Origin of the sequence: Kordiimonas lacus, assembly GCF_001550055.1 — a bacterium.
GTDB classification, from domain to species: domain Bacteria; phylum Pseudomonadota; class Alphaproteobacteria; order Sphingomonadales; family Kordiimonadaceae; genus Kordiimonas; species Kordiimonas lacus.
The window spans coordinates 230,686-288,356 of sequence record NZ_LRUA01000003.1 but is presented as its reverse complement, the minus strand read 5'-3'; the positions used below and the strand labels follow the sequence as shown (position 1 = coordinate 288,356).

50 protein-coding genes (2 of these 50 only partly in view) are annotated in these 57,671 nt (G+C 57.5%); 37 read left to right on the top strand and 13 right to left on the bottom strand.

What is annotated here, in order from left to right:
- A protein-coding gene (locus KORLAC_RS04760; protein WP_139167569.1) for a cysteine hydrolase family protein crosses the window boundary here: on the bottom strand, positions 1–162 show its beginning. It extends 492 nt beyond the left edge of the window; only the first 162 of its 654 coding nucleotides appear in the window; it begins with the start codon at positions 160–162; its stop codon lies beyond the left edge, outside the window.
- A gap of 187 nt (positions 163–349) precedes the next feature.
- Here KORLAC_RS04760 and KORLAC_RS04755 point away from each other — a divergent pair, with 187 nt between their 5' ends.
- The 5 genes from KORLAC_RS04755 (at position 350) to KORLAC_RS04735 (ending at position 3,767) form a co-directional block, all read left to right on the top strand.
- A complete protein-coding gene (locus KORLAC_RS04755) occupies positions 350–817 on the top strand; it encodes a CBS domain-containing protein (protein WP_068303844.1) in 468 nt (155 codons plus the stop codon).
- 117 nt (positions 818–934) lie between these two features.
- Positions 935–1,552 carry a response regulator gene (locus KORLAC_RS18955; protein WP_068303842.1) on the top strand — a complete coding sequence of 206 codons (618 nt, stop codon included), beginning with the start codon at positions 935–937 and terminating at the stop codon, positions 1,550–1,552.
- An 80-nt stretch (positions 1,553–1,632) separates the two neighbouring features.
- Positions 1,633–2,874, top strand: a complete 1,242-nt coding sequence (locus tag KORLAC_RS04745; protein WP_074519412.1) for a Glu/Leu/Phe/Val family dehydrogenase — start codon at positions 1,633–1,635, stop codon at positions 2,872–2,874.
- 89 nt (positions 2,875–2,963) lie between these two features.
- Positions 2,964–3,476, top strand: a complete 513-nt coding sequence (locus tag KORLAC_RS04740; protein WP_068303838.1) for a Dps family protein — start codon at positions 2,964–2,966, stop codon at positions 3,474–3,476.
- Between the two features lie 42 nt (positions 3,477–3,518).
- Positions 3,519–3,767: a hypothetical protein gene (locus tag KORLAC_RS04735; RefSeq protein WP_068303836.1), complete on the top strand. Its 249-nt coding sequence runs from the start codon at positions 3,519–3,521 to the stop codon at positions 3,765–3,767.
- A gap of 135 nt (positions 3,768–3,902) precedes the next feature.
- On the opposite strand, the gene KORLAC_RS04730 is transcribed toward KORLAC_RS04735, so the two are convergent.
- From KORLAC_RS04730 to KORLAC_RS04705, 6 genes are all read right to left on the bottom strand, one after another.
- Positions 3,903–4,211, bottom strand: coding sequence for a hypothetical protein (locus KORLAC_RS04730; protein WP_068303834.1), 309 nt, complete (start codon positions 4,209–4,211; stop codon positions 3,903–3,905).
- A gap of 40 nt (positions 4,212–4,251) precedes the next feature.
- On the bottom strand, positions 4,252–4,734 hold the full coding sequence (locus KORLAC_RS04725; protein WP_068304648.1) for a sigma-70 family RNA polymerase sigma factor: 483 nt from the start codon (positions 4,732–4,734) through the stop codon (positions 4,252–4,254).
- Positions 4,735–4,895: 161 nt separating this feature from the next.
- Entirely contained in the window at positions 4,896–6,368 is a 1,473-nt protein-coding gene (locus KORLAC_RS04720; protein ID WP_068303832.1) for a dihydrolipoamide acetyltransferase family protein, read from the bottom strand.
- Between the two features lie 11 nt (positions 6,369–6,379).
- The gene (locus KORLAC_RS04715) at positions 6,380–7,363 is read right to left on the bottom strand and encodes an alpha-ketoacid dehydrogenase subunit beta (protein WP_068303830.1); all 984 of its coding nucleotides are present in this window, start codon (positions 7,361–7,363) and stop codon (positions 6,380–6,382) included.
- Positions 7,356–8,447 (bottom strand): pyruvate dehydrogenase (acetyl-transferring) E1 component subunit alpha, encoded by a 1,092-nt coding sequence (pdhA, locus tag KORLAC_RS04710; protein ID WP_420913269.1) that lies wholly within the window; start codon positions 8,445–8,447, stop codon positions 7,356–7,358. Before pdhA ends, KORLAC_RS04715 begins: the two co-directional genes overlap by 8 nt.
- 96 nt (positions 8,448–8,543) lie before the next feature.
- Positions 8,544–9,206, bottom strand: a complete 663-nt coding sequence (locus tag KORLAC_RS04705) for a PRC-barrel domain-containing protein (RefSeq protein ID WP_068303826.1) — start codon at positions 9,204–9,206, stop codon at positions 8,544–8,546.
- A gap of 555 nt (positions 9,207–9,761) precedes the next feature.
- Here KORLAC_RS04705 and KORLAC_RS04700 point away from each other — a divergent pair.
- The 7 genes from KORLAC_RS04700 (at position 9,762) to KORLAC_RS04670 (ending at position 16,415) form a co-directional block, all read left to right on the top strand.
- Positions 9,762–10,439 (top strand): TetR/AcrR family transcriptional regulator, encoded by a 678-nt coding sequence (locus KORLAC_RS04700; protein ID WP_068303824.1) that lies wholly within the window; start codon positions 9,762–9,764, stop codon positions 10,437–10,439.
- A 102-nt stretch (positions 10,440–10,541) separates the two neighbouring features.
- Positions 10,542–11,327, top strand: a complete 786-nt coding sequence (locus KORLAC_RS04695; protein ID WP_068303822.1) for a hypothetical protein — start codon at positions 10,542–10,544, stop codon at positions 11,325–11,327.
- Positions 11,328–11,332: 5 nt separating this feature from the next.
- The gene (locus tag KORLAC_RS04690; RefSeq protein WP_068303820.1) at positions 11,333–11,875 is read left to right on the top strand and encodes a PAS domain-containing protein; all 543 of its coding nucleotides are present in this window, start codon (positions 11,333–11,335) and stop codon (positions 11,873–11,875) included.
- 337 nt (positions 11,876–12,212) lie between these two features.
- Positions 12,213–13,103, top strand: a complete 891-nt coding sequence (locus KORLAC_RS04685; RefSeq protein WP_160328597.1) for a substrate-binding periplasmic protein — start codon at positions 12,213–12,215, stop codon at positions 13,101–13,103.
- 53 nt (positions 13,104–13,156) lie between these two features.
- Positions 13,157–13,957, top strand: coding sequence for a type 2 periplasmic-binding domain-containing protein (locus KORLAC_RS04680; RefSeq protein WP_068303815.1), 801 nt, complete (start codon positions 13,157–13,159; stop codon positions 13,955–13,957).
- A 147-nt stretch (positions 13,958–14,104) separates the two neighbouring features.
- Positions 14,105–14,500: a hypothetical protein gene (locus KORLAC_RS04675; RefSeq protein ID WP_068303813.1), complete on the top strand. Its 396-nt coding sequence runs from the start codon at positions 14,105–14,107 to the stop codon at positions 14,498–14,500.
- Between the two features lie 1,252 nt (positions 14,501–15,752).
- Positions 15,753–16,415 (top strand): hypothetical protein, encoded by a 663-nt coding sequence (locus KORLAC_RS04670; RefSeq protein WP_068303811.1) that lies wholly within the window; start codon positions 15,753–15,755, stop codon positions 16,413–16,415.
- Here KORLAC_RS04670 and KORLAC_RS04665 read toward each other — a convergent pair.
- Complete coding sequence (locus KORLAC_RS04665; RefSeq protein ID WP_139167572.1) at positions 16,412–17,122, bottom strand: hypothetical protein; 711 nt, start codon at positions 17,120–17,122, stop codon at positions 16,412–16,414. The genes KORLAC_RS04670 and KORLAC_RS04665 overlap by 4 nt on opposite strands.
- 310 nt (positions 17,123–17,432) lie before the next feature.
- Here KORLAC_RS04665 and KORLAC_RS04660 point away from each other — a divergent pair, with 310 nt between their 5' ends.
- From KORLAC_RS04660 to KORLAC_RS04615, 9 genes are all read left to right on the top strand, one after another.
- Positions 17,433–18,392, top strand: a complete 960-nt coding sequence (locus tag KORLAC_RS04660) for a YdaU family protein (RefSeq protein WP_068303806.1) — start codon at positions 17,433–17,435, stop codon at positions 18,390–18,392.
- Between the two features lie 14 nt (positions 18,393–18,406).
- Positions 18,407–18,979 (top strand): hypothetical protein, encoded by a 573-nt coding sequence (locus tag KORLAC_RS04655; protein ID WP_068303804.1) that lies wholly within the window; start codon positions 18,407–18,409, stop codon positions 18,977–18,979.
- A gap of 201 nt (positions 18,980–19,180) precedes the next feature.
- The gene (locus KORLAC_RS04650; protein ID WP_139167574.1) at positions 19,181–19,843 is read left to right on the top strand and encodes a hypothetical protein; all 663 of its coding nucleotides are present in this window, start codon (positions 19,181–19,183) and stop codon (positions 19,841–19,843) included.
- Between the two features lie 68 nt (positions 19,844–19,911).
- Positions 19,912–20,460 carry a PAS domain-containing protein gene (locus KORLAC_RS04645; RefSeq protein ID WP_068303800.1) on the top strand — a complete coding sequence of 183 codons (549 nt, stop codon included), beginning with the start codon at positions 19,912–19,914 and terminating at the stop codon, positions 20,458–20,460.
- A gap of 854 nt (positions 20,461–21,314) precedes the next feature.
- Positions 21,315–21,968, top strand: a complete 654-nt coding sequence (locus KORLAC_RS04635) for a PAS domain-containing protein (RefSeq protein ID WP_068303796.1) — start codon at positions 21,315–21,317, stop codon at positions 21,966–21,968.
- A gap of 141 nt (positions 21,969–22,109) precedes the next feature.
- Positions 22,110–23,927, top strand: a complete 1,818-nt coding sequence (locus tag KORLAC_RS04630; protein ID WP_082714509.1) for an ATP-binding protein — start codon at positions 22,110–22,112, stop codon at positions 23,925–23,927.
- 11 nt (positions 23,928–23,938) lie between these two features.
- Positions 23,939–26,260, top strand: a complete 2,322-nt coding sequence (locus KORLAC_RS04625; RefSeq protein WP_068303792.1) for a tetratricopeptide repeat protein — start codon at positions 23,939–23,941, stop codon at positions 26,258–26,260.
- Positions 26,261–26,390: 130 nt separating this feature from the next.
- Positions 26,391–27,320, top strand: coding sequence for a TIGR02285 family protein (locus tag KORLAC_RS04620; RefSeq protein ID WP_068303790.1), 930 nt, complete (start codon positions 26,391–26,393; stop codon positions 27,318–27,320).
- 120 nt (positions 27,321–27,440) lie between these two features.
- Positions 27,441–28,310, top strand: a complete 870-nt coding sequence (locus tag KORLAC_RS04615) for a hypothetical protein (protein ID WP_068303788.1) — start codon at positions 27,441–27,443, stop codon at positions 28,308–28,310.
- Positions 28,311–28,313: 3 nt separating this feature from the next.
- Here KORLAC_RS04615 and KORLAC_RS04610 read toward each other — a convergent pair whose 3' ends face one another.
- Positions 28,314–30,734, bottom strand: a complete 2,421-nt coding sequence (locus KORLAC_RS04610; RefSeq protein ID WP_068303786.1) for an FtsX-like permease family protein — start codon at positions 30,732–30,734, stop codon at positions 28,314–28,316.
- A 408-nt stretch (positions 30,735–31,142) separates the two neighbouring features.
- On the opposite strand from KORLAC_RS04610, the gene KORLAC_RS04605 reads away from it, so the two are divergent.
- Entirely contained in the window at positions 31,143–33,962 is a 2,820-nt protein-coding gene (locus KORLAC_RS04605) for a hypothetical protein (protein WP_068303785.1), read from the top strand.
- Between the two features lie 100 nt (positions 33,963–34,062).
- Here the strand turns inward: KORLAC_RS04605 and KORLAC_RS04600 are convergent, their stop codons facing one another.
- The gene (locus tag KORLAC_RS04600) at positions 34,063–35,406 is read right to left on the bottom strand and encodes a S41 family peptidase (protein ID WP_068303782.1); all 1,344 of its coding nucleotides are present in this window, start codon (positions 35,404–35,406) and stop codon (positions 34,063–34,065) included.
- Here KORLAC_RS04600 and KORLAC_RS18785 point away from each other — a divergent pair.
- Together KORLAC_RS18785 and KORLAC_RS04590 are read left to right on the top strand one after the other, a co-directional pair.
- Complete coding sequence (locus KORLAC_RS18785) at positions 35,397–35,807, top strand: hypothetical protein (protein ID WP_139167577.1); 411 nt, start codon at positions 35,397–35,399, stop codon at positions 35,805–35,807. The genes KORLAC_RS04600 and KORLAC_RS18785 overlap by 10 nt on opposite strands.
- 351 nt (positions 35,808–36,158) lie before the next feature.
- Positions 36,159–37,343, top strand: a complete 1,185-nt coding sequence (locus KORLAC_RS04590; RefSeq protein ID WP_139167579.1) for a hypothetical protein — start codon at positions 36,159–36,161, stop codon at positions 37,341–37,343.
- Between the two features lie 14 nt (positions 37,344–37,357).
- On the opposite strand, the gene KORLAC_RS04585 is transcribed toward KORLAC_RS04590, so the two are convergent.
- The 3 genes from KORLAC_RS04585 to KORLAC_RS04575 form a co-directional block, all read right to left on the bottom strand.
- Positions 37,358–38,368, bottom strand: a complete 1,011-nt coding sequence (locus KORLAC_RS04585; RefSeq protein WP_139167581.1) for a hypothetical protein — start codon at positions 38,366–38,368, stop codon at positions 37,358–37,360.
- Between the two features lie 315 nt (positions 38,369–38,683).
- A complete protein-coding gene (locus tag KORLAC_RS04580) occupies positions 38,684–39,517 on the bottom strand; it encodes a response regulator (RefSeq protein WP_068303774.1) in 834 nt (277 codons plus the stop codon).
- A 170-nt stretch (positions 39,518–39,687) separates the two neighbouring features.
- Positions 39,688–40,545: an Hpt domain-containing response regulator gene (locus KORLAC_RS04575; protein ID WP_139167583.1), complete on the bottom strand. Its 858-nt coding sequence runs from the start codon at positions 40,543–40,545 to the stop codon at positions 39,688–39,690.
- A 167-nt stretch (positions 40,546–40,712) separates the two neighbouring features.
- Here KORLAC_RS04575 and KORLAC_RS04570 point away from each other — a divergent pair, with 167 nt between their 5' ends.
- The 13 genes from KORLAC_RS04570 to cysD all read left to right on the top strand — a co-directional run.
- Positions 40,713–41,237: a DUF6438 domain-containing protein gene (locus KORLAC_RS04570; RefSeq protein ID WP_068303770.1), complete on the top strand. Its 525-nt coding sequence runs from the start codon at positions 40,713–40,715 to the stop codon at positions 41,235–41,237.
- A 247-nt stretch (positions 41,238–41,484) separates the two neighbouring features.
- The gene (locus KORLAC_RS04565; RefSeq protein ID WP_068303768.1) at positions 41,485–42,558 is read left to right on the top strand and encodes a calcium-binding protein; all 1,074 of its coding nucleotides are present in this window, start codon (positions 41,485–41,487) and stop codon (positions 42,556–42,558) included.
- Between the two features lie 306 nt (positions 42,559–42,864).
- A complete protein-coding gene (locus tag KORLAC_RS19140; protein ID WP_277620375.1) occupies positions 42,865–42,993 on the top strand; it encodes a hypothetical protein in 129 nt (42 codons plus the stop codon).
- 45 nt (positions 42,994–43,038) lie between these two features.
- On the top strand, positions 43,039–45,342 hold the full coding sequence (locus KORLAC_RS04560; protein ID WP_068303766.1) for a calcium-binding protein: 2,304 nt from the start codon (positions 43,039–43,041) through the stop codon (positions 45,340–45,342).
- Between the two features lie 271 nt (positions 45,343–45,613).
- A complete protein-coding gene (locus tag KORLAC_RS04555; protein WP_068303763.1) occupies positions 45,614–50,104 on the top strand; it encodes a beta strand repeat-containing protein in 4,491 nt (1,496 codons plus the stop codon).
- A 136-nt stretch (positions 50,105–50,240) separates the two neighbouring features.
- Positions 50,241–50,990 carry a 4'-phosphopantetheinyl transferase family protein gene (locus tag KORLAC_RS04550; RefSeq protein WP_160328596.1) on the top strand — a complete coding sequence of 250 codons (750 nt, stop codon included), beginning with the start codon at positions 50,241–50,243 and terminating at the stop codon, positions 50,988–50,990.
- A gap of 193 nt (positions 50,991–51,183) precedes the next feature.
- Entirely contained in the window at positions 51,184–52,011 is an 828-nt protein-coding gene (locus tag KORLAC_RS04545; RefSeq protein WP_068303758.1) for a flagellin, read from the top strand.
- 98 nt (positions 52,012–52,109) lie between these two features.
- Positions 52,110–52,928, top strand: a complete 819-nt coding sequence (locus KORLAC_RS04540; RefSeq protein WP_068303755.1) for a flagellin — start codon at positions 52,110–52,112, stop codon at positions 52,926–52,928.
- A gap of 93 nt (positions 52,929–53,021) precedes the next feature.
- A complete protein-coding gene (gene kdsA / locus KORLAC_RS04535) occupies positions 53,022–53,864 on the top strand; it encodes a 3-deoxy-8-phosphooctulonate synthase (protein ID WP_068303752.1) in 843 nt (280 codons plus the stop codon).
- A 6-nt stretch (positions 53,865–53,870) separates the two neighbouring features.
- Complete coding sequence (locus KORLAC_RS04530; RefSeq protein WP_068303749.1) at positions 53,871–54,377, top strand: KdsC family phosphatase; 507 nt, start codon at positions 53,871–53,873, stop codon at positions 54,375–54,377.
- 3 nt (positions 54,378–54,380) lie between these two features.
- Positions 54,381–55,133 (top strand): 3-deoxy-manno-octulosonate cytidylyltransferase, encoded by a 753-nt coding sequence (kdsB, locus tag KORLAC_RS04525; RefSeq protein WP_068303746.1) that lies wholly within the window; start codon positions 54,381–54,383, stop codon positions 55,131–55,133.
- Positions 55,130–57,223, top strand: coding sequence for a capsular polysaccharide biosynthesis protein (locus KORLAC_RS04520; RefSeq protein ID WP_068303743.1), 2,094 nt, complete (start codon positions 55,130–55,132; stop codon positions 57,221–57,223). The genes kdsB and KORLAC_RS04520 overlap by 4 nt, the downstream gene beginning before the upstream one ends.
- A gap of 201 nt (positions 57,224–57,424) precedes the next feature.
- Positions 57,425–57,671: the 5' portion of a sulfate adenylyltransferase subunit CysD gene (gene cysD / locus KORLAC_RS04515; RefSeq protein WP_068303740.1), read on the top strand. The gene runs 659 nt beyond the window's last position; 247 of the gene's 906 nt are visible here — the first part of the coding sequence; it begins with the start codon at positions 57,425–57,427; its stop codon lies beyond the right edge, outside the window.

Here is a 57,671-nt window from a genome sequence, read left to right as displayed (position 1 = left end):
CAGATAATATTGGATGTCTTCTTCCTTCCAGCCGGTCTTTCTGTGGTTTTCAAATATGCCGTAGCCTTCCGTCGTTCCAAGATACTGGAGGTCAATGCACAGCAGTGCCGGGACGGTCGGTCGCTCATCAGTGCCCTTTTCGGTTATGTCCGGCTTCGTCATTGAGTTGATCCTCCGCGTTGGTTCCGGGAGTGCCCGGAAGGCCACCAACTGTTTCTTCAATAACGTCGCGTGCGTGCGGGGGTTCCTTCCCCGCGCGGACGGCGGTAAATGAAATTGCGGTGGGAACCCATCAGGAACAGGGGCGTTGGTGCATATATGAAGACACCCTAGCCGGAAGACCAAAGTCATGATTGCTGAAGATGTAATGCGCCCTGCGCCGGAAGTTGTCCATGTAGGACATACCCTCAAAGAAGCCCTCAGGCGGCTCAAGAACAGCAAGGAAGACTGCTTGATTGTGGTGGACGGTGATGAGGTGGTTGGCCACCTGACACGGCGCGCGGCAGCCCTGATGGACAGTCAATCACCGGGGATCGGTACCGAGTTTGTCGGCAATGTCATGGACGCCGTTATGCGCAAATGTCGCCCGGACGACGAGCTTGATGACCTGATACATATTTTCCGCAGAAGCGATGCCAATATTCTGGCGGTGGTTGACCGGCGCGCCCAACTGATCGGATGGGTTGCGCGGGAAGACGTCATGTCCCGCAAGGGCAATGTGAACAGCCCCATGTCGCGCCCTGAAGTACGTCCTCTAGCGGGTGAAAAGCCTGACCGATTGACGGTCTATTCGGAAAAACCCCATGTGAGCGACTGAATTCTGGCCATCACGCCCGAAGCCTTGGGGTGGCCCCTGAAACCACCAATAAGCTTTGCACCCTCACGCCGCCTATCCTAAAGTGCGATAGGGTACACAATCAGCGGGAGAACTTACGTGTCGGAAAAGAGGGCGGAGCGCTTGCAGGTGATGCTCACGCAGGAAGAAGTTTCTGCGGTGGACGAGTGGCGCTTCGAAAACCGCATGCCCTCCCGCTCGGCGGCGGCACGAGCGCTTATGAACCTTGGGCTCAACAGCGTCAAACAGGGCGCCGGCACCGAAGAGTTACTAAACAATCCCGTAGCCTCTGGCGACATCGGGATCGTGGATCTCGACCCCGTTGTTGAAGATGCGCTAACGTCGGCTGGCCCCCCGGCCATTCTATTGGTCGATGCGGATATCCTGGTTGCCCGGGGGATCGGAAGCCTGCTGGGCCAAAGCGGCTATAATACCATTGGCCCTGCGGCAACGGCTGACGAAGCCCTGGCGCTTGCGCGTGAGAATACGCTCGGGGGCGCAGTGCTGGAAACCCACCTCGGCAGCGACAAGATAGAAAAGCTGGCGGACGAACTGACACGCCAACAGGTGCCATTTCTGTTCTGCAGCGCACACGACCCACGTACCCATCTGGCGGAACGCTTCTGGAGCGTGCCGGTGGTGGCGAAAAGCCGGGCGATGACGGACCTGATGCCGGCCCTTGCCAAACTTGTTTCCCTGCCAGGCGGGAACCCTTAAGCCCTTTCCGCGTTGTTTGAATGGGCGCCCCGGCCATGATTTCCTGCGGGCGTCACGATGAAGCAACGCAAAGGGATTTCATGATTGACGACGGTATTCTGAAACGGCTTGACCGTGTCCAGGGCATGGGCAGATCAGACGATGATCTGCTTGATTCCATCAAGGCCAGTGATGCCCTGATAGAGCGCAGGCTGACGCTGCGCCTTGACAGTGGAAAGCGTGTTCAGGTCATCTGCTGGCGATGCCAGCATTCCCACCTTCTGGGGCCCTGCAAGGGTGGCCTGCGGTTTCACCCGGACGTCAGCGAAGAGGAAGTCCGGTCACTGGCGTTTAAAATGACGCTCAAGACAGCCCTTCTTGGATTGCCGCTTGGCGGCGCCAAGGGCGGTGTGCCGATCGACGGCAGTGCGCTTTCGGTTCATGAGCGCGAGCGGCTGTGCCGTGCCTGGACCCGGGCCTTCATCAGCGATATCGGCCCCAACAAGGATATCCCAGCGCCCGACGTGGGCTGCGGGCCTGAGGAAATGGCCTGGATACGGGATGAATATGAACAGCTTATGGGCAAGTCAGTGCCGCATGTCGTTACCGGAAAACCAAGCGCGCTTGGCGGATTGAACCTGCGTGACGGTGCAACGGCGCGTGGCGGCAAACGGGTGCTGGATAAACTGCGGGACAAGCTGGGCCTGACCCAGGAGGAACCCACTGTTATCGTTCAGGGCTTTGGTAAAGTCGGCGGGCAGATCGCCAGCCTTTTGGCAAAAGACGGTTACAGGATCATCGGGGTCTCTGACTCAAGTGGGTCTCTGCGCAAATCCGAAGGCTTCGATGTAGATGACCTTCTGGCCGTCAAGGAACAAGGCAAGTCATTCAGCGGGTTGGATAACGAGCTGGAGGCAGAAGGCGGTGAACCAGACGCGATCCTGACAGATGAGTGTGACCTGCTTGTCCCTGCTGCGTTGGGCGGGCAAATCCACCAGGATAATGCCGATGACATCAAGGCTTCGGTGATCCTGGAACTGGCCAACGACGCAGTCAGCGCCGATGCCGATGAGGTTTTGGCCAAACGTGATATCCGGTTGGTGCCGGACATTCTGGCAAATGCCGGCGGCGTGCTGGCGTCATACCACGAATGGCTGGCCGGTAAGGCGGGCCATGAAGTCGTGGTGGAAACTGCCGAAAAAAGCCTCGATGACATCATTGATCGTGCGGCCGACAGGGCCTGGCATATGCACAAAAGGGCCGAGGTCAGCCTGCAGACAGCCTGTTATGCGCTGGCGGTTGAACACCTTCAGCAGGTCGCCCGCTGTCGTGGTCTTGCCTGACTTTTCAGGATTCTGGGGAACCCCTTTGGGCTGCCGTCGTTTGTACTGGTGAACACATCAGACGGGACGCAAACGAAAGGAGTGACGGCATGAGTAATACTGCTCAGGTTTTTGCCACAAAAGCGCACGATGAGAAGATCGATACCGGCATCAGGGAGCGGGACACCAGCAAACTTGCCCAGTATCTGTCGAACGCGCTTGCTGACAGCTACATCCTGTATCTGCAAACACAAGGTGTGCACTGGAATGTTGTCGGTCCGGCCTTTTATGGCCTCCATAAACTGACAGAAACGCAATATGAGGATCTCGCCGAAGCCATCGACAGTATTGCTGAACGAATTCGCGCCCTTGGCCATCCTGCGCCTGCCAGTTTTTCAGAGTTCGAAGAAAACTCCATCCTGACAAGCGAACCGGGTGTTGCGACAACGGAAGAATTTCTGCGGAAGTTGGTTGACGGCAATACCAGCATCGCGGACAGGATGCGCAAGTCTGTAGCCGCCGCAGAGGAAATAGACGATGTCTACACAGCCGATCTTCTGACGGCCCGTATTGGCGCACACGAAGAAGCAGCCTGGATGTACCGCTCGCTGCTGGCGCAGTAGCGGCGGAGATGCCGCAGGTTAGCGACAGAAAGGATAATTCTCATGTTGAAATATGATCAATCCGTTGAGCTTGAAGCCCTGAAGCGCGACCCCTACGCGTATTTCAAGTCGCCGAAAGATGTGACAGAAAACGACACCCTCAAGGTGTCGGAAAAGTTCGCTATTCTGGACGCCATGGAGCATGAGGTTATGGAGCTGCAGAAAGCGTCTGAAGAGAATATGGGGGGTGGCGAGCGCCTGTCGCTGAAGGATGTACTGGATGCGCGGCGGTCCCTGAAGGACGCCGACTAGGCAGCCGAAAAAATCAGATAGCTAAAAAGCGCCCTCCTGGGGCGCTTTTTTTATGCCGTCAGCGCGGCTTTGTGTCGGGGGCGTTATTATTCAGCCTTGGTATTCAGCGCGAGGCTGTTTCGTGTTCCAGGCCGGCTATTGGGGCTCTTCCGGTTCGCTTGGTGGTGGGCGACGGATGGCATAGTTTCCGGCGACAACGGCCAGGAAAACGGCAGCTACAACAATCAGCAAGGTTGCCCAGCTACTGATCTCACTACCTGCGGCAGTTTGGGCAACCGCCCAGGTGCCCATGAAGAAAACAAGGGATGCCGCCAGACTGCATGTCATGATGAAAATCAGGTAAGCAGCGATCGGCCGCGCATCCTTGTGTTTGAAACGTTGTGCATGGGGCCAGGCAAGTATCAGGAACAAAGCCCAGCCGAGCCAAATCCATTCATGGGTCATTATGCATTTCTCCCTTTCCTGAAGGAGCTTCGCCCTTCTGTCAGTTGACAGCCAAGGCGCGGCGTGCCCGGCACAGCCGACTTTTGACCGTGCCAACGGCGACATTCATTTTCTTCGCAATTTCCTGGTGGTCCAGGCCATCGAAAACACTAAGCTTGATGACCTTCTGTTGGTCTTTTTTCAGGTCCTGCAGGCGGTCAGCCACCTCGCTCATCTCGATATGTTTTTCCTGTGTGGGTGCACACTGGGTTTCCTGGTACCAATCCTCATACGCGACTTTCGGGCCCTGGCGTGCGGCTTTCCGCTGGCGGTCGATATGGATGTTCTTCAAGATGGTAAACAACCAGCCGCGCAGGTTTGTGCCAGCCTTGAACTGGTGCGCCCGTGTCAGGGCGCGGACGATTGCCGCCTGGGCCAGGTCTTCGGCATCACTGCGATCACGTGTCAGAGACTGGGCGTAGCGGCGCAGGTGTGGAAACTCAGTTTCAAGGGCCGCTTTCAGATCAGTCTTTGTCGTATTCATGCTTGCCTCCCGGTTCATTGAACTCCCGGGCAGGATAAAACATCGGGCTGCCGCTGGGGCGCCGATAGTGCGCAATATTGTGACTATCTGGGCCTGAACTGTCTGGCTTTTAGGGGGTTGAGCATTATGAGTAACTTACTCATTTCCCCAAGGCTTGGCCTCTAGGCTGCCTCCACCAGCAGCCGGTTGGGGTCCTCCAGAAGGCCCTTCAAGGTGGTCATGAAACGCGCAGCATCTGCGCCGTCCTGCGCCCGGTGGTCGAACGCGAAAACAAGCGGCAGCATAAGCCTTGCCTTGATGTCTGGCTCGTCCAGGATGCCCATTACAACAGGCTCAAGGGCAGCGCGCGCCATGCCCAGGATGGCCACCTGGGGGTGGTTGATAATCGGGGTGAAGCCGGTACCGCCCAGCGATCCCACATTGGTCAGCGTGATTGTGCCGCCTTCAAGATCTTCTTTCTCAGGCGGGCCGGAGTGCAGCTTTTCCGCCATGGCGGCCATCTCTGTGGCGATGCCATGGATCGATTTGGTCTCAACGGATCGCAGTACGGGTGTCAGCAACCCGCGGTCGGTATCAAGCGCGAAGGCTACATTGACATCGTCGCTGATGATCAGTTCGCTCTTGTCCATGTCCAGCCGGGCATTGAATTCCGGGTGCTGCTTCAGGGCAATCGTCATGGCCTTGATGACAAAGGCTGTCAGTGTCAGGTCATCAATGTCGTTTTCCTCATCGTCCGTCAGCTTCTGGCGCGCTTTTTCAAGTTCGGTGATATCAGCGCGATCCTGATGAGTCACATGCGGGATATCGGCCCAGGCGCGCGCCATATGATTGGCGGTAGCCTTCCGGATGCCGGACATCTTCTTGCGGGTTTCCCGGCCCCGACCCGTATCGCCTGCGTTGTCGGTGTCTCGTCCATCAGACTTGGCCGCCTTTTCGACATCCTGCTTGGTGACATGGCCTTTGCTGCCCGTGGGTTTCACGGAAGCCAGGTCAATGCCGTGTTTATCTGCGGCGGCACGGGCGGCCGGCGCGGCCTTGATACCTGCGTCCTCTCGATCATCCGCCTGGCCTTCATCGGGCTCTGAGCCTTCAAATTCCTTCGCCTCTTCACGTTCGTCTTTGGTGTCTTCTTCGTCTTCGTCATCAGAAGCCGTGTCGTCGCCCTCGGTGTCGCGGGCGCTCTTCTCGTCATCGTCTTTATCGTCGTTGCCACCGCCTGTATCCTTGGCGCTGCTATCTTCAGCGTCCTCGGGTTCGTCTGCCTCATCGTCAGAGGCTTCGCTGTCGCTGCTTTTGGCAGAGGCGCTTTTGTCATCTTCCGTTTTGCCATCGGACGCTTCCTCGTCCGAGGGTTCAGATGAAGCGTCCTCGTCATCACCGCTGTCGCTGTCATCACTGCCATCGTCAAACACCATCAATTCGGCGCCAACCTCGACGGTGTCCCCTTTGCTGACGCTCAGGCGCTTGACGGTGCCGCTGACAGGCGCGGGCAGTTCGATGGCGGCCTTGTCTGACTCCACGGCCATCACTGGGTCGCCTTCATTCACATGGTCTCCCTCGGACACCATGATTTCATCGATGATCACCTCGTGAATGCCTTCACCGGGGTCTTGCAGGGTAAAGCTGTAGGCCATCAGGGGGGCTCCTAAAATTCCAGAGTGTAGCGGGCAGTGTCGGTAATGCGGTCAACGCTTGGGAGATAACTTTGTTCGCGCGCAAAGAAGGGCATGTGGATGTCATAGCCAGCCACGCGCCCAACTGGCGCTTCCAGCTTGACGAAGGCGTCCTCAGCCACGCGCGCGGCGATTTCAGCGGCCGGGCCGTAGCTTTGCGGCGCTTCTGTTACCACCACCACGCGGCCGGTCTGTGATGCGGATTTCACCACTGTTGCGGCGTCCAGCGGCGCAAGGGTCAGCAGGTCGATCACATCGCACGATATGCCGTCCTCTTCCTGCAAACGGTCAGCGGCCTCAAGCGTTCGGTGCAGCATGGCGCCGTAGGACACAAACGTCAGTTCGTCGCCTTCACGGACATGTGCCGCCTTATCAAGGGGAAGCGGGTCCAAATCTTCTGGGACTTCCTCTTTGACAGACCGGTACACTGCTTTTGGTTCCAGAAAGATTACTGGGTCCGGATCCCGGATGGCAGCCTTCAGAAGCTGGCAGGCGTTCTTGGGGCCGGACGGTATGACCGTGCGCAAGCCAGGCGTATGGGTATAGATGACCTCGCGGCTTTCACTGTGGTGCTCCAGCGCGCGAACGCCGCCACCATAAGGCATGCGGACAACCAGCGGCACATGATAGCGGCCGCGGCTACGCCAACGCATGCGGGCAGCGTGGCTTTCGATCTGGTGATAGGCGAAATAGCTGAAACCGGAAAACTGCATTTCCGCAATGGGCCTCAATCCGGCCATCGCCATGCCGATCGCGGTACCAACAATGCCGGATTCTGCAAGCGGGGTATCAATGATCCGCTCTTCGCCGAATGTCTCGATCAGTCCTTTGCTGACGCGGAAGATGCCGCCGTCCACGCCCACGTCCTCACCCAGCAGGATGGCATTGTCGTCGCGCTTCATTTCTTCATGCAGGGCCAGATTGAGCGCATCCACCATGGTTCTTTTATCACTCATCTGCGTCTCTCCCGGACTGAAGGTCCTGTTCGAAGCGCGCGCGCTGTTCCTTGATCAGGTGCGTAGGCTCGTCGAACATGTGGTCGAAGATCACCGTTGGGTCGTCGAGGCCCTCGATGGTCTTCTGGGTTTTCTTCCAGGCCTCCTCAATTTGTTTTTTGACTGTGTCGCGAAGCTCTTCCTCCTGATCGTCGGACCATATGTCCTTGCCGGTCAGATAGTCGCGCATGCGCTTGATCGGGTCGCGTTCTTCCCAGGCTTCAACGTCTTCGTCATCGCGGTAAACGGTTGGGTCGTCCGCGGTGGTGTGCACTTCCATCCGGTAGGTGACGCACTCGATCAGCGTTGGTTTATGTTCGTTGCGGGCGCGTTCCACGGCGTCGCGGGTGGCTGCGTGCACTGCCAGCACGTCATTACCGTCCACCTGAATACCCTGGATGCCGTATGCATGGGCTTTCTGCGCGATACTGTGGGAGGCTGTCTGTTTTTTCCGCGGTACGGAAATGGCCCATTGGTTGTTCTGGCACACAAACACCACAGGCACTTCCATCACGCCTGCAAAGTTCAGGGCCTCGTGAAAGTCCCCTTCAGAGGTGGCGCCGTCACCAAAATAGACCATCGCCACATTATCGGTTTTCCTGAATTTTTCGGCGTAGGCAAGGCCTACAGCGTGCGGCAGCTGGCTGGCCACGGGCACCGCCACAGGCAGGTCTTTCTTGCCGTCGGGGATTGCAAGGCCTTCGTTATAGCCGGCAATGAAAAGGAACAGGCCATCCATGGGGGTGCCGCGCCACAGGGCTGCGGCATTCTCCCGAAATGAGGGGACCATCCAGTCATCTTCCTCAAGCGCCGAGATGGAGCCCACCTGGGCTGCTTCTTGCCCGCGCACAGGTGCGAAGGTGCCCAGCTTGCCCTGGCGTTGCAGGTTCAAAAGCCGTTCGTCGAAAAGCCGTGCCTCAAGCATTGTCCTGTACATGCGGTGCAGGGTGTCTTCGCTGAGGTCAGGCTCCAGTGTCTCGTCCAGCGCGCCGTCCTGGTTCAGAACCGACAGGACGGGAACCGGATCATTCGGTTTCATGCCGATTTGTGGCAAATCAAACTCCTATTCCTCGTGTCCAGGTAAGAAACGACGTGGCAACGGCAGCGTTCCCAAAAAGCTGCGCCACAGGAGGAGTGTTTGCTAAGCAGCAGTCCGAACGGGGGCTTGAGACTGAATCTTCTCCTGGCACTGGATCGTGCGTTTGCCCCAGCTTACGGCCTCGATGCAGCCGCACGGCACCAGCATGATGATATCGTCTGATTTTTTCCGCCTGACAGCCAGGAAACGGGCGCGCCATGAGGTCGGATCAATCATGATGTCCGTGACCGCACCCAGCGCCGTGTCGCCAGCCACAACGTCATAGCCGATCAGCTCTTCCATGCTGCGCAGTTTGTTGTTGCCGTCATCGCCAGCTTCATCGTCACCAGAGCTTCCGGCATCCTGCATGACAGCATCTGGCGAGAAAGCCATAAATCCCGCGCCGGCGGCCCCGACCCATGCATAATTGTTGGCGAGTTCCTGCTGTTTCTGCTTGTTGACAGGTGGGTCGCTTGCTTCGTCGGGCAGATTTTTGAATTTTTCCTTGGAAAGGGCCGCCATAACAGTCTTGCCGTTTGGGTCGATTGCGGTCAGGCAGTCTTCCTTGATCAGCACGGTGCGTCCGGTCAGCCAATTGCCCGTTTTGGCAGTCAGATACTGGACAGACCAGTCGACCTCAGTGAGGAGACAATCTTCAAGCTCGCCCAGGGTTTCGTCCCGACCGCGTATATCGAAGCTTTTGAGTTCCGTAAATGGGCACAGCATTGAGGTTCTCCTTTTAAGTTACGTTCAGGAGATAAACGCATTGTATCCATAGGCGTTCCGACGAGACTTTTAAGTTGGCTCATCAGCCGGTTTCGTACCCGACGACAGCGCCAGCATCCCGCGCGTCCTTTCTAGAATTACCCATTTTTGAAATGTCCTGAAACTGTGACGGAAAATCCTGCGATTTGTGACCGACGACAAAGGGACGCCACGCTTTCCAGTCGGGGCCTTTATTTTTTTCTTGTATTAGAATTAGAATTCTGATTCTAATATAACATCCCTTTTGGGGCGGCGATTGCGTCAGCCTGGGCTTTTGCCCGGCGTCGGTCGCTGTGTGTTGGTGCGGTGTGCCGGGCCAAGGGGGTGTTTCGAGTTTTGTAGTGCGTAGCGGGTTTCGAGTATCACGGCAGGGAAGCCGGGGCGCTGAGCCGCGTGGCTTTTGTCTTGGTGTCAGGGGAGCTGATGATAGGTGGCTCCGGCTTTCATGCCTGTGTGGTTGGGGTGTGCGGGGTGCCGATGCGGCAAGCCCGCTGAGAGGCTTTAGAGGAGATTTTCATGGCAGCAATTGCGGCCGAAGGTGGGGCGCCTGGGCGGCGCGCCATGACGACCAGCGCATGGACATACGGGCGATGGGTGTCGCGCCCGGCGCAAAATCGAAGCGAACGAACATTCTTCCGGTTCCTGGATGCAGCCGAGGGGCTTTTGTCCCGGCGCAACTGGCACGAGGTTTCGGTTCAGGAAATCGTCCGCCGGGCAGATGCGTCTGTTGGGTCCTTCTATAATCGCTTTGTTGATAAAACCGCGCTCCTGCGCTGTTTGGACAGCCGGCTGGGCCAGGAATGCGAGCAGACGGTTTCCGCGCTTGTTGGGGAGCTTGAAGCCTGCCCAGCCTTGATTGACGAGGCGCCGGGCATGATGGTGAGCCTGTTTATGCGCCTGTGCACCGAACGGAGCGGGGTGATCCGCGCGCTTGATATGGCGCAGAAGATGTCAGAGCCCGGCGATTTTTCCGGCCTGGGCCCCAGTTTTGATGCGGCGGCCGACAGGATCGGCGAGCTTCTGGCGGCAGAACATACGGTGCTCAAGGCCCATTCGGGCGCCGATGTCGCGCAGGCTTTGCGCGAGAGTTTCTGGCTGACGCGGGAGATGCTTCTCTATCATCCGCCAGCCAAACCGGCAGACGCGCTGCACCGGTCGCTGCTGCGGCACTTTTATGCCAGTCTGCAGGATTAGCCTTGTGGCAGGGCCGGAAGTGCAACGTATGAAGGTATTTGAGCGGGTTTAGCGCGAAATTCGCTTCAGCATTTATTTACCCGGCCAAGCCCATAATGGGGCATGAGCTTTAACGCGCTGAACCGATGTGAGGATGCAGTTGGCAGTGCGCGCCTTTTGGTGTGCGCTGCTTTCGCGTTGCTGTTGGCCAGCATTTTTGCTGGCGTGCCGCCCGCTCGCGCGCTGGATGATGAGGCGCGCGAGGAAAGCGGATGCATTCGGTTGGCGAGCTACAGTGACCTGCCGATGTTCCAGGCTGTGAATGGCCCGATCCGCAAGCTGTACAAGGAAGCCGGATTATGCGTAGAGCTGCGCTATGTACCCGTGCAGCGGGCGCACGGCATGCAGTTGCAGGGCCGGGTGCATGGCCAGGTTGGTCGGTCGGATGCCTGGCTGAAGGACTATGGCGGTGATGTGGTGACACTGTCTGCCCCCATAATGCGGCTGGACGCCATGGTGGCCTATGATGGCAAGCATGGTGGGCGCAGCATGCCCGCAACCTTTGAGGGCCGGGTTGTTGCCCATCGGCCGGCCATCGCCTGGTGCAGTGCCTGGGTCAAGGCAAGTGGCGCTGTTTCCCTGGCATTGCAGGATTTCAAGGATTCCGGCGCGCTTCTGGATAGTGGCCGTGCCGAATTCGTCTTGTTTGTTTCCTTTAAGCAGCAGCCGTTGCCCGCCCTGGATGCTGGTGCCTACCAGTTCGCCAAGGTTGATGACGTTGTGATCTATCACGTGCTGGCCAAGGACAAGGCATACCTGGTGCCGCGGCTGGATGCCGCGCTGGAACGGCTTGGTGGCGCTGATTTTTTCCATCAGGCAGTGATGTTGAGCATAAAGGCGGGGGGGTAACGAGTATGTCGTCCTTTGAGAATGACCTCAGCCGTATTCAGAATATGGGGCCCCGGGCAGACCATTTCTATGTGGTGACCGTGGAGGATGGGTTGGCCATCCGGGAGGACATGGCGGTGCTGGTTGAGCTGATGGCCGCCAAGCGCGGCGACAGGCCCTTTAACAGCCGCTCTGATGTGTCACCGTCGAGCCTGAGCAAATATCTGCCGCGCATCACCATCCTGGAACCCGTCAAGAACGATGCTGGCAATGTGGTGGATGCCCGTTACCGCCTGATGGGGACCGAGATCAGCTCGCTTTATGGGGAAGCAACCGGCAAACTGATCAGTGAGTATCATGGCGAGCAGGTTCAGCGGCGGGTGTGCCGCATTGCCAACCATTGTATCGAAAGCCGGAAGCCAGCCCTGGGGCTGTCGAAGGCGCTGTCGGACGGACGGGAATATGTTGATGTCAGCGTGCTCTATTTCCCGCTGTCGAAAGACGGTGAAACGGTTGATCAATTCTTCATATATTCCGCGGTGGAGCGGGCCCGTGTTGGGCGCTTCTGATGCGACTGGGCTCCCCAGAATAGTTATTCCGAATCTGTCAAAAGCCTGAAATCTGTAATGCCGGGCATTAAATGTGCGAATTTGCGGCGTTAACCATATTGGTGCTCTTCTTATGGGTGCATAATGAAATCGGCGCCTGCAGTTGCGATTTTCTCGCACCGTAAAAAGCTAAAATTATAGGTAAATTGTCTCTTTTGACATTGCTTTTGAGGCCTCCCTTTGAATAGCCTTTTTGCGGGAAAGGGCGACATGGCATGGCAGACCGGGGGGAACGGGACGCCGAGAGAGGTGCCATGAAGCAGAGACCTGGCATAATAATCAGGCTTTGGGTGAGAGTGTGTTGCGTAAATTTTTTGTGGTGGGGTCGGGTATTGTCTCGATAGTGTTGCTGTTGTTGGCGGCGACCGGTATTCAGGCAGCTGACAGGCAATTTCCAGATTTGGAAACTTCGAAAGCAACCGTGTATGGCACTGTCTGGGGGCAGACGCTGGCGCAGGACGGCACGGGCTTTTATAATGACATCTTCAATGATCTGGCGGCGCTGCCTGAAAAGGCGGTTGATTATAAGCTGATGCCATACAGGCGGGCGCGGGCGCATTTCCTGGCGGATAAATCTGCCTGTCTGTATCCTTCGGCGCGCGCGGTTCTGCTGTCCGGTGGCCATGATGTCGGCCTGGATCTGATTGAAACAGACGCTGTTTTCATGGCGCAGGAACATCTGTTTGCAGCCGCGGGTGTCACGCCGCCCAAATCGCTTGCGGATCTCGATGGCAAGACCGTGGCGGTGCCCACAGGGTCTGTCATGCTCAAGCTTCTGGCGGGTACGGGCGCGCAGCTGATCTCGGTCAACGATGAAACAGCCAAGGCGCAGATGTTGATTACCGGGCGGGTGGATATGATGTCGGGCATGCTGCCGAATGAGCATCTGATCTTTCAGTCCCTGGATACCCGCATGGCATCCTATGACAGGAACTTTCTCTTGATTGACGCTGGTGTCGGCGTTGTGTGCCACAACACCGCTGCCAACCAGGCCTTCATCCGACAGGTGAACGACCGCATCACCGAATTGCAGGCAAGCGCGGCCTTCCAAGACCGTCTGGCAGCTGCCGGCGTTGCGGAAACACCCTATGCTGGTGCCGCTGACCTGAATGACATTGTACCTGCCGCGGGATCGAAGCTTCGGTTCGTGCACCCGGGCAGACGGGTACCCTTCAGCAATATTCGCTGATATAGTCGATTGTTCGTTGCACCGTGGGGGTTGTGCGAAGGGGCTGATTGCCGATGATGCGCGCTGCCGCATTGAGTTTGGGATTGTTGGGGCTGGCGTGCGCGCCATTGTCTTTCGCGCATGCTGACGGCGGCGCAGTTGCACCCGCGCCCGCTGAAACCTCCGGCGACATATATGGTACCGGTTGGGGCATGACTCTGGCGCTCGACGGTACCGGCTTCTATAACGACGTGCTGAACACTGTGCTGCATGGTATGGAGGCCCCAAAGGCCTATAAGCCATTGCCCTACAAGCGCGCCAAGGTTGACTTCAAAAGCAATGTCGGCAGCTGCCTTTATCCCAGTGACATCGGCCATATGGTAAAGGGCAGGGAAATTGAGGACCCTGAAGCCTATATCCAGGCCCAGCCGCTTATATGGGTGGAAAGCCACATTTTCAGCCGGTTTGATGAGCCGCCTCTGCCGTCGCTTGAGGCGCTGGAGGGCCGCAAGGTCGCCTATCCGAACGGTTCCGCGCTACCAACGGTCCTTGAAGGGTATGGTGCCAAATTCCTGCCCACCACAACGGAAACCGCCAAGGCGCGGATGCTGATTGCCGGGCGGGTGGATCATATGTCTGGCTCTCTGCCGGATAATGTCTTTGTCTTCAAAACCCTGGGGCGCCCGCTGCCGCCCTATAACCCGGACCTGGCGCTGATCCGGGTTGGTGTTTCCCTGGTTTGCCATGACACCCCGGAGAACCGGGAATTTGTCGAAGGCTTCAATGCGGCCCTGGCAAATCTTGTGGCGTCCGGCGACATGGCTGCGGTGTTCGGTGCAGCGGGTGTTGACCTGCGCTTCATGCCGAAGTCGTGATTTGGATGCCCAGATTTCGCCTTCTTGTGATAATAGTGTGAGGCTGCTAGCGGTAGGGACAACCATAGTATTGAGTGCCAGGGCTGATTTCTTTTCAGGCACCTTCCGCCATAGCTGAATTCTTTCTGCATACACGGAGAATGTGAAATGGCGACGATCAAAAAACTTGCGACAGCTTGTATTCTGGGACTGACGGCACTTTCAGTGGCCGCGCCGGCCTCTTATGCGTTCGATCATCACGGCGATGAAAAGAAGCATGAAAAGATGAAAGACAAGCACAAGGGCGAGCACGGAAAAATGATGGATGACGAGGCCATGGGCCCCGAAGCTGCCGAAATGAAGAAGCGCCACCATGAAGAATGGCAGGCCATGATGACCCGGCACAAGGAATCCATGAAGGGCATGAAAGACATGTCCAAGGACGAAAAGAAAGAGATGAAAGAAGCCCATAAGGCTGAAAAGAAAGAGATGAAAGAGCGCCACAAAGCCGAATGGAAGGCGCTGAAGGAATCCATGGGTAAAGGCGACGACGACGATAGCTAAGCCATTATCCGTTCTTGAGTTGAAGCGCCCTGCGGTCTGAATGGATCGCTGGGCGTTTTCTGTTTATCGCAAGCTGGGTGCAGCTTGTCGCAGCACAGATGACGACGGGGGCGGTGCGCGCTATCCAGAATGCACAAGCACCCGAGAAATGACAGCTTTCGAAATCGAGACGGTGTTCTGAGTTGAAGGGTTGAGTTCAAGAATAACAACCCGGCCTGAGTGACGACCCCGAGTGACCGCCCAGACTGACCACGCAAAGTGGTTTCCTGACTGAGCGAAAAGATTAGAAAACCTGCTTCCTCCCTGATCATGGCGCCAATTTGGCGCCATGATTTATTTAGGGCTGGTATTGTTTCCGGAAGGAAACGGAAGGCTGTGATACCACAGGGGCTCACAGCCTTCCTGAGTACCAAGCTCGTTGATGGGGGTAACCAGCTTGGCACATCCACCATATATAACCCGGACAAGGGTGTTTGCATCTTCTTTTCGGCAGGATCACTCAATAGTGACACGCGCGTGGGTTGCGGCTTTGCATTGCCGCGAAGCAGAAGGCATCATTTTGAAGAGGAGGCGGCCGGAACGCAGGGCTTGGATGGGTGTTCTGCGTTCCGGCCATCGGTCAGTGCCCGAGGCAGTATCGAAGGGCTGGTTTGTCTGCTGCATCCAAGGGGTGGGAGGATCATTGCAACAGACGGTGGTCCTAGCGCCTTCGGGCGCGGCTAAGGGGGGAAAGCCGCTGCCTGACCGGCAAGTGTCTGATGCTATAACGAGCGGGGGGTCTCTTTTGGGAACCAGGCAGATAACTTTTTTATAAGCCATTGTTAAATAGTCTTTTTTGCGTCGGCATCTCCGCACGCCACGCCCGGGGGCAGCGCGGACAGGCGGGGAGATGCCTAGCAAGAAGCCCTGGGCCGGCTTGAACGCGCGACCCTTTTGGGGACCAACTGCCGATAAGCGCAGTGGGCGATACCATTGCCGGACAGGCCGGGCCGGTAACCGCGGGGGGCGCCCATAGGGGGGAGGAGGCTTGGGCATCCATCCCGGGGATTTGTGATGGCACTTGCTTCCGGCCCACGGTGGCCTTGGGGAAGATGCCTGTTCACGCGTCCCACCGCATTCATCGGTGTTGGTGAGATAAAATTACGAATAACGTAATTAATTGTCAATCATATAATTACGAAAAATGAAAGTTGGTGAGATGGAGTGGTAAATGCCCGCCTGCAGTGTAAAATGCGCCCATGAGGGAAATGGGATGGATATGACACGCAGCCTTGTTGCCGCTTTGCTACTTTTTGTCAGTGCGCCACAGGTGTCGGCCGCGGATGACATCACCATCTATTGGCCATCGCCCTATTTCAATCGCCCGGACGATAGTACGCGCTTGGCTGTCAAACTCATTCGCCAGCGCTTTGATGCGCTATCGGTGGGCTATTATCTTGAGTCTTTACCGGTTCGCCGGGCGGTTACCCAGTATCGGTCAGACCCGACGGGGTGCTCGGTGGGTGTTACGGGCCGGGCCCAGGAAGGCGAAGTCGCGTCAGCGCCGATGATGCTGTTCAAATTCTGGTACTATGTGCTGCAGGGCAGCCCGCTGACCGCCCCGGGTGATGTGCAGTCGGCAGTGACCATAAGTGGTGCCGAACTGTTTAGTTCCTTCCAGGATGACGACCGGGTGAATTGGACGCTTGCACCCAATTATGATTCAGTCGTCGGCATGTTGCGCTCAAAACGGGTCGAGGCGGCCACGCTCCTGGAGGCAACCTTGCCGGATATTGAAGGCGCGGAAGCCTTTCGCAAGCTGGAAGGCTCGCCTGCGTTCGCCATTCACATGTCGATGGTGTGCAAGGACACACCGCGAAACCGGGATTTCATCGAAAAAGTCGACAAGAACTGGGGTGAGCCGGTGGCTTTCTAGGCCGGCTGCGGCTTGGCTGCACGCCGCTGGTGCACCCACATTACCGAAGCCACCACATCAGTGATGCGCAGGACTTCCTGATCGGTGCCTGCGCCGTCCGGCATCAGGTCGCTCAGCAGGCTGAAGCGCCAGCTTTTGAAATCCGGGTTGGGTGTGTCGGGCAGGGGGACCAGCCAGTCTTCCCCGCTTTCGGTTCTGGTAAACTGCCGAAGCACCAGTCTGCCGTCGTCCAGATCCACCAGCAGCAGGGCACCCGGCGCGACCGGCGCATAATGATGCTTGGGGTCTGCCGCAATCACCAGGCTGCCGGGCGGGATTTCCCGCGCCATGGAGGCGTCCCCCATGACATAGCAATAAAGCCCGTCGCTGGTGCCCGCATCAGGCGGCAGGGGTACCGAGGTAAAGCTGATGTCTTCGGGCAGGGGCGCAAGCGTGCCGCTTCCCGTCAGACTGCCCAGAAGTGGCAGGCGGCCATCTTCGCCGGCGCTGACAAATGTCTGTTCCCCGGTCTTCAGGCTTTCCAGCAGTGACGGCGCATTCATGCCTAAAAGCTGGCTCAGCGGTAGAATCTCATGGGCCTGCACGCCGCGTGCGCCTTTGAGAATATCGGTCACCCGCGGTGCCGGAATCCCTAGGGCTTCCGCTGCGTCCTTCAGCTTATACCCTCTGTCTTTGAGGGTGGCTCGTATCCAGTCTTGTTTTGGCATGTCAAGGACAATATTACGAATTTTGTAAAAAATGTCACGCAGTTTTTACGATCATGGCTTGAAAAAAATTACGAATAACGTAATTATTGGCTTATGAATGAGTCTGGATACAGGAATAGAGGGGCGTCTCTCCGCCGTGGGCAGGATGGGCGACCTCGCGAAATTAAGGAATTGACCCCGCACCGTTCTGCGCAGGGCCGCTGGCTTGCCGGTGGTCCCTGTCCGCCGCACGGATTTGTGGTGCGCGAAGCGCTTGTTGCACTGGGCATTCTGATGTGCCCTTTCGTGGTTACGCTGTGGGGAGGCTTCGGTGGCTGAATTTCCTGCCCTTCCCATCTTCACGGACGCCTATCTGGCCGACACCCGCCACCTGACAGCAGAGGAACATGGTGTGTATCTGTTGCTGTTGATGTGCGCCTGGCGGACACGCGGCTGTGCCCTGAAGGATGATGACCGTTTCCTCGCCCGCAGTGTGGGGGTAACGCTGCAGCGTTGGCGACGGCTGAGGCCCGTGATTGCCGATTTCTTCACCGTCAAAGACGGTCTGTGGCGCCAGAAAAAGCTGACGGACGTCTATAAGGGTGTTGAAACCCGGGTGGCCAGGAACCGCGCCAATGGGGCAAAGGGTGGCAGGGCGAAGGCGGCGCGCACATCTGGCGATCGCCAAGCGGTCGCTACCCCCAGGAAGCTGGCAACCAAAACCAGAATCCAGACTCCAGAACCAAAAGCAGAAGATGCTGATCTATGTCTGCAGGATATTGCCGCTGCTGCCGGGCTTGATGTTGTGGGATTGGACCCAAGCGAGCCTTTGAAATGGCAGGCAGCGGGCGCTGACCTCAGCCGCGATATTTTGCCCGCCGTTGAGCGCCTGCGCCGCCGTGAGGTGGCGCGATCCGGTCGGGCGCCCGCCTCGCTTGCCTACTATAGCCCTGCCATCATTGAGGCGCGCGACAAGCGGTTGGGGGCGCATAAGGCAGGGCAGGCACACAGAGAGGCCTTTCCACCCGCCCTGCCCAAACGGCGGTTCGACCCAACCTCGGTCGCGGACTGGCGCTTGTTCCTGGGCGACCCGTCCAGCCGGTTTCGGGGCGACTATTTGGCGCGGCACTGGCGCATCGGCGCCGACCACCCGCAGTTCCTGCCGCGCAGCCTGGGCCCTGACCCCACGGTGAAGCCAAACAAATCCATCCCGGACGAAATCATTGCTGAATACGGCCCGCTTTGGGGCTGGGTTTTGCCGTCAGGAAAAGCCAACAAGAAATCATCATGACGACAGGAGGACCCATGAACCTGCAATCCCGAGCGCACCCAATCAAGCGTGCCATGACCCAGCGATCCCTGCGTTCCACCGCACTGGAAATATTTGAGGAAGCCAGCTGCGCCTGCGCCGGTGGCGGCCGGATGGCGGCGCCAACGCGGGAGGATATCGCGCCCCGGCTTGAAATGCGCTTTGTCTCCGCCTGCTGGACGCTCCGCCGCCTGCCGGACCGGGAGGCCGGGTACCTGCGGATGCGGGGTGCGCTGTGGCCCGAAACCGCAGCAGAGCCCGGCACCTATGCCCGCGACAGCCTCACCAGCTTTCAGGCCCGGCGGCAGGTGCGTATCTCAGCGCTGGAAATTGACCAGATGCAACCGACACTGGACCTGTTGCTGCTGCTTCCGGAAATCGAAGACAGGCAGCTTCTGTTCTGGGCAGCCTGGCACCAGGACGGTGAGTGCAGCACTCGCATCCCCTGGGCCAAGGTGCGCCGCAGTCTGGATGTGTCCTGGTCCCGCTGGACGCTTAAGCGCCGGTATGATGGCGCACTATTGTGGCTGGCGGGATTGGTTGAAATGCAGGGCAGGCCGCGTCAGTAGAGAACACAGGCGGGGCGCAAAATAAATAGGCCGTAGCGTCAAATGAAACAGCTGTGTATAGTGGCGCCTGGGGAACGATATTGGGTCGAGAACATTTTTTAATTGGTAGATACTATGTGGAAAATTTTGATTTTCTCGGCCTTGTTTTTTAGTTCATTTAGCGCCGCTTTCGCCCTTCAGGGCGCCGAGGGCACTTCTGTTGTGCCTGTCCTGAAGGACCTGAAGCTCCAACGCAGTGCCTTCCCCGCAACCCTTTCCGGGGATTGTGCCTATATTGACGATAAATTCACCATGACATGCAGCTTTTTCATCAGCCGTGTGGCGGCGCAGAAAAGTGACAAGCGTGTCAATGACATGCTGCTCCGCATGTATAAGGACCGCAGCATGGAGGAGTGGCAGGACCATCCCATTTGCGCGGCACCTGAGGTAAAAGACATCGAACGCCATGTCCGGGTTCTGAAATTCCAGAAGAAAATCGGCAAAACCGAAGAACAGATGATTCGGCGGCAGGCGAAGCCAGCCATCACCTTTTGCGCCGATCCCACGCTGGACAACTATAAGATCTATCTGGATACACTGGCGAATGAGGTCAGCTGCAACGTGACGACATCGATCGAGCGGGTTACCATGCGTTACGACGCGGACCGGCAGGTGTGGAACGGTATTTTTGAACCTGACAGCAAGCAGAAGCCGCTCACGGAATATATCGTCAAGCTCGACTCTGTCACCGGCCAGGTTGGTCAGCGGCTGATTTTCATGGTGGACCAGGTGCTGCGCCCGCGTGGTGGTGGCAAGCCCCAGAAACTCAGCTACCGGGCAAAGCGGTCGGATGAAAAATACTATTGCGGCTATGTCGACTGGTAAAATCCGTTAAAGCGCAGAAATCTGCCCATCTTCACCAGTTTTTAACCATGTAGGCGAACAGTTAGGGGATGGAAACCTATTCATCCCTTAATGCTGCCGGCAAATTTGAAGCATTGTTGGCCTATTGGCTTCGCCTCAAGGAAGAGGAAGGCGGGGTGCCCAGGCGTTCAAATCTGAACCCGGTGGCAATCCGTGACCTGCTGCCCTTTGTCTTCCTTATGGAACGCCGGGCGCCGGATGATCTGCTGGTGCGCCTGTCGGGGACTGCGCTCGACGCCATTTCCCCCATGCCGATGACCGGCGCCAATTATCTGGATCTGTGTCCCGATGAAACGCGGGACATGGTTGCCGACATGGTGACGACCGTGCTGATGACCCCCTGTGGCCACCGTTTCAAGCGCGAGGCCACCTTCCAGAACGGTAAATCTCATGAGATCACCACATTGTCGCTGCCGATGACGTCAGAGCAGGGTGAATGTCGTTATATTGTTGGCGTGTCCGCCAGCAAGACAGACCTGATGCCGGCCAATATCCAACCGGGCCGGTATGTTGCAGTCAAAGTCTTGCAAAGTGAGTTTGTGGACCTGGGGTACGGACTGCCCGACGCGGCAAAATAGCAGCGCCACGCCACTATATGGCGCCAAGGCTCCATACAAATGTGCTGCCGATCAAAGCAAAAAATGTAATCACGCCAACCAACACCAGCAAGCCATGTGTTGGCCGTGCGTTTGTGCACGACTGTTTCATTGCGTTCTCCCAAGCCCAACTGGGCGCACAATACAAAAAAAAATGCCATATGAAAAGCCTTTGGAATCTTGGCGGGGTAACGGGTGTAATGGAAAATTTCGATGGCAGAATAAGTGGTTGTATCATGTGCTTCGAAAGGTGGATTGCGCCAGTCGATAAACAAATTCAGAAAAAGCTAGGATTTTAGCAAAAAAACACTTGCGCCTACCCTGCCTGCTATTGCAGGGTAGGGATAGCCATAGTGACCGAATGTAGCTGGCCTCCAGGATCCTGAACCTGGGGCCAGCTTTTTCTTTTCAGGGCCTACCATTTTCCTCCCGCATTTCTTTTTCAGGACCGCTGTTTCTGCTCCGCCCTGTTCTGGACCTCTGCGCCCGCACCAGCTTATTCCGGCCCATTGTTCTCACGCCAGTTTCCTTCCTCCCTCTTTGTTTCTGCTTTGGCGTTTTCAGGCGCTGCGTCGCCGCCCGGCCTCATGTGCCTCCCGTGCCTCCCGTGCCTCCCGTTCTGCGCCCTCGGTTTCTCTCCCTCAGGCTATCCTGTTTCAAACCACCAGAAGCATTCCGGCGCAGCCCGGAGGCAGCCTGGCGCACAGGGGCTGGTCAACCGGCAGGCTGCCGGGTATGGTTGGCCCATGGGCTTCAACCACGGCCCCAACAGACGCCGGAAAATCCCGTGCATAGGCACAGGCGGCGCACCAGGCAAACACGACACACAGGCACATATGACGCGCTTCCTGACATCCGACATCCATTTCACCCGCCACGCCAACGGGGCGGACATCCCGGCGTCCAGGCAGGTTGCGGCTTTTGTCGAGCTTTGGCGCCAACTGGCGCATGCGCAAACCGCAGACGCGCACGCCCCGGCCCGCGTGCCGGCCAAACAGGCCTTCACCATGCAGCGCCTCAAGCCCTTCCTGCCGAATTACTTCCTGGCGGAATGGACCGGCGACGACCTCCGGAACCGGTTGGTGGGATCGGCGCTTGATGAACAGATGGGCCGCCGGCTGACGGGCGAGAGCTTCCTGGCGTCCTACAAAGGCGATCAGCGCGATTATTTCATGGCCTTCTGGCGCCAGTTGGTGGAGACGCCCTGCGGCGTGATCACCCGGCGAACGATCCACCTGGACGGCGAAACCACGCTCCGCCTCAACGGCGCGTCGCTGCCGCTTGCCGATGCGTCGGGCACCGTGCGGTTCCTGTGCGGTGTGGGCGATATCGCGCGCGAGTTCAACCACGAACGCGTCCCACAAAACGGCCGCCATGTCTTTATCGACCACATCCAGTATCTGGACCTGGGCTTCGGCCTGCCCGCCAGCGTGCCGGACCCGGCCGTCTTCAACGCCGCAACAGACCGCGCGCTGGCCGCCGCCCGTTAAGACAGGCCTTCCAAGCGGTTGGTTCGGTCCTCAATATGTGGCTGACAGACGGGCTCACGTAATTTCTGGCAATTAGCAAAGCTATAGCCTTGCATTGACCCACTCAATTGCCTTTAAGTTCCTAATGAACTGGCCAAGGGTATGGGGGAGTTAATGACAAACGCTGGTCTGATGCAAACGTCAGTAGACTTGGATGGGCTATTGGAGGTTCTCGGCAAAAATTTGTATTCAACGCCGTCGGTAGCGTTGCGCGAATTAATTCAGAACGCTTCCGATGCATGCGAAAGACACCGGATCGAATCCGGTGCCGTCAGAGAGTATAGAATTGATATACGCTGTGATGCTGCGGCAAATCAGCTGGTGATCCAGGATAACGGGTCTGGCCTCGCGAGAGGCGAGGTCGAGTCATTTCTGGCAACTATCGGGTCTGGCTACAGCCGGTTGCTGCGCCAGCAGACCCAATCGGAAGATATTATCGGCTATTTTGGCTTGGGCTTTCTCAGTGCTTATGTGGTGTCGCACAAGGTTGAGGTCCTGACCACATCCTACCAGACCCCCGACCAGAGCTGGAAATTCTCCAGTGCCAAGGGGAAAACCTACTCCGTCAGCCCGGCGTCCCGTCAGCCCGAGGGAACCACTGTCATCCTCTCTCTTGATGATGAATTTACCAGCTTGGCGGATCATGCCGTGATCACCAGCCTCATAAAGCGCTACTGTTGTCTTCTGCCCATTCCCATTCATCTGAACGATTCCCCTGCGCCAGTGAATGACCTGACCGCGCCCTGGCTGCTGGAAGGAGAGGTGCCCCTAGTGCGTCGGCGCCGGGCTGAACTAGCGTTCGCGCAGACGTTTGAAAATGCCTTTGAGCCAATAGCCTGTATTGCGATCCCGGAAGACAACGATCTTGGCCTTGCCGGATTGATATGGATCCAGGACGGTGGGACCTATGGCACATCTGACAATCGTAATATCTCCATCTTCATTCGAAACATGTTCATCACCCGCGAAGACAGAGACCTTCTGCCCCGCTGGGCCGGGTTTTGCGGCGCCCTTCTTGAATCGGCGCAGTTCAAACCCACGGCAAGCCGGGAAAGCCTTCAGCGGAATGCCTATTATGACGCTGTTGCCAGCTATGTGCGGGAGGTGCTTGCCTCTGGCCTCCGGCGCATTGTCCTGGAAGAGCCCGAAACATGGCGCCGCATTCAGGCACGGCACAATGATGCACTGCTCGGGGCAGCAATTTCTGACGACCGCCTATTCGAAACCACCTATCGTAGCCTCAAGGTTCCAACAACGGAAGGTGATTTGACAGTTCAGCAGATAATGTCAAAAGGCGATGGAGCCATTTATATCAAGCCGGGTGAAAAATCCGGCCACGATGCATTGCTTTTCAGGGTGAGGGGGAACCCCCTGGTCAAGGGATACCTGTATGGCGCAACGGCCTTCTGCAAGAAATACAGCGACATCCACAATATCAAGCTGCTTGAGCTGGGATCGCGACAATCCCAGGGCGATGTATTCCCCACCGTGCCGCCCGCGGAGGCAGCCTGCCTGAACCCAGTGCGGCATCTTTTCGAATCCGACAAGCACGATGTCGTTTTCACACGCTTTGAGCCCAGCTTCATCCCACTTGTCATTATGGAAGACGCGGATGTCGTTACCAAGAACAGGATCGAATCTGATCAGGCAGACAAGCGGATCAGTTCGGCTGTGCTTGGCCTTGCCAGACTGCATACCAGTGCCACAGCCAGCACAAAAGAGCGGACGGTTTTTCTAAATCTTGAGAATGGCATATTGCAGCAACTGCCAGATCTTGACGAAACGCTGCAGGACTCTGTCGGCCAGATGCTGGGCAGTCTGATGGAGCTGCTTTGCCTGGACACCGGCCAGGCTGACACCGGGCTGGATCAGCTCTTCAAGCGGTTCGACACCGCCTTGTCTGCACTTTTGCCTTCGTGAAGGATTAGGGAATGGATATTTGGGGTTGGATCTATGACCGCGTAGAGGACCTGCGCGACCAGGGCGAAGACAATCTCGCTGACAAGGTTTTCGAGATTTCATCCTATGCGTTGGATGACGAGGTTGAGAAAGTTGACCAGCTGCTGGCCGAGGTGCTGCCCAGGGTAAGGTCTCTGGGGGACAGCTGGCTGGAGGTCTATTTCAGGCACTGGCGCCTGCAGTCTCATGTCCTGCGCCACTATGATGCCAAGGGCATGCTGCCAGAAGCTGTCTCCCTTCTTGACTTTTCACATCAGGAAGAAACCATTAAGTGCCCGCAGCGTGTCTGCGCGGTTCAGGACCTTGCGGCTTGTTACGGTATCAAGGATGGTCCGGGATATGTGGACGAGCGCGTGTCCGTTGCCCGTGAAACGCTCGATCAGATTGACGGTTCATGGCCATGCTATCAGTGTATCGCAACCGAGCTATTGGCAGCCTTGGTTGATGGCCAGCGCACGGATGAAGCGGTCGAGGAAATACATAAAATTCAGGCCGAGATCACCAAGGCAGGTAAACAGTCTGATTGTGAATTGCAAATGGGGCAGGCCAGGACCTGGATTGCAGCCAACGATCTGGACAAGGCCTGGGCAATCATCGAGACCGCATATTCGCCCAGTTATGGCAAAAGTTTTGAGCGCAAAATCCGGTTGATTAAAACTCATATCCATTGCTTGAAGGGGGAATGGGGCAAGGCTCGGGATCTTTGCCTGAGCTATGACGAAGCCAGTATTGCCTCAAGCTATTTTGATGACTGGACAACAGTCATGAGCCTTTTTGTCGCCAACGGCGTGACGGAAAATTCAGAAACCCTGCGCTTTCAATATCACGCCATGGCAGTCACGCTTATGGAACGGGAAGCAAACCGTGTCGCCTTCTATGTTCTGGATCGCCTGCTGGAGCTTTGCATCGCCGCAAAAGCGAAGTTCAGGGCACAGTCCGCTCTCGATATGATGCAGCAAGTCATGACGCGGCTGAACAAGGACATGGGTGCTTCTGAAGCCTGCCGCCAGAGAATAGAACAGGTTGATGGATTGGGGATGGTTGAGACACTGACTGAGCTCCCGTCCGTTGAGGCCTTGCTGGATCATGAATTCCCAGACGTTGACACCTGTTATGCCGCCTTCAAGGCCGCCAGGGAAACATGGCCGCAGGAACCAGAAATTGTGGTCAAGATCAGCGAAATATATAGAAACAATTTCATGCAGGACCAGGCCTTTCAGCTGGTGGAGGCAGCCTATGAAACCTTGCCTAGCAGCGGACTTCTTGAACATGAATATGGCTCGCTGTTTCTTGCCCGGCATGGCTTCGAACGTTACCGCAAGATGTTCCCGCTCAATGAAGTGGCGGGACTGACCGATGGTGCATTCTGGAACCGGGGGTTTCTGCATTTTAACGGGTTGCCAGAGGACAAGCCCCGGGAACGGTTGGCGATTCTGGAGGAAATAGAGGTCCACTGGCCTGATGACCCGTATCTGGTTCAGAAAATTGCCGAATGCCTGGTGAAAAGCCGCGACCTGGATAAGGCGCTGGATCGGTTTCGACAGCTCGTTGCCCTGGACCCTGATACCCCGGCCCACCGATGGGATATGTTGGTTGCAGCCACCATGGCGGAAGATCTGGGTACTATTCGTGAGATGTCAGAAGCGTTGGATATTCCCGTTGGTTCAGACGGGCTTTTTGCTCCGGATGCCCGCCCGACAATCAGGTTGAAAGTTGACCTTCCAAGTGGTCATGGCGAGATCCTTCATGCCCAGAGAACCGGGCCGGTACTAGCCAAAGTGACCTCGATTTCCAGCTTTGAGGAAGACTTCCAGTTTTTTGACCATGAGATGGTTTTTGACCCCGCGCCGCTTAATCGGCTGAACCTGGAGGATGACGACGGAAACGCTTGTGATGCCGAAGGCAATTACACACTGCTGTTTCCGGCAGTGGAAACGCTCGAAGCGCCGCGATATCAGGTTTTCCCTGTCGAAGGGTTCAGTCCGGAAGCGGACGACTTGGAACAGCTTGTTGGTCAGATCGCAAGCGCGGGACATGTCTTTAACCGCCGAAGTGGCGATCATTACAAGCTTAATTGGAAAGAGGCAGACAAGGAGCAGCCTGTCCCCGCGATCTATTTCTATATTCTCGCAAAGGAAGGAGCTGATCTGATTAAGCTTGCCGACATTCTTGCTCAGTTTTCCAGCCGCCTGAACCGACCGCTGATATGGCCGCACCTGTTGCAGGCAGTCGGTGACGAAAAGGGATATAAGGCGCATATGGCCATTGCGGAACAGTATGACCTAGATGTCTGAACCATAGGCCGCGACAGACCGCGCCCTCGCCGCCCTCTGACATCCTCCCCCGTTAAGGGCCACTTAAAGTTTCTCCGTTAGGCTTTTATTCAGGCCCTTTTGGGCTGCGGGCGAGGCACGGAGTTGCGGTTTGATCAAAGCATATTGGTTCATATGTCTGGCAGTGGCAGGCGTGCTTCAGCTGGCGCCCGCTCGGGCACAGGACACTCCGGTTCCGCTGCCCACCGACCCATCCGTGCTGACGCCGGCGGGCGCGAGAAATAAGCCCACCGTCCTGTGGTACGGCGGCGATTATCCGCCCACCTTCATCGCGAGCGGCGAGATGAAAGGCCAGGGCTACGGCGACCGCATGCTGGACGATATCATCCGCCACACCCCCGCTTACCGCCATGTGTTTGTGCGTTCCACCTTCAACCGGGGCCTTTCAGCCCTGAAGGACCGCGACAATGCCTGTATTTTCGGGGTATTAAAGACGCCGGAGCGCGAGGCCTTCATTCGCTATTCCGAGCCGCTGTCGTCCACGCTGCCGAACCGGGTGGTGGTGCGCCGCGACCGGGCCGCCATCATGAAGCCGTTCCTGAATGAAGCGGGCGAAGTGGTGCTTGAAAAGCTGCTTGCAAGCCCCGACCTGATGGTCGGCCTTGTGACAGACCGCTTCTACAGCCCGCAGATCAACGCCGGGCTGAAGACCCACAAAAGCCGCCTGCCCCATGTGGAAATGCCGGAGCCGCGCTATGGCAGGCTGCTGGCGCGGGGGCGCATAGATTATACCTTCGGTTTTCCTTATGAAGCCGCCTTCAAATTCCGCGAGCTGGGCGACCCGAACGGTTTCATCACCTTCCCCCTGGCGGGTGAGGTGCGGCTTATGGATTCCCACATCGGTTGCGCGGACAAGCCACTTGGCCGCCAGATCATTGCCGACATCAACCGCGCGGCATCTGAGGCAGGCGCCCCGGAAACCTTCCGCCGCTACTTCGAACAATGGCTGGATGCAGCCGCTCGCGCTGACTACCGCAGGGCCCTGCGCGAGCGAGACGCCCGGCCTGGCGATCAGGACTGAACATTTGTTGAAAACGCCTATTGCGCGAAAATCCGTATTCCGATACCCGTTAAGGTTAGATTAACCCGGCATGGCTAGGGTGCATCCTGCTCGAGACGGAACTTATTGACGGATTTTTTAATGCGCTTTATCCAAATGGCTGTTGTGGCGATTGCGATAGCTTCACTCTTTTACATCCAACCGGCTATGGCCGGGCCCGGCAGGGACGGTGAAAAGCCAACCATTTACTGGCATTTTGACCATAACCCACCGGTGTTTATCCGCCGTGGGCCGGACACGGGCGCCGGCGTGGGTGACTGCATCCTGAAGTATATCGAAAACCGCCTGCCTGATTACCATCACGTGGAAGTGGAAGCGGTTCTGAACCGGTCGATCCAGGAAATGGTGTCGCGCGGCGATGTCTGCATCGCGGGCGTGTTCAAAACCGCAGAGCGCCAAAACCTCATGGCCTTCACAGACCCGCTGTTTCGCCTGCTGCCGAACCGGCTGATTGCATTGCGCGAGCATGAGCAAACAGTGCACAGCTTTATGGACGAGGGCGGCGCGGTTGACCTGCCCACCTTCGTGCGCGAAAGCGGCCTGATGCTGGGCGTCACCAAAGACCGCGCCTACAGCCCTGCCATCAATGGCTTGGTTGACGATGTGTCGGACGAGATCGCCATGGTGCGCGTGCCGCACCCGGGCTTTGCCAAACTGATGGCGCGCGGCCGGTTCGATTACACGTTCGGGTTTCCGTTTGAAGCGGCCTACCAGTTCGCGAAGCTGGGGCAGGGTGACGGCTATCTGTCGTTTCCCATCAAGGGCGAAGCGAAGGTGATGGAAGGCCATTTCGGCTGCTCGGACACGCCGTTCGGCCATGAGGTCGTAGCCCGCGTCAACGCCATCGCCCGCGACGACCAGACCACCCATGTGTTCGACCAGATTTTCAGCCCCTGGCTGGACCTGCGCACCAACCACAACCAGGAACAGGCTGGCGTGAAGGGCGATTAGCCCTCATTCATGATACAGCACGCTGGCGGGCCTCAGGCGCAGCACGCGGCGCACATGGCCCATCAGCATCAGCGCGGCGACCAACAACACAGCAATGAGTGCCAGGGCGTAGGCTCCATATGGCAGCGGAGCCTGATCGCGAAAATTGGTGATCCATTGGCTCATCAACCACCAGATCGGCGCCAAGGCAAGCAGCCCGCCAATCGCCACGGGCAGCAGCATTTTCCTCAGGAACAGGCGACTGATATCGCGCTTACCGGCGCCCAGAACGCGCCTGAGCGCAATCTCCCGCGCGCGGGTCACGGCATAGTGACTGGCAAGGCTATAAAGGGCTGCAACACACAGGACCAGACATAGGCCGGCCATCACTGCCACCACTTCGGCCAGTGTTTCCGCCTTGTTGAAAAAGGCCCGCATGGAATTGGAAAGCCAGGTGATTTGCGGGTCCTTGGCGTCCGGGAAGCGTTCCGCAATCATGGCTCTGATCGTCGCTTCAAGTTCGGCATTGTCAGTGTCTGTCACCAGCATGATATGGGCGGGGTCGCCCTCATCTGTCCGTGTCAGGTCAAATACCACCGGCTGGCGCATGCGGTAGCCGTCATCCTTGATATCGCGGACCACGGCCATGATGCGCTTCGGGTGTTGAGTTGGCTTGCCGTCTGGCCCGTCTTCGATTTCTATCAGATGCTGGTCCAGCGCGGCCTTTGGGCTGTCGAAACCGAAGGCGCCCAGGCTGCGTTCCGGCAGCGCGATGACATTTTTCTGGTCGCGCCAATCGCCCGCGCTTGCCAGTATCTCTACGCCCAGAAGGTCGAAATAATCGGGGCCCACCGGTTTGATGATCGCCTGCTTGGGCTCCTCCGCACCTTCATAGCGATAGGATGTCACCTGAATATAGTCGTGGAAGGGACCCATGTTCAGAAGCGTAGCATCTTTCACGCCGGGCAGGGTCTTGAGGTCCTCGAAAAAACTGCCGACAAACAGCGCGCGCTGGGATTTGTCTTCCAGGTAGCGGACCATCATCACGCCGTCGGTTTTGATGCCGCGTTCCATGGTCAGCAGGTGTTGGAACTGATAGTAAATCTGGCCGCCTGCCAGAAGGCTGCCCACCAGCGCCAGCGCCTGCACTGCAAGAAGTATGCTTTTCAGCCGCGCGCCACTGCCGGTGACGGTCGCCTGCGAGGCATGGAGTAGCGATTGTGGTGTGATGCGGCTGATGCGGCTTACGATATAAAGTGCGGCGGCCAGGCCCACGGTCAGCGCTGCCAGGCTGCACAGCAGCATCAGTGGCAATCGTTCGCCGATCATCACAGGAATGTCGGCATTCATATAAGACCCGGCGAATGGCGCCAGATCTGCCGCCAGCAAAATGCCAAGGCCGTACGCAACCAGGGTCAGCCCACAGGCCTCCAGCAGGAAAGACGCCATTAGGTGTCCGCGCGAAGCACCGCTGATACGCCGGATCGCCACCTCGCGGCTGCGCAACAGGGTGATGCCGGTGATCAGATGCACGAAGTTGAACCCCGCCGCCAGGAGCAGCACGGTTGCCATCACCAGTAGGATTTTCACCATGTTCTTGTCTACATTCTGTCGCATGATGGTGAAGGCGTCGCCATGCATGCGTGACCCTTTCACGGCTTCGATCGACAGGTGATCGCTCATGGTGCCACGGGGTGGTGACAGGGCCGAAATGTCAGAACGGATGCGCGCGTCAAGCGCCGCTGTGTCCACGCCCTCCGCCAGCCGGATATAGGTGAATACATCTACGCCAAAGTCCCAGAATTTTTCGCCCAGTGCCATGCGGGCTTCGTTCCAGGGCAGAAGCATCTTGAGGGCAAGCTGGCTGTTCGGGGGGATGTCGCGCGCAACGGCGGCCACCTTGTAAGCAAAGTTTTCTTCACCGAATGTCAGCGTCACGGTCTGGCCGATCGGGTCACCTGCGAAGAGCCGCTCTGCCTCGCTTTCCATCAGGACAAGGCTGTCGGGGCTGGCAAGCGCGGTGTGAAGGTCGCCGCGCACCATTGGCAGCGGGATAAGGTCTGGAAAGCCGGCGTCCACAAACATGGCTTTTACGGGAAAGTCGTTGTCTTCGATGCGTGCTGTGCTGTCTTTTGCGAACAGGCGGGTGGTAGCCAGTACTTCCGGTACATTATCCTTGATCAGTGCTGCGTGCTCGATCCGGGTTTCGGACGTGTTACCGAAAATGCCTTTCTGGCCGTTCATCAGCCACTGGTTGTTCACACGGTAGAGCGTGTCCACATTCTTGATCCAATAGTCAGACCGTGCACCGTCATAAATATAGAAAACAGCAAGCAGGCCCACAGCAAAGGCGCAGGCCAGGCCGAGTACGGCCACCAGCACACCCATGATATGCCGCCGCCACAGGCGCATCGACGCCTTGAAAAAGCTGAATGATTTTTTCACCGGATACTCCCCCAATCCTGTCCCCAGCACACAAACCTTAGTGATACGGGTTCATTTTGCAATAGCGAAAATACAACCGGTGGCGGCAGGCGGTGTTGCCGATCCTTCTCGACTTTTGCGGCGTTTTATGATACCTAGAATGGCATAATAACAACCCTGTTTCGGTTGCCATCCACGCGTGTGACTTCGCTGATGTGGCATGGGGCAACTGGCCGTGGGGGCGGGTTTGTAGGGTGAGTATGGCGAGGCGCCTTTCAGGGGTCTCAATGTCTCAGTCAGTTCCGTTTTGCCGGGTGCCGGCACCTGCCAGACAATACATGTAATGCGTTCACCAATCCGCTGACCAATGCGTTGGGCGGCTGCCCCGTATGGGTGGCCTATTCATGATATTTGACCAGGAGCTGAACAATGACCCCGCCTGATGAACAAGCAACCGGTGCCGCAGCTGCCGCGCCAACCCAAGTCTGGAAGAAAGCTTACGGCAACCCCTGGCTGATTGCCGGCAAACTGGCGCCTGTGGTGGGCACGGTGGCCGAGCCGCTGTTCGAGGTGGTCAAGGCTGCCTCAACCGGCGTGACCGCCATTTCGGGCGACGCGGCGGCCCTGAAGGCCAAGCTGGAGGCCACCATTGGCAGCGAGCTGACCGACAAGGCCGAGCAGGAACTGGCCAAGCCGCTGGCGGAAATCCAGAATATCACTGGCCTCTTCAAACCCGTGCGCGTGGTGGCGGAAGGCAGCGCGGCAGAGCGCACCATCGACTGGAACGTGGGCGACTTTTCCAAACAGCTGCCCGGCACCGTCAAGCTGGCCACTTTCGCGCTGGACCTCAGCGCCTCAGGCAGCATGGCCTTTGTGGTGGACCCCACCGACACGGCAGCGCCCGACAGTATCCCCGGTACCAGCTTCCACCTGACGGCAGAAGGCCGCATCGGCGTGGGCGCGGAGGCGCAGGCCAGCTTCTCTGTCCTCTCGCTTGGGGCATCGGCCAAGTTTTCCTACATGGAATCGGTGGACTTCGGCTTCAAGGTGGACGCCGCCAATGACGCCGCCGTGCCCATGCTGCTGGCCATGACCGCGGGGCTGACGCAGGTTGGCTTCGACGTAACGGATTTTGAGGCCACGCGCAGCGCCATTGGGGTTTCAGATGGTTATGTGGCGCTGGAAAACATCACGCTGAAGCGCGGCACGGATATGTCCGCGGGCGGCAATATCGCCGCCACCATCCCCTTCAAGGTGGGCAGTATCAAGTTCGGTATAAGCGCCAGCCTGGTGAACGGCAAGCATGTCACCATGGGGGTCAGCCGCGAGGGCGCATCGCTGATCGTGGACCTGAATTCGAATGAGAGTAATGTCAAGACCGCGGGCTTCACCTTCGGCCTGTCGGTGGGCATCGCCGCCCTCGGCCAAGGCGTGCTGACCGAGATCCGCACAGCGCTGGGCGACGTGGGCAAGGGGCTTGATGAGGTCGAGGGCGTTATCAACAAGGGTCTCGCCCTTGAGGACAAGCTCAACACCCTGTTGCCCGGCCAGTATATTGAAAAAACAGTCCTCGCCAAACTGGCGGCGGACACGGATTTCAACACGCTTCTGGGCAAACTGTTGGGCAAGCCAGCAGGCTGGACGGTCACCGATATTGGCGATGACCTGGGTACCTTCATTGGGGACAAGGCCGATGATGTGCTGGGCCTGTTCAAGAACTCGGCCCTTGCCCAGAACACGGGCCTGACGGACCTCGCAGAAGAGATCAAGGCAGAGCTGGTGGAGCGTGTCGGCACCGGTATCAATGATCAGCTTTCGAAGGTGGATGACGCGGTCACCGGGGCGCAGCAACAGCTGGTGTCTGACGTGACCGAAAAACTCAACAGCCTGGACGCGGCTGTGCAGAAGGAAATCGCCAAGCTGCTGCACCTGAAGGACATCAATAATTTTGCCGCCAAGGTGCTGGGTGTGATTGAAGACATTCGCGGCCAGTTGAAGAAGGTGACAGATTATATCTCGGACGACTCGTCTGAACTGCTGGCGGTCTCGATTGCCCGTCAGACAGAGAATAAGTCGCTGATTACCGGGCTTGGCAAATTCCAGTTCAGCCCGACGGCCGCTGACGGCACTGATACGCTCGCGGGCGCGCAGACACAGTATAACGCGCTGCTGGCCAAGCCGCACCGCACCGTGCGCGGCTGGCTTGACCCCACGGTTGCCAGCCTGCCTGCGGGCGTGACTTTCCTTGAAGGGTCCCTCAAGGGCATCTGGCAAACCACCCGCACCGGCACGGCGGCGGTTGGCTTCCTGGGCATGGATTTCGCCAGTTCGATCACCGCCCAGTCGGGCGTCAGCGTGGTACGCCTGCCGTCCGGCATTCAGCTGGTGGCCACGGCAGACATCAAACGGGTGAAGAAAAGCTGGTGGGGCAGCCGCACGTTCGATATCAGCGCGGCGTCCACCTATGCTCTGGACCGCGCGGCGAATGAGAACACAGACGGTATGAAGTTCACGCTGACCTCCAAGGACGGCGGTGATCCGGACAAGGGCGAGATAACGGCCGCCGACATGCAGAAATATCTGACACGTCTGGTGGGTATCAAGCTGGTGCCAATGGACCGGGCGCAGAAAATGATCGATTACGGCAAGGCCAATGGTCCGGGCGAGGAATTCACCGTGCTGCTGTCATTCGATGAAGCCAGCGCCGATGCCTTCTGCACTGCCATGATCAGCAACTATTCCACGGCCGTGAATTGCGCGGCACAAGCCCTTCTGGCCAACCACACCTACCTGCGGGCCTATATGGGGCAGCTGTTCGGCAGTGACTGGGAAACCACCCTCACGGACGAGCAGCAGGTGACCAAGTTCCTGAAGGTCGGATTCTTCCAGATCAAGGATATGGCGGCTGACATCAGTGCCAGCCAGGCGGCGGCCTCACAGGTTCGGGAATCTTTCCTGATCCTGCAGGACATGCCCGCCAAGCTGGCGACAGCCTTCAGTGCGCTGGGCAAGATCGTGTCTACCAAAGGCCTGACACAGGCCCAGATCGAAGGCCTTGTGGCGCAATATACCAAAGGCCTGAAGCCCTGGAACAACCCAAGCTATGGCGGTAAATATGTCGCCAGCGACGTGACGGTGTCTTTCTTCGACGCACTCATCCGCTTCGCCGCTGCCGCCCCCAATGTGGAGCTACCGGTGTCGGTACTGAAATACCGCCAGCAGGCAGACGGCCCGGTTCAGTTCTTCTAACGGGCAGGTCTCATAAGGCTGAACCAGTTCGATCCAAATATGAAAGGCCGGAGCAGGTTAGCGCTCCGGCCTTTCGATTCTGCTCGTCCCTGGATGGTCTTCAGCTGTCGCGCTTGGTCTCGTCTGTGCGGCCGTTGTCATAGAGGCCGCGCAGCGCGGTCACCCTGCCGTCTTCCTTGACCAGTTGCAGGCGGATGTTTTCAAGCCCGTCCAGCATGAAGGTGTCGTCCGACAGCGGCGTCAGGCGGTGCACAGGGCGGCCTTCGCGCTGATAATGCAGCACGCCGTCTTCAAGCGTCAGAGTACGCGGGCCATAGGTGCCAACATAGGATGCCAGCGTCGCCGCGTTCACACTAACCGGGTTGGCCTTGGCCTGGGCGGACTGCAGGTGCCAGCGGTAATAATCACCCTGCGGGCCTTCCCTTTCCGTCGCCAGCTTTTCAAGCGCCATCATATAGGCCTTATCGAGGGCATCGTCGGCATCGGTCTTGAAGTGCGGCTGAACGCCCGTGCCTTCCCAGTTGGTTTTGGTGATGGGGTTGATGGCCCGGCCGCTTGGTGTCCATACCAGGAAGCGGTCTGTTACCGGCTGCGGGCCACCGGGGTGGGCGCCGCCGCCTGTGACTTCACCCACAAGCGTGCCGCGCTTGAGGTTGCGCATATTGTAGCTGAACTCCTCGGCAGCTGAGAAGGTGAAGAAGCTGGTCAGCACATAAACATCCATGTCCGGCCGGCGTTTGCCTTCCACCTCGGCGTGGGTCCAGGTTTCGCTGTAGCTGTCTGTCGGGCGCCAGTAGAAGGTGTTCAGGTGCACGGGCTCGGGGCCCATCAGATAGCTCATGATCAGCTGGATCATGGCCGGTGATCCGCCGCCGTTCTTGCGCAGGTCAATGATCAGCGCATCCGCGTTCGAGACGTAATTCATGGCGGCGATGGCCGTTTCCCGCGCGCCGGCAATGCCGGGGTCATGGAAGTTGGTCAGGTTCAGGTAGGCTACATTACCGTCCAGGATTCTCACATCCCGGAAGCCGTTGTTGGTGCGGCGCAACTGGTCCAGATAGCCCTGTGGTGGGCCGTCGGCCGGGCGCTCCGTGCGGGCACGCATCTGGCCGACCTGTTCGGGGCTGAAGATGGTGCGCAGGTGGCCATCATGGCTGATGGCGCGCAGGTCGGTGGTCAGCTGTTCGGAAAACTGCATCGGGTTGGTAAAGGATGCATAGCCGCCAGACGCCAGCTTGTCGCGCAAGGCCTTGGCCATCTTTTCGGCCGTTTCCGGGAAAACATAATTGCCCAGCAGTTGGCTGGCGATGGCCTCGACCACCTCCTGTCTTTCTGCCTCAGTCATGGCGGCAGGCTGTTCCTGGGCCATGGCTGGCGCGGGCATAAGGGCCGGTGCGGCTAAAGGCGTGAGCGACAAGCTCAGCGCAAGATAGAGTGATTTCATTTGTTGGTCCCCTCCGTTTATTTTTTTGCACGGTAGGGGCGGGCGTCAGGGCTGCGCAGCACAATGCGGTGAACCGCCCGAAGTATGCGACCAACGCTGAACAACGGCTCGTTGCCCGTTCGCCTGGAAACAAAAATTACGATAATCGTAAAAATAGCTTGCACCCTAATCGGGGTTTTTGTATATTCATTGGCTGGATGTGTGGCTTCGCACTCGCCTGGCATTTCATGGGGGCGGATATTCTGGCTTGGCTCAGGCTTGCCTTCTTCCCCGATATGCCGGCACCGCCCTCTCTTTCGGGCAGTGAAACACTGGTCACGGTATTGCTGTCGATGCTCGGCCTTGGTGGTCTCCGGACGGTTGAGAAGCTGAAAGGCGTCAGCCGCGAGAAGTGGAAATAGCCTGTGCAGGGATTTGCGATATCCTCAAGCGTGGGCCCGGGTGGCCGGAATGCCAGGCCCGATGTGGCGCTGGTGCAGTTGGCGCTTCTAAAAGCGGGGCTTTTTTCAGGCACTATAGACGGTCAGTATCATGTCAGCCTGGGGAAGGTTATTGACCAGTTCTTGACGGCAAAAGGCTTGGTCCGGGGGGCTGCCCTGTCACCGGCCGGAGCGGGGTTCAAGGCCCTCGCTGCGGCGGTTCCGCCAGCCTACCAAAAAGCCAAAGCCTGGAAGCAGACGGCCTATCTTTATGTGCCGGCGAATACCGGGGTGGCTGACCCGTGGAAGCGCGGGGACCATAGCTTGCCGGACTTGGAATTCGAGGCGCTGAAGCGGTCGCTTCGTCAGGCCGCGTTTGTGCGGCAACTGGGGCTTGGTATTGCTGACGTTACAGTTACCGCCGATGGCCGGTTCATGGTGCGGCTGGGCTTCCAGGCGGCGCAGTTTGTTGATCCTGTCACCGCCAAACTGACCACCCTTCCGCCCAAACCCTTTTTGCGGCTGTTGCAGAATGATCTGCCGCTCGCCGGATGGCAGACAGTCGCTGGTCACGACTTGATTTTAAAAACCAGCAAGTCTTGGCCAATTTTGAAACAGGCGAAAGACGTGACGCTTGAGCAGCTTGAACTGGTCGGCCTGAAGAAGCGGCCATCAAAGCCTGTATTGGCGACCTGTTCGGCGGCCATTGCCACCAGCCTGTTGTCCGATAAGCCTGATGAGAAGCAAGCAAAAGAGCTGATGCAGTGTTTCGGCCAAGACCGCCTGACCATGGAGCAGAAGACGAAGGCGCGGCAATTGGCCTGCACAGAGTTACAACGAAAATGGGAGGCTGTTTTCTGGCGGCTTGTGAAAATCCATGAGGCGTTGCGTGCGATTTTTCCGCTGTATGCCAAAGCTTACGAGACGCGAGTTTTGATGGGGCGGGCAAGGGATGCCCGAACCTTGGAAAATCTCGAGATCGGGACACATAACACGCCGGGGGCGGATACCGCGAGAACGCTTTATGATATCCTGCGCGGTAACAAGACCTTGGGTGAAATTGTCGGTACCGTTGCAACTGGTGCGGATGCACCGGATGCTGCAATCAGGTTTTTGGAAAGTGCTGGCAAGGAAACCGCAGCTGGCGTTTTGAAAGCCCTCGATCTGGCGTCACTTTGGTATGATACCCAAAAGACTTTTTCCAACGCGCTGCAGAATACAATCGAATTGCCGGAATGGTACCGACTGATCGATTTGCATATCCAATTGTGGGTCGGTTTCTACAATGGTTTTGCGGAGCTTGAGGAAATCTGGCCCGAACAGGTCCGTCTGCTTGAGGCCATGCATGCGCTCAAGTGCCCGATCCCCGACGATGACTATGAAGCAATTTGGGTGGATCTGCTTAGTCTGCACAGAACCCTGTTTTCCAAGCAGCCGATTTTATATACCGAAGAATATAGACATTTACGCGATGTACGCGGTCAACGGGACAATGTTCTTTTCGGCCCAGGAGAGTAGGCGCATCAAGCATATTAGCGGAAGCTGTAGGTGTTCAGGAAGGGGCATTGGTTGATGTCTATTTCCCCTATGGACAAGTCCGCGGCCATAACCGGCGTTTCATCATTCCGGTAGCTGATACTGACTGTCAGCCTGCGGAAGAAACCCATCTGGTCACTGATGGCCGCAAAGTCTTTTTTCGGGTAGGTATCGCCCCACTCAACCATGCGCGAAAGTGTGATGAACATCAGTTCTTCGCGCCTTTCCGGGACAGGATGATTCCGGTTCTGCTTAAGCCGGCAATAGAGCAGGTCCCGCCTTTTGACATCCTTTTGGCTCTGCAGCAGAGCAAGAAATGTATTGGCAAACCCAAGCTCCCCATTGCGAGGGGGAAGGGGGGCCTGTTCCTTAACACGGAGGTTTCGGAACGATGGGTCAAGAAGCCAGGCAATCGTCGTTCCGATATCTGAATAGTCCTTTGAGAAGCGGCCGATATCCACCATCCATTCCATCGCATACGTATTGCCGTAGGGGTGTTTGATCCGTCCTGCGCGCAAGGCCTTCGCGATTTCGACGCCTTCTTCCGGTCCTGCAAGGAAAATATCCGCCAAAGAAGCGGCAACGTCAGGCTCTGTCGGTGCTTCGATGCCGAAGTCGATCAGTTCTTTGATCGCCTGCTCAAGCCCCGGCCTGCTGTAGACCTGATGGGGCAGAAGGCGTGGTTTTTCGATGATCGGCGGCAGGATGGTGGACACATGTTGGAAGCTGCCATCGGGCATTCGCTTCTCAATGGTGAGTTTGCCAGGGTCACTCAAATGCTCAGGCCGGGAAGCAATTATCCGGCGATCATTCTTGCTCAGTAGGTCAATAAGCGCTGCTGCATCCATTTCCCGAATTTGAAACCGCAACCCGCGGTAGATGGAGGGGCCAAGCATGTAAGCGTCCTGAACATAATCTTCAGGGATACCATTGTCCGTCGTCTCCGCCGGAGCAAAGCCAGCGAAGACCCATTGCATGAAAAGTAATAGAAGTGCGCAGACCCGCATTTTGTCCCCCATCCCAAATATATGGTGCATGCACTCTAGCAATCATGAGCTGTAACATGCAATCAAAAAGAACAAACATGGAACATTTGGTGCCATCAGTAAGGGAGAAAGAACAGGGTGGGGTGGCCGTCAGGACCAGAGGACGCCAATCACTCTACTTCGGGTTAATCCCCACCCGGCAGGCTGTGGTGATATGTTTTTTATGGTTGTAAATATACCGCAAAAGGTGTGAACAAAGCCTTATCAAGCATGCTTAATGCGCGTTAACCTTGTGCGGGCGAGACATTCAGTCAGCCACCGGTGGCGGGCGGGCGATCAGAAGTTCTTCAAGATAATCAGCTTTTTCGAAAGCGCCTGGCGGGTGTGCTCATAGGCGATATGCAAATCGAAATAAAGCTGGTTCAGTCCTTCGGTGCGGTCCTTGCTGGACCGAATTTCGATTTTGGCCGCCAGATGCGCCACTTTTTCCGCGCCGAATGTCACGGACGCGGATTTGAAATGGCTGGCGTACATATGAACGCGCGCGCAGTCCTTCGCCTCAATGGCATTGCTCAGCTCTTCCATCAGGCTTGGCGCTGCGATCAGATAGTCCTCGATCAGGCCGATCATCCCACCCTTCAGTAATTCTCCATACTCCCGGAACGTGTCCCAGTTGACGAATTCCATTTCGTCCGAGACATCTTCATATTCGTCGCTGATTTCAATGTCTGCGTCTTCGCCGGTCAGGTGGCGTTTCACCATCACTTCCAGGCTCACACGGTCGACCGGCTTTTTGATGCAGTCGGTCATGCCTGCGTCCATATAGACGGCGTTTTCCGGCCCGGACATTTTCGTGGTTACCGCGATGATCGGCAAAGGGGCCTTGCCCGCCTTCTGTTCAAGCGCGCGTAGCCGCCTGGCGGCTTCCACGCCGCCCATCTTCGGCATCATGATATCCATGAAGACCATGTCAAAACGGCCGGGCTCAAAGGCTTCCAGCGCTTCTGCGCCGTTGCAGACATGGTCGTATGTGATGCCCATCTCATCCAGCGTACGGCCCAGGATTTTTGCCATGACGGGCATGTCATCCACCACAAGCGCGTGAAGGGGGGCACTTGGACCCTGGCGGGAAAGGTGGCCTTCTTCAGACATCAGCGCGGCATCACGCATTTTGACATTGCTCCTGCAAGATCGCTCATTTCGTACTCAATACATTGCCTGAAGGGTGTGGCAGCCATGCTGCCGTATCTTTGCCTGGCCTCTGTATGCCGGACAATTCTATCTAAAAGGTTAATGGGAAAATTTTAGCGATTGTATTTTTACAATCTTAAAATGCAGGGCTACATATTCTGCAATAGCACCAGCTTCTTCTTCAGCGCATGTTGGGCGCGCTCAAAGGCGATGTGCAGGTCATGGAATGCTGGTATGGCTTCCCGGATGTCGCCATTCTTGCCCATGATTTCCAGCTGTGCTGCGATATCGGACACGACTTCCGCGCCAAACACCTGGCTGGTGGATTTGAATTTATGGGCGTGGAACTGCAAGGTGGTGGCATCATCAGCCTCAATGGCCTGTCCGATGGCTGCCAGAAGGTCTGGGCCTGCCACCAGATAGTCCTTCAGGAAATGCTTGAACTTGTCTTTCAGAATAGCGCGGTATTCATTCAGGGTTTCCCAGTTCAGGATATCCAGCCCGTCATTTTCAAAAGCGGCTGCTTCGTAGCTGTCCGGTTCATTGGCTGTCTGCTTTTCGGCAATACCCAAGTGATCCAACATCACTTGTGCCAGGTTCAGCCGGTTGATCGGCTTTTTCACCACCCCGCTCATGCCTTCAGCCAGATACTGGTCCATGTCCCGTTCCGAGACGCGTGCGGTCACCGCAACAATGGGAATGCCCCCGTAGTGAGCGCTGAGTTTCCGGATTTCCTTTGTCGCCTGCACACCGCCCATTTTCGGCATCAGGATATCCATCAGGATCAGGGCATAGTCTGTCTCATGTGCCGCCTCGATCGCCTCCAGGCCGTCCGTTACGCGGTCATGCTGAACGGGAAAGGCGGACAGGAGCTTGGCGATAATCTGGCCCATCACCGGGTTGTCTTCCACCACCAGTACCCGCGGGCCATTCACCTCCGGCATGGTGATGGCCGAGGCGTGGATTTCGTCCTCAATCGGTGGGGTGTTGTCTGCGTCGTCCTGCATGGCCAGCCCAGGTTGGTTGCGGTGGTATGAATTCAGATTTTCCAACTGTGGGGGCAAACTGTCACGAAACAGTTAACACCCCCAAGATTCCGTTCAGCCTTCATTCATGCCTTGCATCCAATCCTGAAAAGGCGAAGATGAGACGAACAAACTGGAAGGGGTGGCGTATGAAAAAGTTACTGGCGGTACTGGCGACAACCTTCGCCATGGCAGGTTGCGCGGGTGACAGTAGCGGTGGCGGCACGCCAGTGCGGGACATCAGCCCGTCCGATTATGTTACCCTCAGCCGCACAGCCTGTTTCGGGGCCTGCCCGGTTTACGACATCACGCTGCAGGGCGATGGCCGTGTTACCTATCACGGTGGGCGCTTCACCAAGCTGCAGGGCCAGCACAGCGATACCTACAGCGCAGGCCGCTTCCTTGAGGTGCTGAGCATGTTCGAGATGCGTGGTTTCAGCGATTTTGATGATGCCTACACCCGCGACACCTGCCGGCCCTGGGCGACCGACCATCCAACCGTAACGGTGGAGCTGAAATCAGCGGACCTCACGAAAAAGCTGGTCTGGTACACCGGGTGCCGCGGCATCGAAGAGCGCGCGCAGCTTGACGGCATGGTGGATGAGCTGGAGCGGATCCTGGACGTGGAGCGCTTCATCGGCACGCCGGAAGAACGGAAGCCCAAGCGCCGCTGACGCTTTTGCGGGGTGGCGGCGAACCTTTTCCCAAGACGAAGCGTCTATAGGAAAAAGCCGGGATCACGACAGGCGGATGAGACTACACAGGCACAGGTGGGCCCCCATCTGTGCCTTTTGCTTTTTGGGCTGGCACCCCTTTTTGCGCCTTTCCTGAAGGCGCCATTCATTTTCGGTTCAGGGCCGACCCTTCATAACGGAATCACAAAGAAACAAACACCACGACAGCAACCAGTGGGGACAGCATATGACCTTTGTGAATGAAATTAACGGCGACTTTGTATTTGACGGCTCCGGCATCGACAGTTTCTTCCGGGGCGGCAGCGGCGATGATTTCATGGTCGGCGGCTCAGGCGATGATTATCTGATCGGCGGCGCTGGCAACGACTTTATTGTGGGTGGTGGGTTTTCCGACGGCCCAACGCTGCATATCGACTGGTACGGCGACAAGAATTTCTTTGCACCGGTGGATTATGACGGCCCGACAGCAGAAGGCGCCGACACGCTGATTGGCGGGTCCGGCGATGACACGCTGATCGGTGGCGGCTGGGACGACGGCGCGGTTAACGACAATGGCTGGTATGACTATGGTGAAGAGGTCTCCGCTGATGTGTACGCCGCCTATTACCCCTACCCATACCCTGACAATGTCATCTGGGCCGGCAGCGGCAACGACGTGGCTGTGGGCGGCAACGCCAACGACATCATCGGCGGTGGCGACGGTGACGACGACATCTTCGGTGCCGGTGGCCGGGATATTATTTTCGGCGGCTGGGGCTATGACACCATTGATGGCGGCTCAGGCGACGATGACATCTACGCCAGCGGCGGTGATGACCTGGTCTATGGCGGTGACGGCGAAGACTGGATCTATGGATCTAGCGGCTATGACGACCTGTTCGGCGGGGCGGGCAGCGACGTGATCTTTGGCGGTTCAGGCGACGATGTGATCGCCGGCAACAGCGGCCATGACGAAATCTATGGCGGCAGCGGCTGGGATACCATCTGGGGCGACGACGGCGACGACGATATCTTCGGCGGCGCGGGCAATGATGTGCTCACGGGCGGCAGCGGTGAAGACTATTTCTACTTCAAGGACGGCCAGGGCGACGACACGATCACGGATTTCAATATCTGGGACGACACGCTTGTGCTTTCCGGCGTCTGGGACATCCAGAATTTTGACGATCTCGACTACTATAGTTTCGAGACCTGGGTGGACGGCGAATATGGCCTGCTGATCGAAACCACGGCCAGCGACAGCATCTTCCTTGAGGGCGTAACCTCCTATGATCTCTACTATATGGACGTGATTTTCTAAGGGCCAGGTGAAGCCCTGAGGCGAAAGCTAATCCTCATTCCCTCTAGAGCAACCTCGGCGCCGCATCTCGCGGCGTCTTTTTTTGTGTTTAAATCACAATGTGTCATTCCTACGTTTATGTTGACGTGCAATCCTGTGCCGCGTTAGAAACTTCGGTGTTTTATTCGAGTAGGGCCCGTTTTGGGTGATGGGGGAATAATGACAGCCAGCTTGGGGGGGGCAAAAGCGCCACGACCTTCATCGTGGGTTCCGAAATTGTAATGAACACCAACACGGATGGCGACCAGTGGCGGTCGGACGTAGGTCGTGGCCAGTGTGCAGGCAGCTGCGACGGACACCGAAGGCGGCGTGTTGATCGACCTGGGTGGCGGCGACAGTCTGCTGTTGACGGGCCTGACGGTCGCTGACCTCGCAGACACGGATTTCATTTTTTAAACAGTTACGACAGATGTAACCCGGCTTCCGGGTAATGAGGAACATATGGTATATACAAAGCAACTTCTGGCCAGGCACGATGGCTTCGCATTCACTGAAGCTGACGCAGAAGCAGATGGCTTTCCGCTGGGCGATTTTACGGTAAATAGCGGGACCAGCGGCAGTCATTTCGGTGCCAAGGTAACAGCTCTCGCAGATGGTGGTATGGCCGTTGTCTGGATATCCTATGACCCGGATATTGATGATGACAACGGCGGGATTGCCCTTCGTATCTTTGGTGCAGACGGCCAGCCGGTTGGGGATGATATTGCGGTCAATACCATCAAGGAAGGATTGCAGCGCGAGGCCAAGGTTTTGCAATTGCAAGATGGCTCGCTCGTCGTGGTGTGGAAATCGCCTTCCGATGAAACAGAAGGCGATATCTATGCCCAGCGGTTTTCCCTGGAAGGCGAGCGTCTTGGTGAGGAGTTTGTGGTTCATGACGACCTGCAAGGTCAACAGGTTCAGCCCGTACTGGTGGCGCTGGATGATGGGGGCTTCATGGTCCTGTGGGCGGATGACCTTGCTGATGGATCAGGCCGGGGTATTGCTGGGCGCACATTCGATGAAAACGGTGGGGCGACATCTGAAATTTTCCTGGTGAACCAGCACACCGATAACAGTCAGGCAGTTCCGGCCGCCACCAAGCTCGAAGATGGTTCTATCGCTGTAGTGTGGCAATCACTGGATCCTGCGGTGAATAGAGATGAATGGGGCATTGCCTTGCGGCTGATTGACCAGCAGGGCAATCCCGTCACAGGAGAGAGCCGGGTAAATGACATTACTGAGACATTGCAGGTTGTGCCAACGGTGGCTCCTCTGGCCGATGGCGGATTTGTCGTTGTCTGGGAAAGCCGTGTTGCTGATGGCGTAGGGAACTTTGGGTATGCAGACCATGATGTGAAAGCCCGCGTTTTCGACGCCAGTGGCGATGCTGTTTCTGACGAAATCGCGGTCGCGCAAAATACCGAGAATTCCCAGGCTCGTACTTCGGTTGTTGGCCTGGAGGATGGCGGGTTTGTTGTTGTCTGGCGAAGTTTCGACCAAGAAGTGGACGGCGACGGCGCGGCGATCGCTGCCCGGCAGTTCAGTGCATCCGGTGACCCCGTTGACGGCGAGTTCCGGGTCAATGTGGCGGGTGAAAGTGATCAACGGTATCCGAATTCGGCCATCCTGGCTGATGGAAGCATAGCTGTTGCCTGGCAGAACCTCCGAGGCTCCAATGGCATTGAGATATCCGCCCGCATTCTGGTGCCTGACCAAAACGGTGAATATGCCTATATCGATCGGTTAATCGCAGGAACAGAAGCCGATGATACGCTCTCCGGTTCGGACAATGCCGAAAGGCTTTTGGGCGAAACAGGCGATGACGTGCTGAGTGGTGGCAACGGCGACGATACGGTTGAGGGCGGTGACGGCAATGACCGGCTTGATGGAGGACTGGGAAATGACCTTCTGAAGGCGGGCGACCATGATGATACCCTGCGCGGTGCCGATGGGGCTGACACGCTTCTGGGTGGTGGGGGCAATGACCAGCTTTGGGCCGGCGCCGGCGACACCGGCGATGACGTGATGAACGGCGGCGAAGGCAAAGACATCATCGGTGGCGGAGCTGGGAACGACAAACTGGTCGGGGGTACCGGGGCAGACATAGTCTTCGGCGGCAGCGGTGACGATACACTGATCGGGGGCGCATCCAAAAACAGCACCGAGACTGCGGCGAACCAGCTTTGGTCGGGGGGCGGCAATGACCTGATCTATGGCGGCGGTGGCCGGGATGCCCTTGGTGGTGGTGATAACAATGATGAAATCCATGGCGGTGGCGGCAATGACGTTATCTATGCCGGTAAAACCGGGGCCGACAGTCTTTATGGCGATGGCGGTAACGACATCATCTTTGGCGGCTCGGAAGATGATCTCATTGAAGGTGGCGATGGCGCTGATGAGCTTTATGGTGGCGCCGGTGATGATGTGGTCGCGGGCGACGCTGGCAGTGACACGCTTTATGGCGGCGGCGGCAACGACACACTCACAGGCGGCGCGGGCGATGACACGCTTCGGCCGGGTGACGGATTGGATATGCTGGTCTTTGCGGCTGGCGATGGCGCAGACCAGGTTGACGGCTTCACCATGGGTGATGACACGCTCGACCTGTCCGCCACCACAACGGATTTCACTGATCTTGCCAGTGTGCAGGCAGCTGCGACGGACACCGAAGGCGGCGTGTTGATCGACCTGGGTGGCGGCGACAGTCTGCTGTTGACGGGCCTGACGGTCGCTGACCTCGCAGACACGGATTTCATTTTCTAGGGGCGCTTGGGAGGTGTTTGTTCATTTGCCCTTAATGTTAGCAGCTTAGGCTGATGCCCAAATAGGGGGACTGATGCTTGCGCGGCGTCATCTTGATGATGACAGCCCGATCTTTTGGAGGCATAGTGAACGCAAGGGAGATGGGGGCGAGTAAGTCCCCGTTTCTGCGGAAAAAATTTAAAAATGAACCTTTCGTTAGGTTTGACGAATGATTCGCGGGCTGGTAGCTTGCGGGTAATTATATGATTTGGTCAGTTTATGGGGCTACACGATGGCAAATTTTCCAGGTACCGCTGGCAACGATAGCTTAGTTGGTAACGCAGCTGAAGATGACTCGATTACGGGTCTCGCAGGCGACGACACGCTTATCGGTGATACGGGTAACGATACCATTGAAGGTGGCGCGGGCATCGACAAGATCGACGGCGATGGCGGCGACGATATCATCGACGGTGGCGACGGCGACGATATCATCATCGGCGCGGCAGGCGCAGACGTGATCGACGGTAACGGTGACGACGACGAAATCTACGGCTGTGACGATAATGACAGCATCCTTGGCGGTGCCGGTGCCGATACGGTCTTTGGTGGCGCGGGTGACGACACGGTTCACGGTAACGCTGGCGCAGACAAGATTGATGGCGGCGCAGGCGCGGACAAGCTCTATGGCTGTGATGACGCCGACATTATCGTGGGCGCGGGCGGTGCGGACATCATCGAAGGCGGTGCTGGTGCCGACCGGATATATGGCTGTGACGATAATGACAGCATCCTGGGCGGTGACGCCGGCGATACTATCGCGGGTGGTGCGGGCGTTGATACCCTTCATGGTAACGACGGTGCCGACCATATTGATGGCGACGCCGGCAACGACATCATCTTCGGTTGCAACGACAACGACCAAATTACCGGCGGTGACGGCGACGACAGAATCACAGGCGGCTCCGGGAACGATAATCTCTCCGGTAACAGCGGCGTCGATACCATCAATGGCGGTGACGGCATTGATAAAATCTTTGGTGGTAGTGACGCTGACATCCTGAACGGTGATGCCGGTGACGACCAAATCGACGGCGACGACGGAAATGATGTTATTGATGGCGGCAACGACGATGACGAAATCGACGGCGGTGCAGGCGATGACGATATCACCGGCGGCCTTGGCAACGACACTATGGTGGGTGGTGCCGGCAATGATGTGGTTCGCATCTCCGGCTCTATTGATTCCACCACGGACATCGTAAACACCTCCAAAGGTGATTTCCTGATCAGGGTTGAGGGCAACGACATCATCACGGGTGTCGAGACGGTCATTTTCGACAACGCCACCCTGACGGAGACCGCAAGCGACATTGGCACGACGGTAACGGCATCAACCACATCCGGTGTGGATGTTGACCTGACGCTGGCAGGCGATGTGATCGCGTGGGACCCGGATGCTTCCAATCCGCTGGCGAAATCCTATAGCGACAACGACTGGAACATCACAGAAGTTGACGGCACGGCTATTTCGGCCAATGGCGATTCTGTTGACATCGCAACTGGTACGCTGACTGCAGTTGATACCGACGGCGACGGTGTTCGTGAGACGCTGGTGTTTACGGGTAATGTCGACGAGTCCAATGCGTCAGATGATATCAACGATGCTGCGATTACCGTGGTCATGACCAATGTGGATACGGCCAACACCGTTACCCTGACACTGGACCTGACCCTGTTGGCGGATGATGGCTTTGTGGCTGACCCCGGCGGCGATACGCTGGTGGGCGGCGATGACGGTGAAACATTCACAGGCAGTGACAGTGCCGACAGTATTATTGGCAACAACGGTGACGACACGGTCACCGCAAACGGCGGCAATGACACAATCCATGGCGGGCGCGGCGAAGACGAGATCGACGGCGGCGACGGCGATGACAGCATTCTGGGCGGCGACGGCGACGATGTGATCGACGGCGGCGACGGGGCTGACGACATTGAGGGTGGCGCCAACGATGATGAACTGTCCGGTGGCAACGGTGCCGACGATATCCTGGGCGATGCCGGCGCAGATACAATTTCGGGCGGTAACGATGACGATGTGATTGACGGTGGGGCCGGCAACGACAAGATCACCGGCGGCCTTGGCAACGATAGCATCATCGGTGGTGCCGACACCGATACTGTCATCATCAATGGCGATATCGACGATGCCGCTGACATTGGTGTGAACGGTAGTAACCAGTTGGTTATCACAACAGCTGATGGCACGGACACTGTGAGCGGCGTTGAAACCATTCGCTTCAACAATGTCACGCTGACGTCCTCTGACGATGAGAATATCGGCCTTGATTTCGAATTGTCAGCGGAGTCTGGCGATAGCTCTGCTGATACCGGTGTCGCGCAATTTGTGCTGCAGTGGGATGCGTCCCAGGTCGGTGTGGGTGATCCACTGACCGCAGCCTATGCTGACGGTGATTGGAGAATTACCCGTGTGAACAGTTCCAGCGTATCGGACGGTTCGAACGTGAACCTCAGCTACGGTACACTCTCTGTTTCCGACAGCGGTAGCGGCGTGGCAGACACCCTGACTTTCACAGGCAGCACTGACATGAGCGATGCCAACGAAGCAGAAGACCAGACACAAACCGTGACGGTGCGCCTGACCAATGTGGCAACCAGCGAGACCATCACTGTAAGTCTTGACCTTACACTGCTGGCCGACACGGACTTCACCGGCAACAGCAGCGCAAACACCCTGACTGGCGACGAAGACAATGAAACCTTCGACGGTCTTGGCGGCAACGACAAGATTTACGGCAACTGCGGTGATGACAGCATCCTGGGCGGTGACGGTGACGACCAGCTCTTCGGCGGTAACAACAACGACACGCTCGAAGGCCAGAACGGCAAAGACGAGCTCTATGGCGGCTGTGGCGACGACGTCCTGATTGGTGACACGGTATTTGATACCAATGCGGACACGCTTGATGGTGGCGCCGGCAATGACAAGCTCTATGGCGGCAAGGGGAACGATATCCTCAATGGCGGTTCTGGCAATGACACCATCGACGGTGGCGGCGGTACAGACGTTGTTACCTTCGACGGGTCGATCGACGATGCAAGCGACATCACCACTGCGGCGGTCGACTATGTCGTCAGCGTGGACGGTGTCGATACCATCACCGGTGTTGAAACACTGCAGTTCGACAACGCGACGCTGAGCACCAGCGCGTGTCAGGACGTGCTGGCGGACCTGGAGCTGTTTGCGGATGCAGGCGCATCCAACACAGATACCTTCGCAGATCATATCCTGCGCTGGGACCCCGATGCAGCCAACCCGCTGACCGACTATTCCGACAATGACTGGGATATCATCTCAGTTGACGGCACAAATGTGAACCCGGGCACCAGGGTTGATACTGACCTTGGCCGCCTGACATTCACTGACGCCGTGGACAGTGACGGCATTGTGGATACCATAACCTTCAAGGCTGACAGCTCGCTGGCCAATGAGGCTTCCAACCTTGACGAGACTGTAACCCTGGTTCTGGCCAATGCGTCGAACGCAGATGACACCATTGAGCTTGATGTGAACCTGCGCGTGATCTCGGATGTGGACTTCACTGCAGACAGCGATGGCGGTCTGCTGGAAGGTGGCGCTGGCAATGATGTTATGGCTGGTGGCAATTTGTTCGATAACATCAAGGGTAACGGCGGCAACGACACCATCTCGGCAGGTGGCGGTAGTGATTACATCACTGGCGGTGACGGCGATGATGTGATCTCCGGCGGTGACGGCAATGACTCTGTCTTTGCGGGCGGTGACGGCGACGATATTGTTCGCGGTGACGACGGTAACGACATCATTGGCGGCGGCTCCAACGACGACCTGATAATCGGCGGTGGTGCGGATGCTGATCCGTTCGGTGGTACCGACACTTCATCAGGCGATGGCCGTGACATCCTGTTCGGCGGTACTGGCGACGATACACTCGTCGGCGGTGCGTGGGATGACCGCGGCGGCAACGATGACAGCGTTGTGGATGTTGGCGAAGTGAGCAACAACAGCACGGACCAGCGCAATGATATCTGGGCTGGTGACGGCAACGATAAGATATACGGCGCAGGCGGCAAGGACGCACTTGGTGGCGGTACGGGCTGCGACGACATTCAGGGCCTGGGCGGCGATGACACCATCTATGGCGGTAAAGGCAGCAGCAACGCTGACGACACAATCGACGGTGGCGACGGCGATGACGTTATCTTCTCCGGCACAGGCGACGATATTATCGTTGGCGGTAACGGCAGCGATGTGATGTTCGGCGGCGACGGTGCTGACACCGTTCAGGGCGGGGCATCTGCCGATACGCTCTATGGCGGCGCCGGTGATGACACTATTTCAGGTGGCGCGGGTGCTGACAGCATTCGTGGCGGCGACGGTGACGATACCATCGAAGGTGGCTCCGGCGACGACACGCTGTTTGGCAGCGGCGGTGCTGACACATTTGTCTTCACTGACCAAGCCAACGAGTTTGACGTGATCAAGGACTTTGACCTGACATCCGATGTCATCAATCTGGTGGGCATCATTGACGCGTCTGATACGAATGTCGGCGACGGTGACGGCGATTTCGAAACCCTTGCCGAACTGAAGGGTGAAATGGACGAGACAAGCTTTAATGGCGAGGATGGCGTATTGATCTCGCTCGGCGAGACCTACTCGCTGTTCATTGTCGGTGTTTCCATCAGCGATCTGACGATCGACCACTTCGATCTATAGCGGATCAGGTGGTCGTAGAATTCAGCCCCTCGGCCATGGCCGGGGGGCTTTTGTTTTGTTCAGTTTTGGAATTGCAGTGGACCAGGCTTTGCGCTTAGATGGCGCTGGGTGCAACCGGGGAATGGCGCCGCCGCTTATGGCAGGACAGACTGAAAATAGTTTTGAGACCGTCAGGCTGATGGTGCGGGAGGCAGACCCGTCCCTTGCAGGGCAGGATATCCTGTCTGCGAACGAACATGAGCGCCTTGCGGGTATGCATGAAGGCGCGCGCCCGGCATTTGTGACAGCCCGCCGCATGCTGCGCATGGCCCTTGGGTCTTATATGGGGTTGCTGCCAGGTGCTGTACCTCTTATGCAGGAGGGGGCAGGACGCATTTCCATTGATGGCTTTGCCGAAGACGAACCACCTTATTTTTCAGTATCACACACCGGGGCAGCCGAGGAAGGCATCGCTGCGGTTATGGTGTCCGAAACCTGCCCTGTGGGCATTGATATCCAGCAACTGGACCCAAGCGTCGACTGGCGCCGCGTGGCAGAGCGCCGCTTCCCGGAAGAAGACTGGATGCTCTTGTCTGCCATGTCGGATGAAATTGGGCGGTTGATGTTTTTCACGCTTTGGTCAATCCGCGAGGCCTTCGTTAAAATGGAAGATGGCAAGCTGATGCCCTACCTCAGAAACTTGAAAATCGACCTGACAGCGCGCCCGCCAAAGCTTGCGACGCCAACACCAAAAGGGCTAGCTGAAGCCTTCATCTATTTCGATTTCAACCCGGAGCATGATCTGATGATTGCTGCTGTGGCTGAAAAGCCGATCCAGGTTGAGCTTGATCTGTCCATCAAGCACATTAGTCGCCGCCCTGACCCTTTAAGGAATCGCGCTGACTGAACCAGTGGCCACATTCCCTGTATTGGGCCATATACTTGGCGCAAACGCAGGCATGTGCTATCATACGCGTGGGTGACCGGATAAATTTCAGAAGAAATCACAGGCGCATCGCTTGAAGGGCGTGCCGTGCCGGAACGGTTTAAGACGTCAAAACGACGCCGACTGTGTCTGAAAACATGGTGGAGAAGGCAAAATGGCTTTTTCCGTAAATACGAACGCGGGTGCCTTTCTCGCGCTTCAAAGTCTTAATCAAACGAACAGTCAACTGGAAACGACTCAGCGGCGCATCAACACCGGCCTTAAGGTGGAAAGCGCCAAGGATAGTGCTGCGACATATGCCATCGCGCAAAACCTGCGTGGGGATATTGCCGGCCTGAACGCCGTCAAGGGGTCGCTGGACCGGGCCATTTCCACACTTGATGTTGCAGTTGCGGCCGGTGAAGCTGTCTCTGACTTGCTGACAGAACTGAAGGAAAAAGCCGTATCCGCGAAGGATACCGGCATCGACAGCGCCAGCCGCGATGCGCTCAATGACGAGTTTGTCGAACTTCGGGATCAGATCACCAGCATCGTGGAAAACGCTGAATTCAATGGCGCCAACGCCGTGGATGGCAGCGGCACAGATATTGTGGCCATCACCAACGACAGCGGTACAAACACCATCACCATTGGGGCCCAGGACCTGACGCTGGGCGGGGCCAATGTGACGCTTTCGGCGACGCAGGAAATTTCAAGCGCGGCGCTGGCGTCAACGGCGGTGACAACAATTTCCGCATCGGCGTCCAACGTTACGTCTGCTCTGTCTGCCTTTGGGGCGGGCTCCACAAGGCTGGAGATACAGCGCGAGTTTGTCGGCAAACTCTCTGACACCATTGAAGTGGGAATCGGGAATCTGGTGGATGCAGACCTTGCGAAAGAGTCAGCCACCTTGCAGGCACTGCAAGTAAAACAGCAGCTTGGCTTGCAGGCCCTGTCCATCGCCAATAATTCGCCGAGTGCCGTGCTGACACTTTTCCAGTGACCAAAGACGGCCCGGTCATGATATAATGCAACCGGGCTTTGAGATTGAGGACGCTGGCATGGGGATGCCGGCATAGTTAAACCAGAAGGGTGCGTTACATGGTTTTCACCGTGGATCCAAATGCAGGTGCTTTCGCAGTTCTGCAGAACAAGAAACAACCTGGCCGTGATCTGGCGGAAGAGCAGGCCAAATCCAAACAGTCTGATGATCGCCGGGCTGATGATGGCGCTGTTTCGGTTGCGGACCATCTGAAGGGCGATGCGACCGGGCTTGAAAGTGTTCGCGCGTCTCTCGGGCATGCGGCGTCGGCCCTTGAAGTGGCGTCGATTGCAGCAGGCAAGGTGGCTGATCTGCTGTCGCAGCTCCAGGAAAAGGCTGAGCGCGGGCTTGATCCTGATCTTGATAAAAGTGCGCGTGCCGCTCTCAATGAAGCCTTCGCCACAGAACGCGACCTGATCAATGACGTAATCCGCGACGCTGACTTTGAAGGCGTCAATGCGGTCAAGCGGGGTGGCCAGGCGATTACAGCGCTGACAAGCGCCAACGGCCGTCGGGCAGTAGAGATTCCGCCACAAGATTTGGCGCTTAGTGGGGAAAAAGTGACGCTGAAGCCGGATCAGGGGCTGGAAACAGTAACTGCCGCCGCGGATGCCCTGGAAGCCATTGTGGCCTCTCGCGCCAACGTGTCGAAGGCTCAGGCGGTATTTGAGGGCGGCGGTGAAAGCATCAGCGCCCAGCAAAGCTTCATCACCAAACTTTCCGATACCATCGATGCCGGTGTCGGCAACCTGGTAGAGCCCAGCCTGGAGAAGGAGACAGCCAACCTTCAGGCGCTGCAGGTGAAGCAGGCACTGGGTGTCCAGACGCTTCCTATTGCCAACCAGCGGCCGCAGGCGATCCTGTCACTGCTCAAATAAAAGGTCTTTTCGGTCGCGGGTGTCACTGCAGTCTTGCGCTTTCGTGCCGCCCGCGCTAGCCATGGCACTATAAGACAATTATCGGGGGAAGCTATGGCTCGATCTATCTCACTCGGGCGGGATATAACGGTCGCCAATGACGCGCCATTCGTTCTGTTTGGCGGCATGAATGTTCTTGAAAGCAGGGATCTGGCATTTGAAGTGGCGGAAGCCTTTGTGGAAGTCACGAAAAAGCTTGGCATTCCTTATGTTTTCAAGGCCTCCTTCGACAAGGCGAACCGCTCCAGTGTGCATTCTTTCCGGGGGCCGGGCCTTGACGACGGCTTGCAGCTTCTGGCGGATATCAAATCCAAATTTGACGTGCCGGTGATCACTGATGTGCATGAGCCTCACCAGGCCGCGCCGGCCGCCGACGTGGCGGACGTGATCCAGCTGCCGGCTTTTCTCGCGCGCCAGACCGATCTGGTAACTGCCATGGCCGAAACCGGGGCGGTGATCAATGTGAAAAAGCCGCAGTTTCTGGCGCCCGAGGAAATGCGTCACATCATCAAGAAATTCAAGGAAAGCGGCAACGACAAGGTCATGCTGTGTGAACGGGGCAGCTGCTTTGGCTATAATAACCTGATCGTGGATATGCTGGGCATGGATGTGATGAAGGATTATGCGCCTGTGGTGTTTGATGCCACCCACGCGCTGCAGCGCCCTGGTGGCCTTATAGACAGCGCAGGCGGCCGGCGTGCCCAGGCAGCAGCGCTGGCGCGGGCGGGCATGGCCCTCGGCATCGCCGGCCTCTTCATCGAAGCGCACCCGAACCCGGACGAAGCGCTATGCGATGGACCCTCCGCTCTGCCGCTCGATAAACTGGAGCCCTATCTGGCGCAGATGAAGGCCGTTGATGATTTGGCGAAAAGCTTTCCTGCACTGGTAACGGAGTAGACGGCAATGGATATCCGGCTTTTGGTTTTGGATGTGGACGGCGTGCTGACAGACGGCACCATCTTCTATTCCGCCGAGGGCGAGGAGCTGAAAGCCTTCAATGTGCAAGACGGCCTTGGCATCAAGCTTCTGATGCGCTCGGGCTTCGATGTGGCCGTGATTTCAGGGCGAGGCAGTGCGCCGCTTGAACGACGTCTCGATGACCTGGGCATTTTTCATCGCCGCTTCAAATGCAAGGACAAGGTGGCTGCCCTAAAGGATATCTGCGACGAGGTCGGATGCAATTTCAGCCAGGTTGCCTTCATGGGCGATGACCTGATCGACCTGAAGGTGATGCGGTCTGTGCGCTTTGCCGTGGCCCCGCCAAACGCAGTCCCGGAAGTGCTTGAGACGGCGCACCATGTGACCGACCGCCGTGGCGGCTATGGTGCCGTGCGCGAGCTGTGCGACTATCTGGCAGCGCTGAACGGTATTCGTTTCGCTGATTATTATGTCATGCCCGAGGAGGATTAGGGCATGACCTTCAAGATAGTGATCCCTGCGCGCTATGCCTCAAGCCGCCTGCCAGGCAAGCCGCTGGCTGACATTTGCGGCAAGCCGATGATTCAGCATGTGTGGGAGCGCTGCGGCACGTGCGGCGCAGATGACGTGGTGGTGGCCACCGATGACGCGCGGGTGTTTGATGTGGCGCGCGGTTTTGGCGCGCAGGCTGTGATGACGGCGCTGGATCATGCGTCAGGCACGGACCGGATCGCAGAAGTGGTGGATATCCTGGGCTGCCATGACGATGAGATCATCGTGAATGTCCAGGGCGATGAGCCGATGATGCCCCCCGCGTTGGTTCGCGCCGTAGCGGACCTCCTGGCAGGCAGCCCTGACGCGGCGCTGGCGACCGCCAGTCACGCCATTGCCAGTATGGATGACCTTGTGAACCCCAATGTGGTGAAGGTGGTGACAGACAAGGCAGGCAGTGCCTGTTATTTTTCCCGCAGTGCCATTCCCCATGAACGCGGTGCCGAGCGGCCTGATCTACAGCGCTTCGCCTACCAGCGCCATATCGGCATTTATGCCTACCGGGCAGGGACTCTCAGGCAGCTGACACTTTTGCCGCCCGCGCCGCTTGAAGAGCTTGAAGCGCTGGAGCAGCTGCGGGCCCTTTATCACGGCATGAAAATCGTGGTGGCCGAAGTGGCCGATGCACCGCCTGCGGGTGTGGACACGGAAAAAGACCTGGCCGCTGTGCGCGCCATGATGGGGATTGGCGGATGACCGAGGACACCACAGACAAGGTTCAGGCGCCACGTGCCCTTACGTCGTCCAGCGGCATCGCCGGTGACGCGTTGATGGCTGCGCTGTTGGGGCGCGAGGTCAGAAAGGGCCTGTCGGGCGCGCGCGACGGTGATGTGGTCGTGGGCTGGGGCCAGAAGGAAAATACCGAGAAGGCAAGGACCTATGCCAAGCGCCGTAATCTCGAATATTGGCGTCTTGAAGACGGATTCCTGGGCTATCTCAGCCACCCGTCATCGGATGGGCGACGCCTGTCGCTGGTGGTGGACAAAAGCGGCATCTATTATGACGCGCACACCCCAAGCGACCTTGAAGGCCTGTTGAACCGGGATGACTGGATTACCGATGATCTGCTGGCGCGGTCGCGTGACGCCATGGCACGTATCCGGCGCTGGCGGCTGTCGAAATATAACCATGCACCCTTTGATATCTCGCCTGACCTTCGGGAAAAGCTTAATGCTTTCAAGGGGCCCAAGGTTCTGGTTGTGGACCAGACGTTCGCTGACCAATCCATCCAGTATGGCATGGCCAATGACGGCATGTTCATGGAAATGATGCAGACCGCGCTTGAGGAAAATCCCACGTCGCTGGTGCTGGTGAAGGTGCACCCAGACGTGCTGGCAGGCACCAAGAAGGGCCATTTCGACCTGGAGCGCGCGCATGAACGCGTGATGTTCATTGCCGACGATGTGGCTCCCCAGGCCCTGATGGAGCGGGTGGACCACGTGTATGTGGTAACCAGCCAGATGGGGCTTGAGGGCCTGATCGCGGGCAAGAAGGTCACCTGCTTCGGCCTGCCGTTTTACGCGGGCTGGGGGCTGACGCACGACCGTCAACTGTGTGAGGCGCGTATCGCCAACCGCAGCCTTGAGGAACTGTTCGCTGCCGCTTTCATCGTCTATAGCCGCTATGTGGACCCCTATACGGGGGAATCGTGCGAACTTGAACGCATTCTGGATATCCTGACGGCCGAACGCCAGATGACACGGCCACGAGGCAAGCGCGCGCTGGCAGTGGGCTTTTCCTTGTGGAAGCGCGGTTTTATTCCGGAATTCGTTGGTCTTGGCGAAAAAAATACTGTCTTTGTCAAGCCGCAGGCGCTGGACGGATATGACTATCAGGATGGCGATATTGTCGTCCTGTGGGGCCGTAAGCACGACAAGGAAGCCGAAGCTGTGCCGGGGCATATCCCGGTGTGGCGTATGGAAGATGGGTTCCTCAGGTCTGTGGGGCTGGGCAGTGACCTCCGCCGCCCGTCATCGCTGGTGCTGGACCGGTCGGGCATTTATTACGATGGCCGCGGCCCAAGTGACCTTGAGGCTTTCCTGAAGAAACATGAATTTGACCGGCATGACCTGGCGCGGGGCAAGGCGCTTCGGAAAGCGGTGTTGGGCGCGCGGGTGTCCAAATATAATGTGGGCACGTCGGGCTCCCTTGATTTTCGCGCCAAGGCGGGCGGCAAGCCGGTGATCCTGGTGCCCGGGCAGGTGGAAGCAGATGCCTCGATCAAGCTAGGGTCGCCCGAAGTAAAGACCAACGCTGAGCTGCTGGAAGCTGTGCATCAGTCGAACAGCGACGCCTATATCATCTACAAGCCGCACCCGGATGTGGTGTCCGGTAACCGGGAAGGCGCTGTGCCGCAGGATGTGCTTGACCGCTGCACCAGTGAAGTGGTGGTGGATGCGGACATCATTGATTGCCTGGAGGCCGTTGACTGCGTGCATACCATGACAAGCCTGACCGGTTTTGAGGCGATCCTTCGCGGCATCAAGGTAACGACCTACGGCATGCCCTTCTATGCCGGATGGGGGCTGACAACCGATCAGCTGGGCGCCCGTCTCGGTGAACGTCGGGGGCGTGACCTGCCGCTTGACGGCCTTGTTTACGGCCTTCTGTGTGTTTACGCGCGCTATGTCCAGTGGCCGGGCGGTAAAAGCTATGGTCCGGAAGCGTTGGTGGCGGATATCGCGGCGATGGAGCGCGGCAGCAGCGTGATTTCGGGTGGCCCGGTGGCATCGGTTTCGAAGCTGGCGCGCAAGGCCATGTATATCGCGGAAGCGCTTCTTAGATAATCGACGCACATTGGCGGGGTCAGGCAAGGCCTTCGGAAAAGTTTTCTGGTTATATTTTGGAAAATATTTCCAAAATAGGCCCGCTAGCCCCTTAAAAAAGAAAAATTCGTTTTCTTTGGTGCTTGTGCTTGCGCTACACCCGCACCATCTTTAAAAGCCTTGAAGTTTAAGGGCTCAAAGCAATCTGTTGGTGGATTTTTGATGACAAAAACACTTACCCATCTGAAACGACTGGAAGCCGAGAGCATCCACATCATGCGCGAAGTCGCCGCCGAGGCGGAAAACCCGGTGATGCTTTACTCTGTCGGCAAGGACAGTGCAGTCATGCTGCATCTGGCGATGAAGGCGTTCCATCCTTCCAAGCCACCGTTTCCGGTCATGCATGTGGATACCACCTGGAAGTTCCGCGAGATGATCGAATTTCGCGATAATCTGACCAAAGACCTGG

Excerpts from the sequence above, each read along its gene's own strand:
- KORLAC_RS04755 (WP_068303844.1), top strand. The coding sequence starts at position 350 with ATGATTGCTGAAGATGTAATGCGCCCTGCGCCGGAAGTTGTCCATGTA.
- KORLAC_RS04745 (WP_074519412.1), top strand. The coding sequence starts at position 1,633 with ATGATTGACGACGGTATTCTGAAACGGCTTGACCGTGTCCAGGGCATG.
- KORLAC_RS04740 (WP_068303838.1), top strand. The coding sequence starts at position 2,964 with ATGAGTAATACTGCTCAGGTTTTTGCCACAAAAGCGCACGATGAGAAG.
- KORLAC_RS04735 (WP_068303836.1), top strand. The coding sequence starts at position 3,519 with ATGTTGAAATATGATCAATCCGTTGAGCTTGAAGCCCTGAAGCGCGAC.
- KORLAC_RS04730 (WP_068303834.1), bottom strand. The coding sequence starts at position 4,211 with ATGACCCATGAATGGATTTGGCTCGGCTGGGCTTTGTTCCTGATACTT.
- KORLAC_RS04725 (WP_068304648.1), bottom strand. The coding sequence starts at position 4,734 with ATGAATACGACAAAGACTGATCTGAAAGCGGCCCTTGAAACTGAGTTT.
- KORLAC_RS04720 (WP_068303832.1), bottom strand. The coding sequence starts at position 6,368 with ATGGCCTACAGCTTTACCCTGCAAGACCCCGGTGAAGGCATTCACGAG.
- KORLAC_RS04715 (WP_068303830.1), bottom strand. The coding sequence starts at position 7,363 with ATGAGTGATAAAAGAACCATGGTGGATGCGCTCAATCTGGCCCTGCAT.
- KORLAC_RS04705 (WP_068303826.1), bottom strand. The coding sequence starts at position 9,206 with ATGCTGTGCCCATTTACGGAACTCAAAAGCTTCGATATACGCGGTCGG.
- KORLAC_RS04700 (WP_068303824.1), top strand. The coding sequence starts at position 9,762 with ATGGCAGCAATTGCGGCCGAAGGTGGGGCGCCTGGGCGGCGCGCCATG.
- KORLAC_RS04695 (WP_068303822.1), top strand. The coding sequence starts at position 10,542 with ATGAGCTTTAACGCGCTGAACCGATGTGAGGATGCAGTTGGCAGTGCG.
- KORLAC_RS04690 (WP_068303820.1), top strand. The coding sequence starts at position 11,333 with ATGTCGTCCTTTGAGAATGACCTCAGCCGTATTCAGAATATGGGGCCC.
- KORLAC_RS04680 (WP_068303815.1), top strand. The coding sequence starts at position 13,157 with ATGATGCGCGCTGCCGCATTGAGTTTGGGATTGTTGGGGCTGGCGTGC.
- KORLAC_RS04675 (WP_068303813.1), top strand. The coding sequence starts at position 14,105 with ATGGCGACGATCAAAAAACTTGCGACAGCTTGTATTCTGGGACTGACG.
- KORLAC_RS04670 (WP_068303811.1), top strand. The coding sequence starts at position 15,753 with ATGGATATGACACGCAGCCTTGTTGCCGCTTTGCTACTTTTTGTCAGT.
- KORLAC_RS04665 (WP_139167572.1), bottom strand. The coding sequence starts at position 17,122 with ATGCCAAAACAAGACTGGATACGAGCCACCCTCAAAGACAGAGGGTAT.
- KORLAC_RS04655 (WP_068303804.1), top strand. The coding sequence starts at position 18,407 with ATGAACCTGCAATCCCGAGCGCACCCAATCAAGCGTGCCATGACCCAG.
- KORLAC_RS04645 (WP_068303800.1), top strand. The coding sequence starts at position 19,912 with ATGGAAACCTATTCATCCCTTAATGCTGCCGGCAAATTTGAAGCATTG.
- KORLAC_RS04635 (WP_068303796.1), top strand. The coding sequence starts at position 21,315 with ATGACGCGCTTCCTGACATCCGACATCCATTTCACCCGCCACGCCAAC.
- KORLAC_RS04630 (WP_082714509.1), top strand. The coding sequence starts at position 22,110 with ATGGGGGAGTTAATGACAAACGCTGGTCTGATGCAAACGTCAGTAGAC.
- KORLAC_RS04625 (WP_068303792.1), top strand. The coding sequence starts at position 23,939 with ATGGATATTTGGGGTTGGATCTATGACCGCGTAGAGGACCTGCGCGAC.
- KORLAC_RS04615 (WP_068303788.1), top strand. The coding sequence starts at position 27,441 with ATGCGCTTTATCCAAATGGCTGTTGTGGCGATTGCGATAGCTTCACTC.
- KORLAC_RS04605 (WP_068303785.1), top strand. The coding sequence starts at position 31,143 with ATGACCCCGCCTGATGAACAAGCAACCGGTGCCGCAGCTGCCGCGCCA.
- KORLAC_RS04600 (WP_068303782.1), bottom strand. The coding sequence starts at position 35,406 with ATGAAATCACTCTATCTTGCGCTGAGCTTGTCGCTCACGCCTTTAGCC.
- KORLAC_RS04585 (WP_139167581.1), bottom strand. The coding sequence starts at position 38,368 with ATGCGGGTCTGCGCACTTCTATTACTTTTCATGCAATGGGTCTTCGCT.
- KORLAC_RS04580 (WP_068303774.1), bottom strand. The coding sequence starts at position 39,517 with ATGCGTGATGCCGCGCTGATGTCTGAAGAAGGCCACCTTTCCCGCCAG.
- KORLAC_RS04575 (WP_139167583.1), bottom strand. The coding sequence starts at position 40,545 with ATGCAGGACGACGCAGACAACACCCCACCGATTGAGGACGAAATCCAC.
- KORLAC_RS04570 (WP_068303770.1), top strand. The coding sequence starts at position 40,713 with ATGAAAAAGTTACTGGCGGTACTGGCGACAACCTTCGCCATGGCAGGT.
- KORLAC_RS04565 (WP_068303768.1), top strand. The coding sequence starts at position 41,485 with ATGACCTTTGTGAATGAAATTAACGGCGACTTTGTATTTGACGGCTCC.
- KORLAC_RS04560 (WP_068303766.1), top strand. The coding sequence starts at position 43,039 with ATGGTATATACAAAGCAACTTCTGGCCAGGCACGATGGCTTCGCATTC.
- KORLAC_RS04555 (WP_068303763.1), top strand. The coding sequence starts at position 45,614 with ATGGCAAATTTTCCAGGTACCGCTGGCAACGATAGCTTAGTTGGTAAC.
- KORLAC_RS04550 (WP_160328596.1), top strand. The coding sequence starts at position 50,241 with ATGGCAGGACAGACTGAAAATAGTTTTGAGACCGTCAGGCTGATGGTG.
- KORLAC_RS04545 (WP_068303758.1), top strand. The coding sequence starts at position 51,184 with ATGGCTTTTTCCGTAAATACGAACGCGGGTGCCTTTCTCGCGCTTCAA.
- KORLAC_RS04540 (WP_068303755.1), top strand. The coding sequence starts at position 52,110 with ATGGTTTTCACCGTGGATCCAAATGCAGGTGCTTTCGCAGTTCTGCAG.
- kdsA (WP_068303752.1), top strand. The coding sequence starts at position 53,022 with ATGGCTCGATCTATCTCACTCGGGCGGGATATAACGGTCGCCAATGAC.
- KORLAC_RS04530 (WP_068303749.1), top strand. The coding sequence starts at position 53,871 with ATGGATATCCGGCTTTTGGTTTTGGATGTGGACGGCGTGCTGACAGAC.
- kdsB (WP_068303746.1), top strand. The coding sequence starts at position 54,381 with ATGACCTTCAAGATAGTGATCCCTGCGCGCTATGCCTCAAGCCGCCTG.
- KORLAC_RS04520 (WP_068303743.1), top strand. The coding sequence starts at position 55,130 with ATGACCGAGGACACCACAGACAAGGTTCAGGCGCCACGTGCCCTTACG.